Genomic DNA, 54,451 nt, shown 5'->3' with positions numbered 1-54,451 from the left:
TGGGATCTGCCAGACGTCATGCAACAGCTTTCCGCGACCTAAGATCCGTTCATGGCACGCGATCCCAACGTTCCCGACGAGTTCAACGTCTACACGCTGGTGATCTTGCGACGCCCCGCCGATTCGCCGAATCTGCCCGAGGAAGAGCTCGATCGGCTTCAGTCTCTGCACCTTGCTCACCGAGCCGAACTGCGGGAACAGGGTCTGATTGTCGCGAACGGACCGTTCCTTGAGCAGAGTGACGAGTCCCTCCGTGGCATGTCGATCTTCACCTGCGATCTCGTCGAGGCAGCACGCCTCAACGAGCTCGACCCACTGGTGATCGCCGGACGGCTCGCGTACGAGGTCATGGAGTGGTGGATCGCGGCAGACACACTCGCGTTCCCCAGCGGGAACGCTCCAGAAGACCGCCGCTCACTGCCCGAAGACTGAGATCAGCGTTTGGCGCGTTGGCCTTCGACCATGGTCTCGAAGATCTTGTGACCGCCGAGTCGCTTCTGGACGTTGCTGCCGACTCCAGGGAATACCGAGGCGACTGCCGTACCTGCGCGGAGCTCGACCGGTGCAACGACGACCTCACCCTTGTTGCGCTTGATCGCTTTGACGACCTTCTTGGCAACTTGCTGGGGTGAGACCGTACGCACTCCGGGAGGCAGCTTGCCGTCCGCTTCGATGAACATCCCAGCTTCGCGTACAAATCCTGGCTCGACGATCGAGACACCGACATTCGCAGAGGCCAGGTCCTCCCGCAGCGCCAAGGAGAACCCACGCAGTCCGAACTTCGTAGCGTTGTACATCGACGCGCCGGCTGAGGCAGCTTTGCCGGCCACCGAGCCAATCAGGACGATGTGGCCGTGCCCGCGCTCGCTCATGCCTGCTGCGCTCTCACGAGCCATCAGGATCGGCACCGTCAGGTTGACCGAGACGTTACGGAGGATCTGCTCCTGTGTGTACTCGAGCAGCAATCCCGAAGCGGGAAGCGCGGCATTCGCAACGAGGATGTCGAGTGGGCCCGCTTCTTTGAGCAGCCGAGCCACGTCGTCGAGATCAGCCAAGTCCGCGATGACGACCTGCGCTCCGAGTTCCTTGGCCAATGGCTCGAGGATCTCCGCGCGACGGCCGCTGAGCACGAGCTCGGCACCTTCTGCGTGAAGAGCGCGAGCGATCTCCTGGCCAATGCCGCCGGTTGCTCCGGTGACGAGCGCGCGGGCGCCCTTGATGGTCTGACGAGTCATCGTCGTCCTCTCGTACGGGTTGGAAGGGTCATACGACGCTTGGCTCACGCACCACGGCAGGTACCCGCGGGGTCAGCGTGAGCTCGAAGCCCCTGGGCATCAGCGTCAGTCGCTCGGCAATGTCGAGCTCGTAATTGGGGTCAGCGGCGATGTCATAGCGATGCAGCATGCGCGCCAAGACCAGGATCGCCTCGTGCAGGGCGAACTGTCTGCCGATGCACGAGCGCTCGCCCGTGCCGAACGGCTTGTACGAGTGGGGCTGGCGTCCACGAGCGTTCTCGGCGACGAACCGGTCCGGATCGAACTGGTCGGCGTCTTCACCCCACACCGCCTTGTCGCGATGCATCATCGGCAGGATGACGATGGCCCAGTCCTCGGGCCGCATCGTGTGGCCAGTGCTGAGGACAGTCGTCTCGCGCGGGCTGCGTGCGAACGCGGGAGCCGTCGGCCACAGTCGCAGACCCTCGTCGAGCACTCGACGCAAGTAGCGGAATTTTGCGACCTGCTCGAAAGTCGGCTCGACGTCACGGTCAGGGCCAAGGATCTGGTCGACCTCGGCCTGCGCCTTGGCGAGGATCTCGGGGTTCTGCGCGATGTAGTAGAGCGCGAACGACAGCGCACCGGACGTCGTCTCGTGTCCGGCGACGAGGAACGTCAGGATCTGATGGCGGATGTTGACGTCATCAAGCCGAGCCCCGGTCTCGGGATGCGGAGTGTGCAGCATGATGCCGAGGAGGTCGCTCTCGTCGACTTCACCAGCGCGACGCTCGGCGATGATGCCGTCTAGCAGCTGGTCGACGTACGCGAGGTGGTGCGCGTTCTTCTTGTCGATCCGCTTGGAGAGCAACGACGCACCTGGCATCGCGTTGAGCGACCCCTTGCGTTGACCCGCCTTGAGCGCGGCAATCATCGCCGGGATGAACGGGTGCGGCTCGCTTCGGCTGAATGAGCCGAAGTCGGTGCTGAACGCCGTACGACTGATGGTCTCCATAGTCAGCTTGGTCATGTCGGCTGATACGTCGACCGGCTTGCCATGCGAGTCCCACAGATCGAACAACTCCTGCGCGGCGGCCAGCATGATCGGGTGATAGCTCTGCATCGCCGCCTTCGTGAATGCCGGGCGAAGCAGGTCATGGGCGAGGGCCCAGTTGGTGTCATCGTTGTAGGCCGTGAACAGGCCCTCCCCGGCGAACTCCCGCAGCGCAACGAGCGCCGGCGAAAGCCCTTTGACGAACCGCGACTCGTCACACATCTCGGCCGCAAGCTCGGCTCCCGTGACGAACACGAACTTCTGGTCGAAGATGTGCATCTCGAAGATCGGGCCGAGGTCGGCGGCGCGGCGCATGGTGCTCTGCAGCGGAGCGTTCACATCTGCGCCAAGTACGTCACCGATGACTGGCTTGCGGCCCACAGGATGCGGGAAGGTCTGGCCGCCCCAGTCGTTGCGCATGCTGTGCTCCTTGTGAAGCCGGGCTCCTATTGAACCGAGATTTAGTAGTTTCAGCCTAGCCCGTGCTGAACCGAAGTCAAGTAGTCTTGGCATATGGCCACCCGTACGCGACTCAGCCGCGAAGCACGCCAGGACCAGCTGCTCGACCTTGGCGCCGAGTTGTTCGCCGACAAGTCGTACGAGGACGTCCACATCGAGCTGCTGGCCGAGGAGGCTGGCGTCTCCCGCGGCCTGCTCTATCACTACTTCCCGACCAAGCGAGCGTTCTTCGCCGCCATGGTCCGCCGCGAGTCCGGGCGTATGTCTGAGCTGACCAAGCCCGATCCGGCGCTCCCGATCCTCGAGCAGCTGAACCAAGGCATCGAGATCTATCTCGAGTACTGCGAGAGCCACAAAATGGGAGTGAAGGCCGTATTCCATGGCGGCGCGTCCGCCGACCCCGAGATCCAGGCGATCATCGAAGACGACATACGCGTGCAGAGCGAACGCATCCTCGACGCCGTCGAACCAGTACGCGAGCCGTCACCGCTGGCCAAGATCGCCGTACGCAGCTGGCTGCAGTTCCTGCGCAGCGCAACGCACGAATGGCTCGACACCACCGACATCAAGCGCGACGAGATCCGCGAGCTGGCTGCTCAGACGCTCGTGGCCACACTGCTCGCGCTCCCCGAGGCCTCACGCCCATCGGGTGTCGCCGAGCTCTTGGGCTAACTGCCTGCTGCAAATGCCGCCATGATCGACAGCCGGTCGGCCCCCGGCTCAGTGGCGGCAACCAGCAGTCTCTCGCACAGGTCGAGCTCGGCATCGATCCTGGTCAGCGGACCCAACACCGACAACGACATCGGTGTCGACATGCCCTCGATGTTCCAGACCTTGGCGACACAGCCATACGACGGGTCAGCGCGACCCCGGTCGACGACGATCGAGCCGTCTCTCGCGGTGGCGACATCCTGCTTGAGTTGGTCTGCTCCCGAGATGGCCCCCGGGCTGAACACCGAGAGGTCCGCGGCATCGACAACGGCGTCAGCATCCGCGGGAGGCAGCGCCGCCAACAGGCACAAGCCGCTGACCGTGACGTACGTCGGGTAGCGGCTGCCATCTGCCGCGATGACTGGCATGCCTGTGCCCTGAGAGGCAGCCATGATGGCTTGCTGCTCCCCGTACAGCTGGGTGGCGAAACACGACATCATCGTGATCCCGCCGACGATGCGGACGATCTCGTTCGCGCGGTTGACCGCTTCGCGCTGAGGTGTGGCGCCGCCAAGCGTCAGCGACTTCGCTCCAAGCGAGACCTTGTCGCCATCACGGAACAGCCATCCGGCCTCGACGAGGGCTTTGACCGTACGGGACACACTCGCCTTGTCGAAGCCCGTACGGCGAGCGAGTTCGGACACACCGACCTCGCCCATACCGACCGCTTCGAGGAGATCAAGCCCTCGAAGCACCGAAACCGCCATGGCCGAATCCTACTCGGGCCAGACCAGACGGAATCGGTCGCTAAAGGCCGTTGCGCTTGCTGAACGCGGCAACGCCGCGGGCGTAGCGCGGACCGGTGAGCCGTACGAACTTGTCGAGCACCCAGGCATCCGCACCGATGAGTACGCGAGCCTTGTTCTTCTCGACACCCTTGAGAATGATGTTGGCTGCCTTGGCTGGCGACATCCGCGCCAGTTTGTCGAACTGCTTCGCGAGCTGGTCGTGGTCAACGCCCTCAACCTGCTCCTGCTTCTTGGCGATATTGGTCTTGATGCCGCCTGGGTGAACACAGGTGACCTTGACCGGGCGCTTGTTGAGGATCATCTCCATGCGCAGCGCCTCGGTGAATCCTCGTACGGCGAACTTGGCCGCGTTGTACGCACCCTGCGTCGGCACGGAGAACAGGCCGAAGATGCTCGAGATGTTGATGATGTGGCCATCGCCGGACTCGACGAGGTGCGGGAGGAATGCCTTCGTACCGCTGACGACGCCCCAGAAATCGACATCCATGACGCGGTCGATGTCCTTGAACGACATCTCCTCGATGTTGCCTGTGAACGCGATGCCGGCGTTGTTGAAGACCAGGTTGACCTTGCCGTAGTGCGCGGCGACTCCATCGGCGTAGGCGAGAACCAGCTCGCGCTGAGACACATCGAGGTGATCGGCCTTGACGTCCGCTCCCTCAGCCTTGACCAGCGCTTCAGTCTCGGCGAGTCCGACCGTGTCGACATCACAGATGGCGAGCTTGGCGCCGCGGCGGGCGAGCTCGACGGACAGGGCCCGACCAATGCCGGAGCCTGCTCCGGTGACGACGGCGACCTTGCCAGTGAAGTGAGTCATTGCCATTCCATTCGGGTTGGGGACGTCTCAAGTTTCAGATACTGACAGTATCTGAAACTTGGTCGGCGCGGAACCCCGTGTGACGCATCCCTTGAATCAGGGCGCGCTCAGAGCGTTCGGCGTCGCGGCGTGAGACGCACATTCGGCATTGGCGGCGCCGGAATTCGTACGCCGTCGTGCCCGTCGACGAAGCCGAAGCGCTCGCTCTCGGCCTCCCAGTCGTTGCGTGCCTCGACAATGTCTTCGTGCGTACGACCGATGAAGTTCCACCACATCAGCAGCTGCTCGGTGAACGGCTCTCCGCCGATGAGCAGCACGATCGTGTCGGTACGTACGTCGATCGTCACTTCCCTGCGGCCTGGTTCGAAGTAGTACATCTCTCGATGACCGACGTCGATGTGCTCATCCACGATGACCATGCCATCCACCGCGAGGATCGCGTGCTCAAAGCCCGGCTCCAGAGGGATGCGGGACCGTCCCGGGCCGAGCCGCAACTCGACGCCAACGATCGGCGAATAGGTCGTGGCTGGCGACTTCGCGCCCTCGAACTCGCCCATCATGACCGTGGCTTGCCAACCCTCCCGCTCAACTCGCGGAAGATTGGCGTGGTGCTCAAAGTTCGAAGGACCGAGTCGACGACTGTTGGGCAGGGCGACCCACAGCTGGAGCCCGTGCATCACGGTCGGCTTGGTACCGACAGACAACTCGGAGTGAGAGACGCCATCGCCCGAGGTCATCAGGTTCAGCTCACCAGGCTTGAGCACGACATCGCTGCCGCGACTGTCTCGGTGCCGGATCTCACCGACCAGCGGCCACGTAACGGTCTGCAGGCCCGTATGTGGGTGCGGCATGACCTCCATACGCGAGAACGTTGGTCCGAACTGATCCACGAAGCACCAAGGCCCGACGGTCGGCAATCCACGCAGTGGAAGCGTCCGGTGCACCGACAGTCCCCGGACACCGCCGAGCGGAACGATGCGGGATTCCACGAGGCGATCTCGCACTCCCGGTGTCGCGCTCATCGAACCAGAGTACGGCGCAGCTGAGCGATGAGTTCATCGTCGCCGCCGATGCTTCGGAACCAGCCCTGAACTCCGTCTTCGTGCTCATCCCACACATCCAGAACGCCGGTGATCGCCTCCGTGGACACTTCGAGGAAAGCCGCGGGCAGTGACGCGCGGTGCTTGCGGCCCGGAAGCTTGTGCAGGCGGGCGCCGATCGCCTTCGTCGAATCCTCCGTCAACTGATAGTCAGCGAGGATGTCTTCGCGGGACACGCCCACGAGCCTGAGCAGAAGGGCGACCGAGATCCCCGTGCGGTCCTTGCCCGCAGCGCAGTGGATCAGTGTCGCGCCAGATGCCAGCGAGACCTCTCGTACGAGCTCCACGAGATACATCGACGCGTGATCGAGCACCAGCAGATAGAGGCCGTGCAGGTCCTCCGGCGGCGCAAGGTCGGGGCGCAGCGCACTCAGCAACGGAAGATTGACGATGCGCGATCCCTGCTGAGCAAGCGGGTGGATCGATTCGCTCTCGCCGTCGGATCGAAGGTCGATCACCACAGCCGGGGGCCAGGCAATCCCCTCGGGCACTGCATCCTTCGCGTGCGGCATGGCGCTGCGGAGGACGCGACCGGTGAGTACTTCGCTGCCGTCGTCCGTCACGACGCCGCCCACATCTCGCAAATTGGGTACATAGTCGTGTCGCACAGGTTCACCTTATGTTGAACCAAGGTTCATTCTGACCTCGCCATATACACAATTTTCATTGTTGACCCGACGTAGATTGGAGGTATGGCACGTACACGCAAAGTCGCGACCTTCGCCCTTGGAGGCGGAGCGGTGACTTTGTCGAGCCTCTACGCGACCTTGATGGGCGAAGCGGTGCTGGCTCGACGCGCGATCGGTACGACTGACGAACGCCCGCCGGCACCAGACGGCCTCTACGGTGAGGCGCAGGCCGGACGTACGATCCGCTGTCTCGTGATCGGCGATTCCGCCGCCGTGGGCTACGGCATGACAACGTCCGACACCACGCCGGCAGGCCTGATTGGCGTCGGACTCGCACACATGCTTGACGCCCAGGTCGAAATGCGCTGCCACGCCGTGGTCGGTGCGCAGACGTCAGACCTCAAGGCCCAGCTCGAGCTCGCCAAGGACTTCAAGCCGGACGTCGCGGTCATCATCGTTGGCACCAACGACGTTACGCACCGCGTGCCACCACGCACATCGGCACGCCGACTTGCCGATGTCGTCACCCAGCTGACCAACGACGGGTGCGAGGTTGTCGTTGGCACCTGTCCCGATCTCGGCACCGTGCGACCGATCCTCCCGCCTCTGCGCCAGGTGGCGATGCACTGGAGCCGCCGCCTCGCCCGCCAGCAGACCATGGCCGTCGTCGGCGCGGGCGGTCGTGCCGTTTCGTTGGGCGACCTGCTTGGCGGACTGTTCCGGGAGCAGCTGGACGCGATGTTTGGGGACGACCGTTTTCACCCATCGGCTGCGGGCTACGCCAACATGGTCTCGGTGCTCATACCTGCTGTCGCCGCATCGCTCCACGATCCAGAACAGGAATTCCTCGACTCTGGCCAGCCCCGCGATGTCATGTCGCTCAGCGACGCCGCGACTCAGGCTGCGGAGCAGCCGGGCACACAGGTCGTACGCAACGGTCGCTTCGCCAGCGTGCTGCGTCGCCGACGCCTCGTACTCACCAGGTCCTAACGCGCAGCGCCCCTACAAAGCAAAGAATGGCCGGCCCCGAAGGGACCGGCCATTCTTGTCTTGCTTGAGTATCAGTCGCCACGCAGGATCGCGAGGATGCGCAGCAGCTCGATGTAGAGCCACACCAGCGTGACGGTCAGACCGAACGCTGCACGCCAGGACTCGCGCTCCGGCAGGCCGGCAGCAATGCCGCGCTCGACGTAGTCGAAGTCCATGATCAGCATGAACACGGCCAGCACGACGGCGATCGCCGACACAACCAGTCCGAGTCCGGTGAAGCCGCGCAGGCCGCCGTTATCAAGGACGCCCGTGATGCTCAGAACGAAGTTGATCAGCATGACGCCGACGAAGCTGAAGATCGCAATCGTCATGACCTTGCGGAACTTGTCGGTCACCTGGATGTTGAAGAACTTGTAGGCGAACAGAGTTCCACCGAAGGCGACGATCGTCGCGAGGATTGCCTGGAACACGACCGTCGGATCGCCGACATAGCTCGCGACGACCTTGGAGAACGCGCCAACGAACACACCTTCGACGACCGCGTATGCGATGACGAGTGGCGGGCTGATGACCTTCTTGAACGAGTTGACCAGTGACAGGACGAGACCGATGATGGCGCCGCCCATGGCGAAGAGGAACGCCTTGCCGTAGGCCGCATCGTCTGCGGTGACGTCACCGGAGTTGAGGTTGCCGATGGCAAACCAGGTGATGGCCGCTGCGATGGCGAGGAGGCCGAGCGAGATCGCTGTCTTCTCCACGACGTTGTCGAGCGTCATACGGCCGGTGCCGCGACCCGTGTGGGTGGGCGAACCTTCGCCGTTCAGGTCGATCTGCCACTGCGACGGATCGCTGGCAGTGGCGGTGCCCTTGCCATTGAACTCGGCGCTGCGAGCAAAGACGGGGTTACTGCTCTTCATGTTTCCCTCCGTGGGATATCGACTCCGCTATGGAGTCGGTACTTTCACTGTATACAACGCCTGAGCACCCGTGTTTGCTCCCGATTTAGGGTGTCGGCTTTGCACCCTTCGGAGCAGGCATCAAGGCGGGAACCTTGACGAATGGAGAGGTCGGCGCGCTCGCCTTCTCGCCGCTGTTGAGCACGTAGCTGTTCGTCATCTCGTCATACGTCGTCTGCTCTTCTCGCGCCTCGCTCAGCGGGAAGACGTTCCACGCGGTGCGGCCGTTGTCGAGGATTCTCGGCAGGCGGACGATGTCGACCTCGCACGTCACGTCACACTCCGGTCCGGTGGTGTCGCTGCCCATGTTCAGCGGACGTCCCGACTGATCGAACAGCTGCACACCCGTCAGCGGGTTGCCTTTCGCGTCGAACGCGAAGATGTTGCTGACCTGTTCTCCATCGATCGATGTCCCAGAAGGCGCGGGGCTGTAGACCTCATCGACATACGAACTTTGCCAGTCGTCTGCCGCGGCCATGACCGGAAGCAGTGCGACGACCGCGAAGACGTTTCCGAGCGCGATCAGGGGCAGGGCGCGATCCGAGCGCCACTTGCCACGCCCCCACTGCACACTGATGGCGACGAAGGCAGCCAGAACGAGGAACCACCCTGTTCCGCCGAACCAATAGCCCCGCTCGCCGCCGAAGAATGCGGCGACGAGCCAGGTCGCGAGCCAAGCGCGGAGGACCCACCAGACAGGGCGCAGTGAGACGAGGAAGTCCGCGATCCCAGCCAGCGCGGGATTGCGGCGGATGGCGATTCCAATGTCTCGCTTGGTGTCGCGGAGTCCGTCGCCGAGACCGGAGAGCAGCCCGCTCTTGACCTTCGAACGTACGGGGAGTCCTGCGGCGAGCCTGAGCTCAGCGGCATACGCGGCCGGATCGGGAAGCTCGCGCTGCAGGTCCTCGGCATACGCCTCGGCGAGGTCCGCCTCGAGGCCTTCGGTGAGGTCGTCGACCTCATCGGCCGGCAGGTCCGCCAGCGCTGCTCGTACGCCCTGGGCGAATGTTGCGATCTCGGGGGTGACAGTCGACGTGGTCATGATGCCTCCAGCAAGTTGTTCATGGTGGTTGAGAACTCGTTCCAGACCTTGCGCTGCACATCGAGCATCGCTCGCCCCTGTGCGTTGATGCCGTAGTACTTGCGGTGCGGCCCTTCTTCGGACGGCACCACGTACGAAGTCAGCGCGCCAGCTGTGTAGAGCCGCCGCAGCGTGCCGTAAACCGAGGCGTCGCCGACCTCTTCAAGACCGCCCGCACGCAATCTGCGTACGACGTCGTAGCCATATCCGTCTTCGTCCTCGACGACGGCAAGAACCGCCACGTCGAGTACTCCCTTGAGTAGCTGAGTCGCATCCATGGATGCGACAGTACCACGCAGTACGCACTAGTGCGGGTTTCGATACACCGCGCGTTCCTCGCGGCACTCGACCACCGAGGTCTTCAGCGTGTTGAACTGACCGATCAGCGCGTCTCGCAGACGGCAGTCGCTCGAGCGATGGCGTCGCGGACGTCGTCGGCAGATCCCCCAGCCTGACCGGCGGCGAGCCCGGCAAGGAACGTCGTCAACGGCGCTGCGGGGCGTACGACGTTGTGCGCTGCGACCGACGCGAGATCGAGGACGGCGTCGACATCGAGGACGAGACCGCTGAGGCCGAGCTCCTCCGCAACGTGCGCAGCCCAGTCGTCGAGCTCAGTCATCACGGTCTCCGTTCTGCCCGTACTCCAAGGCACGATCACGATCGTTCCACGTATCGATGTCGAGGGTCGATCGAATGGATACGGCGACTTCGACGAGGTCGAGGGGTGACAGGAGCGCGCGCAGTGACAGGTCAGTCAGCGAGGACTGGGCCGCCACGGCTTGCCTGAGGGCGTCGGCACTGATGACGCTCATCAGCTGCTGGCGGTGTCCGACTGCGTCAACGGCGATCACGCCGTCACCAGTCACGGCATCGAGGAGCACCGGGATCGCGTCAGCCAAGAAGGGCTGGTCGACCCCGGCGAGCAAGACATACGGCGATGTCACTTCGGCAAGCCCGCTGCCGACTGCTGCGGCCGGGCCAGCGAACCGAGGCTCCTCCTGGACGACGATCGCGCCCGGCGCATCGGCTTCACCCACGACGACAATCTGTGTCGCTCCGGCGACGGCTTCGAGCACACGTGAGAGCAGCGTGGCGCCATCAAGCTCGAGCGATGCCTTGTCGACACCGCCGAGCCGAGAACCGCGACCGCCAGCGAGCACGATCGCATCCCACTGCATCAGGCGTGTACGTCGTGCAGGTGGTGGACGATGTCATGCATGAAGTACTGACCCAGCGTCGAAGCCGTGAAGGTTGAGCCGTCGCTACGACGGCCGGTGCGATCCCACGAATCCGCGGCGACGTTGTCGAAGACGCGCGCGATCACATCGCCGGCGGCCACGAGCTCCTCGGCGACAGCGACAGGATCCTGCGACGCGTAGTCATGCTCGATCGCCGTCACGTCCTGATCCCAGTTGGCGAACAGCGGATCGTCCTGATCAAGCATCAGCTCCACGCGCTCCGCGAAGAGCACGTACACATCGCGTACGTGGCACGCGTACTCGAGCGGCGACCAGACGTCAGGTGACGGACGTTCGCGCACGTCGGGACGGGTCAGGACCGCCTCCCAGCGCGGTAGATCGGCACGCACCTGCGCACCGATCTCAACGGGGACGACGTCACTCGCAGTCAGGCCGCACTCGGGGCACTGCTGCGAAAGGACCCAGGTCCAGTCCTTGGTGTCAGGTTCGATGCTCACGGCGTCTACGCTAACCGTCGTGGAGTCACCTGCCTATCGCACCAGCCCGGTGTCCTTCACCCGACGAGGTGGGCGCCTCACCGAGCGTCAGCAGAACGCTTGGGACAAGGCCGCCGACACGTACGTGATCGATGTCCCGGGCAACGGACCGAGCACATCGGTTGATCCATCGTTCGTGCTCGATGTCCCAGCTGTGTGGGGCCGCTCCGCTCCCTTGATTGTCGAGATCGGGAGTGGCCGTGGCGAAGCGCTGGTGCACGCCGCGAAGGAACATCCTGACTTCAACTTCCTTGGCCTTGAGGTCTACGTGCCCGGCGTCGCCCAGACCCTGGTCACCGCTCTTCACGAGCGGGTCACCAACATCCGCTTGGCAGTCGTCAATGCCCCGGAGGCGCTGCAAACCATGCTGCCTGCCGGGTCCGTACGCGAGCTGCGTATCTGGTTCCCTGATCCGTGGCACAAGTCGCGCCATCACAAGCGCCGTCTGATCACTCCTGAGTTCGCGAAGCTTGTCGTGCAAGTACTCGAACCGGGCGGCACTGTGCGTCTGGCGACGGACTGGGAGGACTACGCCGAGCAGATGCTCGAGGTCGTCAATGGCGAGCCCGCGCTCGTGAGCTCTGGGACGTACGCACCCCGATTTCCGGGTCGCCCACTCACCCGGTTTGAGGTCAAGGGCATGGACGTCGACCGCGAAATTCGCGACATCAGTGCCACTACAGCCACCCCATAGGATGGACGCATGACCGAGACGAGCATCGCCGAGAAGCTCCGCATCACTGAGGGCTATGTCGTATGGGTCATCGGTCAGACGGCCGAAGAGACCGCCCTGCTCGACCCGCTGCCCGAAGGCGCTGTCGCCATCGAGGAACGTCACCAGGAAGTGGAAGACGACGAAGACTCCGAGGCCGAGCTGATCGACGGTGCTGTTCTGTTCGTCGAAAGTCACATTCAATTGGTCGACGATCTTGACGAGTTCCTGCCGCAACTGGGCTCGATCCCCGTCGTGTGGATCTGCTACCCGATCGGCGGTCGCACAGAGATCGCCGTTGAGACGATCGGCGATCTGGTTGCCGACTACGGCTGGCACACCGTCGAGCACGTCCCCCTCGACGACGCGTGGTCCGGCGTACGCCTCGAACAGGCCTAGCTCGACCTGAACCGCGTGATCCAGATGCCCGGCGGGACTTCTTCTTCCTCGACGGGCTTGAAGCCGTGCTTGATGTAGAGCTCCACGGCTGGCGCGTTGTCGCGACCCGTTGAGACCACGAGCTGACGGCCGTGGGCGTCATCGCGTACGTGAGCGAGCAGCTCGCTGGCGATTCCTCGGCGGTGCGCCGACGGACTCACCATGACTCGATCGATATCGACGTGGTCCTCGTGCTCGTGCCAGCTCACAGCTCCGAGCAGATCGACACCCTCCCACGCGGTGCACCATTGCACCCGAGGAGCGGCGAGTGCCTCGTGATCCTCCTGGAGCGGTGGCAGCCGATCGTCGCCGATCAGCGCGGCCTCAAGCGCGTACGCCTCGTGCTGGAGGCTGAGAAGCTTGGCGGCGAAGTGGGGATCGAGCGCCGGATCGGGGCACGAGAAGATCACGCTTCACTCACCCTCTCCGATTGATGCTCGCTTGGCACCAAGTATGCCGTTCAACGTGGGCCTCCTGGCACGAACGGACCACCAGCGGGTTACGTTTTGAGCATGATGCACACCGCTGGCGAGTGGGCTGCTGGATATGAGCAGTTGCGGGACGACGACGCCGAGCTGCTCTATCAGCACGCGCCGGTCGGCTACCTGACCGTCGCGCCGGACGGAGTCATCGTCAAGGTCAACCAGACGTTCCTGCGCTGGACTGGTCACACTCGCGACGACTTGATCGACCGTCGCCACTTCCCTGACCTGCTTCGTTCGGATGGCAAGGAGTACTACGAGACGCAGCTCGTTCCCCTGCTCAACCGTCAGGGCGAGGTGCGCGAGATCGCGCTCGACGTTCGTACGGCTTCGGAGGGGACACTCTCGGTGCTGGTCAACGCGACTCTTGCGCGGCACGAAGACGGCTCGCCCCGGCTGATCCGGCTTGCGGTGATGGATGCCACCGAGCGGCGCGAGTACGAACGCGAGCTGGTCCTCGCGCGACACCGAGCCGAGGTTGCCCAGGAGCAGGCTGTCGATCTCGCCCGGACGCTCCAAGACACCCTTCTACCTCCGGCCCTTCCGTCCATCCCGGGACTGGGGCTCGCGGCCGTCTACCGTCCTGCCGGCGACGGTTCGCAGATTGGCGGTGACTTCTACGACGTGTTCCAGGTCAGCCCCGACGACTGGGTCGTCGTACTCGGTGATGTCTGTGGCAAGGGCGTACGCGCAGCGGTCGTGACCTCGCTCGTACGCCACACCCTGCGCGCCGTGACGGTCATGGAGGCCGATCCGGCACGCGCACTCCATACGCTGAACGCCGTCATGCTGGAGAGCCGTGACGACGACCGGTTCTGCACTGTCATCCTCATCCGACTCACTCGCAGCGGCGGCGACTGGACCATCTCCATGGCGGCCGGCGGTCACGCTCCCCCGCTGCTCGTACGCGGTGGCGAGATCACCGACGTGCCATTCGAGCCGGGCTCACTGATGGGCGTATTCGACGACGCGGCCTACGCGTCGACGACGTTCCCGCTGCTTCCCGGTGACGCCCTGCTGCTGCACACCGACGGTTCAAGCGAGGGCCGGCGCGGGTCGTCGTTCTTCGGCGATGAGCGCCTGCGGGAGTCGGCTCGTACGCATGCGCGCACTCCCGAGCTGATGGTCAACGGCGTGCTCGCAGACGTTCTCGAGTTCCAGGACGGCATTGCCAGCGACGACATCGCTCTCGTCGCCGTGGCCGTCCAAGACGCCTAAGTAGTGCTCCCGGTGGGGGTCGAACCCACACTTTGACGATTTTAAGTCGTCTGCCTCTGCCAATTGGGCTACGGGAGCGAGGCTCAGCCTAACGGCGGCTCGACAGCCATCCAGGCGATGCCGTCGAGGATGTCCTGCTCGCTGGCGACCATCGTCTCGGTGTCGAAAGGCAGCAGCTCGAGAATGCGGTGGAGAATCAGCGCGCCCCCGCCGATGACGTCGGCACGTCCAGGGTGCATGAACGGCAGCTCGCGACGGTCGGCGACCGACATGCCCGTCAGCTCGTGGCATGCCTTACGGAGCATGTCGTGGGTGAGCTCGGCGCCATGAATGACACCGGAGTCGTACGCGTCGAGGTTTAGTGCATGGGCGACGACGGTGGTGATGGTGCCGGCGACGCCGACAAACCGCTCGACCGGCGCGAACGTGGCGATCGGTGCAATGAGCGAGTCGACGTAAGCGATGCACTCGGCCATCTCGTCAAGGGTCGGCGGATCGTTGCGCAGGAAGCGCTCGGTGAGACGCACCGAGCCGATGTCGAGCGACACCCCAGACTCCAGCTCCGAGCCAGCGCCGATCACGACCTCGGTCGACCCTCCCCCGATGTCGACGACGAGAGACCGTTTGGGAGGAAGCTCGCGGGTCGCGCCCAGGAATGTTGCCCGCGCCTCGGCCGCGCCATCGAGAACGATCGGCCGCACACCGAGAATCCCCTCAACTGCATCGCAGAATGCTTCGCCGTTCTCCGCGTCGCGTACGGCCGAAGTCGCGCAGAAGACGATCCGTTCGACCCCGAGCAGCGGGATCAGCTCGGCAAAGTCGCGGGTGGCACTCAACGTACGGCCGATCGCTTCATCCGCGAGGCGACCGGTGCGATCGACGTCCTGGCCGAGGCGAACGATCTTCATCTCACGGAGGTGATCGGTCTTTGTGTCACCTTGCAGGTCGCAGATCAGCAGCCTGATCGAGTTGGTGCCGCAGTCGAAGGCGGCAACCCTGACCCGCGGTTCAGTCATCTGCCACGGGACCGCAGCTGTTTCCGCTCCACCAGTCACCGAGCAGCACGAGCGCTTCGTCGCCGAGCGGGTTGACCCCCGGACCCTTCGCGAGCGAGTGACCGACCAGGACGTGGAGGCACTTCACGCGCGTGGGCATCCCACCAGCGGTGATGCCGTCGATCTCGGGTACGTGGCCGATAGCCTCGCGCTCGGCGAGGTAGGAGTCGTGGGCTCGTTGGTAGTGGGCAGCGAGCTCCTCGTCCTCCGCGATCCGTTCGGTCATTTCCCGCATCAGACCAGAGGCCTCGAGGGTGCCGATTTCGGCGGCCAGCCGATCGCAGGTCAGATAGAACATGGTCGGGAACGGGGTCCCGTCATCGAGCCGGGGCTCGGTCTTGACGACGTTGGGGTGGCCGGACGGACACCGCGAGGCGATCTCGAGGATCCCGCGGGGCGTACGGCCGAGCTGCTCCTCGATCGCGTCGAGGTCGGATTGATCGATCGTCATTGCTTCTTGATCACTGCGTTGGGATCTTCGGTCTTCACGGCCTTGGGTGTCTTTCCGGACTGCTTCACGCTGCCCCAGAGCTTGTCGTACCACTGCGGCGTGGTGGCCGCTGGCGGCTCGTCCAGAGTCGGTACGTCTCCGCGTACCTTGCCGTCCGTGCCGATGACTCGGTAGCCGACCTCTCCGGGCATGACCCAACCAAAGCGCGAACGCGCCTGCTGTTTCACGTAGGCAGGATCGTTCCAACGATCCTTCTCGTCCTCGAGGTCGGCGATCGCCTGCTTGCGCATCACGATCTCTGCCTTGCTCGACTGGATGTCACCGCGCTGCTCCCACCACGCATGCAGCGTCGAGGTGTAGGAGGCGACAAGCAGCAGGACGACCGACAGCAGGACGATCGCACGTGTCGTCAACTGCGGGCCACTGCCCGAGCTGACGGGCTTCTTGGCTGCAGCAGACGCTCGTGCGCTGGTGGTCTTGCGCCCACGCGATGACCCAGACGGCTCGCGCTTGGGCGGCTTCCGTCCGGGACCGCGTGGTCCACCTGTGGCCATGGGTCAGACAGCCAACCGCGGGAAGGCGGAGGCGCCGGCGTACTCAGCAGCCGATCCGAGGAGCTCTTCAATGCGCAGCAGCTGGTTGTACTTGGCCACCCGGTCGGATCGAGCCGGAGCACCAGTCTTGATCTGCCCGCAGTTGGTCGCGACGGCGAGGTCGGCGATCGTGGTGTCCTCGGTCTCGCCCGAGCGGTGGCTCATCATGCAGGAGAAGCCGTGACGGTGAGCGAGGTCGACCGAGTCGAGGGTCTCAGTGAGCGAGCCGATCTGGTTGACCTTCACCAGCAGCGCGTTGGCAGCACCCTCGGAGATGCCGCGGGTGAGGCGCTCGACGTTGGTGACGAACAGGTCGTCACCGACGATCTGCACGGAATCACCTATGTCAGTCGTCAGCGTCGTCCAGCCAGCCCAGTCGTCTTCGTCGAGCGGGTCCTCGATCGACACGATCGGGAAGTCGGCCGCGAGCTTGGCGTAGTAGGCGGACATCTCCTCGGCCGAGGTCTTCGTGCCTTCGAACGTGTAGGAGCCAGCGTCGAAGAACTCAGACGCAGCGACGTCGAGTGCGAACGCGATGTCGGTGCCAACCTTCAGGCCAGCCGCCTCGACAGCGACAGCGATGAGTTCCAGCGCGGCACGGTTGGAGTCGAGGTTGGGAGCGAAGCCACCCTCGTCGCCAAGGCCCGTGGAGAGGCCTTCCTTGTTGAGGACCGCCTTGAGCGAGTGGTAGACCTCGGCGCCCTGCTGCAGCGCCTCGGAGAACGATCCGGCGCCGATCGGCGCGATCATGAACTCCTGGATGTCGACGTTGGAGTCAGCGTGCGAGCCGCCGTTGAGGATGTTCATCATCGGAACGGGCAGCACGTGCGCGTTGGGGCCGCCGACGTACCGGAACAGCGGGAGCTTGGCGGAGTCGGCTGCAGCCTTCGCAACCGCGAGCGAGACGCCGAGGATCGCGTTGGCGCCAAGTTTGGCCTTGTTGGGGGTGCCGTCGAGCTCGAGCATCGCGAGGTCGATCTCGCGCTGGTCGTCAGCCTCGAAGCCCTTGAGGGCCGGGCCGATCTTGTCGTTGACACCGGCAACGGCCTTGAGGACGCCCTTGCCGAGGTAGCGCTTGCCGCCGTCGCGGAGCTCGACGGCCTCGAAGGCACCCGTCGATGCGCCGGAGGGCACTGCCGCGCGGCCGATCGTTCCATCGTCGAGTGCAACCTCGACCTCGACGGTCGGGTTGCCCCGTGAATCCAAGATTTCCCGTGCGCCGACGGCGTCGATGCGTGCCAAGACTGCTCCTCGATAGCGATTGATCGTGCAGGGATCAGCCTAGTCGTCGCCAAATCCTGGCGGAGATTGCCTCGCCCGGGCTGACGGCGTCAGTGATCGTGGAGAGGCGAGATCTCGCCTGAACGCTCTTGCTGTTTGATTCGCTGCCACTGCGCGTCGATCTCTGCTGACGTGGTCGGGAGGTGGTCGAGCGTCTCGGGCGCGAACACGTGCGGATTGCGTCGCACGAGCTTGGCGGTAATGCCGGCCGTGACGTCGTCGACATCCCAGCCTTCCGCTTCCTCAGCAATGCGGGCGTGGAACACGACCTGCATCAAGAGGTCACCCAGCTCTTCGCGCAAATGGTCTGAGTCCCCCGACTGCAGCGCCTCAAACGTCTCTTGCGCCTCCTCCAGCACGTATGGAGCCAGGGTGGCGTGAGTTTGCTCGGCAGTCCACGGGCACTCGCGGCGAAGCCGATCCATCACTTCAACCAGGTCGATCACGCTCGCGCCGGGCACGTCGTACGAGCCGAAGATGACCTCGACCTTGCCGACCTCGTCACCAGACATCAGGTCGTCGGCGACCGTACGCGCCCATTCCGCGTCACCTGTTGGTGCGATCCATACGACACCATCAACGACGGTGTTTGATTCAAGCGTAGGCGCGTCGCTGGAGATCTCGACGTCAATGCCCGACGCGATGATCGCGTGTACGTGCAGATCCTTCTCGGTGGCGACCACGCGAGATGCCTCGCGCAAAGCGTCCCAGGTCGCGAGCGTCAGAATGCCCGGAGCGACCCGAGGGCTCAGCACGACAATGCGCATCAGGCGCAGCGCTGGTCTGCCGGAAGCTGGTCCTCAGCCGGACCGTCCGTTTCGGGCACCGACAGGGATCCAGTCGGGCCGAGTTCCTTCAAGCTACTGCTCAGGCCGAATCGAGGCGCGAACTTCACGTCGTGGTCCTTGAACGCCGCGATGATCGCTGCGTGGCCCGCTTCGGCCAGCTGGCTCGAGTTCTCGTTGGTGGCCGTGACGCCGGTCGACTTCTCCGCGAGAGCCACGGCGATCGCGGCAATCTCCTGGGAGTTCTCAATCGCAAACTCGACATGCTCCGCGTCGTCGCCCTTGGGGAACGCTGTTCCGACTTCCTTGACCTGGTCTCCCGACAACTCGTACTGCTTCTTGTCGACCGAGACGCCCTTTTCCTTGGCGAGGTCACGCGCCACGTAAATCGTGACCAGATCGGAGATCGTCTGGCGCCGAACGTCCGCATTGGGAACCGACGCCATGCCCTGTTCCTGGGCGGACAGCAGGGTGAGCTTGCAGTAGATGCGCGCCGTCTTGTCGAACTTCGTCATGGAGATCGAATGATCGTCGACGACGGCTGCATCACCGGGATGAATGCTCCCGCATGAGGCGAGCGTCAGAGCGGCGACGATGAGGACAGCTGCGCGTGCGCGGTTGAGCATGCCCACAGATTACCCACGGCCACATGCCTGCGGAGGCCGCACATGCTCTCCCCTAGGGTTGCGCCATGATGCGCAAGGGTTTGGCCCGGACGGTTGTACGCCTGATGGGCTACAAGATGGTCGGCGAGGTGCCGCAGACGGGGATCCTCGTCGGCGCACCTCATACGTCGAACTGGGACTTCATCACGATGCTGCTCGTGATGTGGCACGGCGGCGAGCACCCTCGCGTCCTGGTGAAGAAGCAGCTCTTCAAAGGCCCGCTCGGCTGGGTGCTCAAGGCATTCGGCGGAGTCCCGCTCGACCGCGACAACGCAAGCACCGTCGTGAAGGATCTGGTGGCCGAGGCTGGCACCGGCAAGCCGTTCCGGCTGATCATCGCGGCCGAAGGCACCCGCGGTAAGGGCGAGTACTGGAAGTCAGGCTTCCTGCGGCTGTCGAAGGAGACTGGCCTGCCCATCACGCTGGCGTTCTTTGACCCGCCGACCAAGAGGATGGGATTCGGGCCCACCTTCCACGCGTCCGATGACGTAGGGGCCGACATGGACATCGTCCGCGAGTTCTTCGCCGACAAGCACGGCATCCGCCCCCAGAACGCAACGGAGCCCAGGCTCCGCGAGGAATCCGCTTAAGCGGTTGCGGGCGCTTCGGCCGGCACCAAGGTGTCGATGACTGTACGAGTCCACTCGAGCAGTTCGCGATCGCGCAGCGGTTCGCCACCGATCGGCGCCGTCTTGGGTCGCGGTACGAGCGCGATCTCGGCGGCAACCTTGTAGGTACTGCGCGGGTAGACCCGCGACAGTCGCATCTGCGCTGAGTCAGGCAGTTTGAGCGGCGCGAAACGAATGTTGGGTCCGGCCGAGGTGACCTCGGCGATTCCGGCATCGCGCACGCGTACGCGAAGTCGCGCCACCTCCAGAAGTACGTCTACGGCCTCCGGCGGTTCGCCGTAGCGGTCGACCAGCTCGGCGCGCAGCTCATCGACTTCGGTGAGTACGCGTACGTCAGCCAGGCGCTTGTACATCTCGAGGCGCAGGCGCTCGCTCTGTACGTAGTCATGCGGCAAGTGCGCCTCGATGGGCAGCTCGATCTTGACCTCGCGCTCGGGCGAAGCGTCGCCGCGGAACTCGGCGACCGCTTCGCCGACGAGTCGTACGTACAGGTCAAAGCCAACATCGGCGATGTGGCCCGACTGCTCGCCACCGAGCAGGTTGCCGGCGCCGCGGATCTCGAGGTCCTTCATCGCCACAGCCATACCGCCGCCGAGCTCGGAGTGCTGGGCGATGGTGGTGAGTCGATCGTGAGCAGTCTCCGTCAGCGGCTTCTCGGGTGGGTAGAGGAAGTACGCGTACGCACGCTCTCGCGATCGACCGACGCGGCCGCGCAACTGGTGAAGCTGCGACAGGCCGAGGGTGTCGGCGCGCTCGATGATCATCGTGTTGGCGTTGGAGACGTCCAGGCCCGACTCGACGATCGTGGTGCAGACGAGCACGTCGATGCGCTTCTCCCAGAAGTCGACCATCACCTGCTCAAGCTGGTGCTCACCCATCTGGCCATGTGCGGAAGCGACGCGCGCCTCGGGCACGAGCCGCTTGATGTTGGCGACAGCCTTGTCGATGCTCTGCACTCGGTTGTGGATGTAGAACACCTGGCCCTCGCGGAGCAGCTCGCGACGGATGGCGGCGATGATCTGGCCGTCCTCGTACGCGCCGACAAACGACAGCACCGGGTGGCGCTCCTCCGGAGGCGTCGCGATCGTCGACATCTCGCGGATTCCGGTGATCGCCATCTCGAGGGTTCGCGGGATCGGCGTGGCCGACATCGACAGCACGTCGACGGCAGCGCGCAGCATCTTGAGGGCTTCCTTGTGCTCGACGCCGAAGCGCTGCTCCTCATCGACGATGACGAGACCGAGGTCCTTGATCTTGACGCCGGGTTGCAGCAGGCGATGTGTGCCGATGACCAGGTCGATCGTGCCGTTCGCCAAGCCTTCGAGGGTCTCCTTCGACTCCTTGTCGGACTGGAACCGCGAGAGCGGCCTGATGGTCACTGGGAACTGGCCGAATCGCTCGGCGAAGGTCGCATAGTGCTGCTGCACCAAAAGCGTTGTCGGTACGAGCAGGATGACCTGCTTGCCGTCCTGGATTGCCTTGAACGCAGCGCGTACGGCGATCTCGGTCTTGCCGTAGCCCACATCGCCGCAGACCAGACGATCCATCGGGACGGTGCGCTCCATGTCGCGCTTGACCTCGTCGATCGTCACCATCTGGTCGGGCGTCTCGACGAACGCGAACGCGTCCTCGAGCTCGGCCTGCCACGGGGTGTCCGGCCCAAACGCGTGACCCTTGGTCGCCTGACGTGCGGCGTAGAGCTTGATCAGCTCACCGGCGATCTGTCGTACGGCCTTGCGGGCCTTGTTCTTGCGACTGGTCCAGTCGGCGCCGCCGAGCTTGTCGAGCGACGGTGACTCGCCACCGACGTAGCGACTGATCTGGTCGAGCTGGTCCATCGGTACGAATAGCCGGTCGGCGGGATGCCCACGCTTGGAGGGTGCGTACTCAATGACGAGGTATTCGCGGGCCGCGCCCTGCACGACGCGCTGCATGAGCTCGACGTAGCGGCCGACACCGTGCTGCTCGTGCACGACGTGATCGCCGGTCGCCAGCTCAAGCGGGTCGACCTGCTTGCGTCGGCGCGACGGCATCTTGCGCTCGGTACGGTCTGCCGCGCGCTGGCCGACGAGGTCGTCGTACGTCATCACGGCAAGCTGCAGCGGTGTCGACACGAAGCCGTGGTCAAGCTCGCCAAGGATGATCTGCACGACGCCCGGCGAGGGCGCTGTGACCTCGTCGTCGAGCGATGCCGGCACGTCGTTCTCGGCTAGCCACTCAACCGCGCGCTGTGCCTGTCCGTGAGCCGGTGCGACGAAGACGACCTTCATGCCAGCGGCGACCCACGTACGAATGTCGGTCAGTGCCGCTGTGGTGTCACCGCGGTATGCCGCAGCGGCCTCCATATCGACACTGCGCGACTTCTCGTCAACGTCCAGACCGAACGGAGAGATGGTGAACCAGGTGTGGCCGAGGCCGAGCGTCTCAAGTCGTACGTCGTCGAGCGTGCGGAAGGCCGCCGAGCCGAGGTCGATCGGCGCCTCGCCACCGCTTGCTGCGGCAGCCCAAGACGCCTGCAGGAACTCTTCGCTCGTGGCGACGAGGTCGGCGGCACGGGCGCGGATGCGCTCAGGGTCGCAGAGCAGGATCGCCGACTTCTCCGGCAGCAGATCGACAAGCAGTTCCATCTCGTCAGTGAGGACCGGAGTCAGCGACTCCATGCCTTCAACTGCGTGACCCTCAGCGAGCTTGGTGAATATCTCGGCCATTCGCGGGTGACGCTCCGCAAGCTCCGAAGCCCGTACGCGGACCTCACCGGTCAGCAGCAGCTCGCGGCAGGGCGGAGCCCATACGTGGGTGACCTCTTCGAGCGTGCGCTGGTCAGCGACCGCGAAGCGGCGGATCTCATCGACCTCATCACCGAAGAACTCAATGCGGAGCGGGTGATCCTCAGTCGGCGGAAAGACGTCGATGATGCCCCCGCGTACGGCGAACTCACCGCGGCGTTCGACCAGGTCAACGCGTGAATAGGCCGCAGCCGCCAGCGCTTCAACCGTTGCGTCGAGGCCCAGCTCGTCGCCCTTGTGAAGCTCAACGGGTTCAAGATCGGCGAGACCCTTGGCCTGCGGCTGGAGCAGCGAACGCACGGGAGCGACGATGACCCTGATCGGTCCGGTCGCGGTCTCGGAGTCGAGCTCGCTCGCCTTCGTCGGGTGAACGAGGCGACGCAGTACAGCCAGGCGGCGGCCGACCGTGTCCGAGCGCGGCGACAGACGCTCATGGGGAAGCGTCTCCCAAGCCGGGAAGTAGACGACAGCGTCCTTGCCGAGCAGCTCGCCGAGCTGGGCGACAAGATCCTCGCCTTCACGAGCAGTCGCCGTGACAGCAAGGACCGTCGACTGGGTGGCCAGCGCTTGGGTGAGGAACGGGCGCAGCGGCTCCGGCGCCTGGAGGTCAAGCTCGGCAAGTCCGCCAGCACGGTCAGCGAGAGCACCAGCGACGGTGGGCTCTGCGGCGACCAGGGTCGCGAGTTTGGGCAACGTCATTTTAGGAGCCGTGTCATCTACCGGTTGAACGCACTCTGGGTGGGTTCTAGTCCCCGCGTGATGAGGCTTTCGATCGCGTCGGCGGCTTCCTCGACGTACGTGGGCACGTCCTTCCGCTCAGCAGTTGAGAACGGCTTGAGCACGAAGTCATGCACGCTCTGACGTCCCTGCGGACGACCGATGCCGACGCGTACGCGATTGAAGTCGCCCGTGTCGAGCGACTGGCGGATCGACTTCAGGCCGTTATGGCCGTTGTCGCCGCCACCGAACTTGATGCGCAGCATGCCGAAGTCGATGTCGAGCTCATCGTGGATCACGATGACGTGATCGGGCTGGACGTCGTAGAACTTGGCCAACGCCGACACAGGCCCGCCGCTCTCGTTCATGTAGGAACGCGAGCGCCCGAGCACGACTCGTTCACCAGCGAGGTGACCCTCGATGACGTCGGCAAGGCCGGACTTGTGCTTCTTCCACGAACCGCCGACCCGCTCCGCGAGTACGTCGTTCACGAAGTACCCGACGTTGTGGCGGGTGGCGGCGTACGTCGAGCCCGGATTGCCGAGCCCGACGATCAACCAGGTCACTCTGACTCGGAAGACTCCGCCGCATCGCCCTCGGACGAAGCCTCGGCGTCGCCCTCAGCTGGGGCGTCGCCCTCACCTTCGGGAGCGTCGTGCTCGATGCCGGCCTCAGCCTCAGCCTCGGCAAGCTCTGCCTCGAGCTGAGCCTCGGTGGGTGCGGCGGTGATGTTGACGATGAGGAGCTCGGGGTCGACTGCGAGGGTCGAACCGGACGGCAGCTCGATGTCGCTGGCGTGAATCTGGGCGCCGACGTCGAGTCCCTGGATCGAGACCTCGAAGGACTCGGGGATGTGCGTCGCCTCTGCCTCGACGGCGATGGTGTTGTTCTCCTGCACGACCAGCGTGCCACCGATCGCCTCGCCGACCACGTGGATGCGGACGTCGACCGTGACCTTCTCGCCCTTGCGGACGATCAGGAGGTCTGCGTGCTCGATGAAGCCACGAATCGGGTCGCGCTGGACCTGCTTGGGGATCGCGAGGTGCTGTTCGGTGCCCAGGTCGATCGTCAGCAGCGCGTTGGAGTTCTTGAGAGCCAACATGAGCTGGTGACCCGGAAGCGTGACGTGCACGGGGTCGGAGCCGTGTCCATAAAGGACGGCCGGGACGTTGTCAGCACGACGGATGCGGCGGGCCGCGCCCTTGCCGAACTCTGTGCGTGCCTCGGCGGCGATCTTGATCTCAGCCATGAAGAGTTTCTCGTTTCAATGCGTTGTGGTTGCGAAGTTGGTGGCTGCCCAGGCAGGCGCTCAACACAGCACTCCTGTGGAGCGCCCTGTCGATCACGGTTCCGAAGAACCCTCGCCGAGGCAACTCAGCGATCTTATCGCAGCGAGCGCCCTCGGCCCAATTCGAGTCAGGCCTTGCTGATCGCCTTTGCCAGCGCGCCAACGACAGCGCCGACCGTGGCGACGAAGCCCGTCATCATGAGCGCGGCGAAAAGACCGAACATGATCAACGGCGCAATGCCGTCGGGGCTGTCGTCAAAGACCAGCCCGATCCACACGATGCAGATGCCCAGGATGACGCCGAGGACACCGCCGGTGATTGCGCCAATGATGGCTCCGCGCTTCATGCCGCTCAGTATGACGCGGTACGCGCCTCGGGGTGACTAGTTCTTGAAGAGGCTGGTGACTGAGCCGTCTTCGAACACCGCGGCGGTGGCCTGCGCAAGCAGCGGGGCGATCGAGAGAACCGTGAGCTTGTCGAAGCGCTGGTCATCCGACAACGGCAGCGTGTTGGTGACGATGACTTCGCACGCTGTCGAGTTCTTGAGGCGATCAACGGCAGGACCGGAGAACACCGCATGCGTTGCGACGATCACGACATCCTCGGCACCGTCCGCCATCAGTGCTTCGGCGGCCTGGACAATCGTTCCGCCGGTGTCGATGAGGTCGTCGACCAGAATGCATACGCGACCCTCGACCTCACCGACGACGCGGTTGGCCTTGGTCTCATTGGGCTTGGTCTCGTCACGAGTCTTGTGGATGAATGCCAGCGGCGCTTCACCGAGGGCAGAGGCCCACGACTCGGCCACCTTGATGCGACCGGCGTCAGGCGAGACCACGGCGAGCGGCTTCTTGCCGTACTTCTTCTTCACGTAGCGCGTGAGGATTGGCATTGCCAGCAGGTGGTCAACGGGGCCGTCGAAGAAGCCCTGGATCTGAGCGGTGTGGAGGTCGACCGTCATGAGTCGGTCGGCGCCGGACGCGAGGAACAGGTCAGCCATCAGGCGGGCGGAGATGGGTTCGCGGCCCAGGTGCTTCTTGTCCTGACGGGCGTAGCCGTAGAACGGCAGGATCACGGTGATGCGCTTGGCCGAAGCGCGCTTGAGCGCGTCGATCATGAGCAGCTGCTCCATGATCGCGTCGTTGATGGGCTGCGCGTGGCTCTGCATGATGAACGCATCGCAGCCACGTACGGACTCTTCGAAGCGGACGTAGATCTCGCCGTTGGCGAAGTCGTATGCCGTCGTCGGCACGAGATCGATCTGGAGGAGGTCAGCGACTTCCTGTGCGAGCACGGGATGCGCGCGACCCGAGAACAGCATCAGGTTCTTGGTGGGTGCGCGCTTCGAGATGCTACTCGCCATCTGAGTCGTCCTTCTTTGCGTCACGCGCTGCCTGGGCGGAGGTGGTGTCAGGTCGATTCTGCTCGACCCACCCCTCTATGTTCCTCTGTTCGCCCTTGCTGACAGCAAGCGCCCCGGGCGGAATGTCCTTGCGTACGGTCGTGCCGGCACCGGTATGCGCGCCATCGCCGATCTCGACCGGCGCGACGAAGGTATTGTTGGACGCCGTACGGGCGTGCTTGCCAACGGTGGTGCGGTGCTTGTTGACGCCGTCGTAGTTGGCGAAGATCGTGCCGGCGCCGATGTTGGTGCCCTCACCGATCTCGGCGTCGCCGACGTATGACAGGTGCGGCACCTTGGCGCCGTCGCCGATGTGAGCGTTCTTGGTCTCGACGAAAGCGCCGATCTTGCCCTTGGTGCCGAGCTCGGTGCCCGGGCGGAGGTACGCGAAGGGTCCGACCGTTGCGTCTGCGCCAATGACGGCGTCGGAGCCGTGCGTACGGATGACGGTTGCGTTGGCTCCCACCTCGACGTTGCGGAGTGTGGTGTCCGGGCCGATCGTCGCGCCCTCGGCGACAACGGTGGCGCCGAGCAACTGCGTACCGGGCATCAGCGTGACGTCGGGTGCGAGTGTCACGGCCGAATCAATCCACGTGGTCTCCGGATCGACGATCGTGACGCCTTCGCTCATCCAGTGCTGGGTCTGGCGGCGGTTGAGCTCGCGGCCTAGGCGTGCGAGCTGGGCACGATCGTTGACGCCTTCGGTCTGCCATACATCTTCGAGCAGGTGAGCGCCGACGGGGCGACCCTCGTCGAAGGCCAGGCCGGCGATGTCGGTCAGGTAGAGCTCGCCCTGCGCGTTGTTGGATTCGAGACGCTTGATGGCGTCGACCAGGAAGGCGGCCTCGACGGCGACGATTCCGCTGTTGATCTCGCGGACGGCACGCTGCTCATCAGTAGCGTCCTTGTCCTCGCGGATCGCGGTGACATCTCCCGCCTCATTGCGCAGGATGCGGCCATAGCCGGTGGGATCGTCGAGCTCGGCCGTGAGGATCGTGACGGCGCGACCGGCAGCGCGATGGTCGACGAGCAGTTCGGCCAGGGTCTCCGAGGAGAGCAGAGGTACGTCGCCGTACGTCACGAGCACCGTGCCGGTCGGCGCTTCATCCAGCGCGTCGAGAGCGATCTGCACCGCATGACCAGTGCCGCGCTGATTTTCCTGCACTGCATGGATGACCGTCGAGCTGAAGGCGTCGATTGCCGCGGAGACCTGGTCTCGCTCGTGGCCGACGACAGCGACGAGGGTCGAGGCACCTGCACCGCTGACGGCGCGCAGCGCGTGCTCGATCATGCTGCGGCCACCAACCTCGTGGAGAACCTTGGCGTGCGCGGACTTCATCCGCGTCCCAGCACCAGCGGCGAGGACGATCGCGGTTACCTGCTCAGACTCTGCCTGTTCAGAACGTGTGATGTCACATCTCCTTGGTTGAGCTCCCCGGGTAGGAGTCGAACCTACGTCGCTAATCCGCATTCAAAGTGCGGCGGGCCCTGCCGGCAGACCAACCGGGGATTGAGTTGTGCCCGCCGGGCGGTCGGCCTCACTACTGGCCGACAGACCAACCGGGGATCGGTTTCGTGCTCAGCCAAGCGTACCGGTACTAGGTCGCCTGTCTGGCGACGGCGAAGACGCGGGCGAACGGGAAGACCGTGCCGTGTGCAGTGTGCGGATAGGCCTCGCGGAGTGCAGCTTTGTACTGGTCGACGAACTCTTCGCGCAGACCCTCGGGCAACGCCTGAATGATCGGTCGCGCTCCAGTGCTCGAGATCCAGTCGAACACCGCATCCTCACCGTGCAGCACGTGAAGGTACGTCGTCTCCCACACGTCGACCTGCCAGCCGAGATTGCTGAACAGCTCGAGGTACGCCTCGGGCGGCGTTCCGCGATCTCCGTGCAGGTCTTCGGTGTGGCTCGCATACGGACCGCGCGACGAAATCTCGTGCAGCAGCGTGTGGCTCGGGCCGGTGTAGTTGAACGGCACCTGCAATGCGAAGGTGCCGCCCGGCGCGACGGAAGAGCTGAGGCGTTCGATCACGGCGAGCTGATCGGGCACCCACTGGAACAGCGCATTCGAGACGATCGCATCGACTTCGCCGCCGGGTGCCCACGTGGCGACGTCAGCGACTTCGTACGAGGCAGCGCCATCCTGGTTGTCAGCGTTGGCGCGCTCGATCATCTCGGGCGACGAGTCAACGCCGTGGATCGTTGCTTCGGGCCATCTCGTACGAAGGACTGCCGTGAGTTGCCCGGGCCCGCAGCCGAGGTCAACGATCGAGCGAGGCTCGCCTTGGATACGCGCGACGAGGTCGAGGAACGGCCGCGAACGATCATCCGCGAACTGCAAATAGTGCGACGGATCCCAGCTCAAACGGACGCCCTCTCGTACTGGCCGGCGAGCGACATCAATCGAGCGTCATCGCCGCGGCGGGCGATCAGCTGGATCGCGAGTGGCAAACCTTCCTCAGCGGTCTTGCCCGCAGGCATCGAGACAGCAGGGATCCCAGCGTGGTTCCACTGCGCTGTGTAGGGATAGAACGAGTTCATCGCCAGCACCGTACGGAGCGGGCCTTTGCCCTTCCAGTTCTCGACTGGCACCGCGGGCCCGGACATCACCGGGGTCAGCAACACGTCGACGCCGAGCCTGTCGTGCACGCCACCGCCCCACTCCTCGCCCTTGCGGATCGCCCAGTCGACGGCCTTCTTGCCGAAGGGTCGGCCGAGACGCGCGATGCCCTTCGTTCGCTTTTCGAGCTTCGATGGGTTGTCGGTGTCATCGGCTGCGTCGCGGATACCGGCGAGGTAGCGGACCGTCAGCGACTTGGAGTCAGTGTTGTACGGGATCTTCACCTCAGTCACGGTGTGCCCGGCGGCCCGGAACGTATCGGCTGCAGCCTCGAGCACGGACCGTACGCGGGGATCGAGCGGCAGAGCCTTGGTGGCAGCAGCAGCGCTGTAGGAGAGGCCGATCTTGAGCGGCTCGGGATCCTTGGCTGAAGCAGCGACGAGCGAGCTCGGGAACGTACCGAACGTGTCGAGAAACAGAGCACTGTCGGCAACACGAGCAGCCACGCTGCCCTGCGTCGACAAATCGTGCCATCCACCTGAGCTGGGCATCGTGTGATGGGTCGGTTTGAAACCGACGAGTCCGCATGACGAAGCCGGGATGCGGATCGACCCCGCGCCGTCCGAAGCTGTGGCGATGCCGACGACACCAGCGGCGACCAAAGCAGCCGATCCACCCGACGAGCCACCGGGCGTATGCGCGTTGTTGTGGGGATTGCGGGTGATGCCGAGGGAGTCCGACTCGGTGAACCCGAAGATCGCGAGTTCAGGCAGGCTCGCCTTCGCGACGATGACGGCACCGGCGGCCTTGAGTGCGGCCACGAGATCGCTGTCCTGGTCCGCGATTGTCGAGATCGCGTTGCTGCCCTTACCGGTCAGCTTCCCGGCGATGTCGAGATCGTCCTTGACGGCGATCGGGATGCCGAGGAAGGGTCCCGACTCCCCCGCCGCCCGCCTGGCGTCGGCGGCATCCGCGGCGGCGAGAGCTTCGTCAGCGAACACGGCAACAGTCGCGTTGATCGTCGGGTTCGCACCTTCGATGGCTGCGAGAGCAGCTTCCGTGAGCTGGCGGGACGTCAGCGTGCCCGCGGCCAGCAGTTCGGCCTGTCGAGTCGGTCCAGCTACAAGAGCGTCAGCAGCATTCATACGGCGAATCTATGCCCAGGTAGGGCCGAAAACAATCTCGACATCAAGAATCTTGACGCATACGATGGAGGTATGTCCCGCGCGCAGGAAGATGACGTCGATCGGCTCATCGCAGCCTGGCGTCGCGAGCGCCCGGACATGGACGTCTCTCCCATGCAGGTGCTCAGCCGGGTCACTCGCCTCGCGCTGCACCTCGATCGCGCTCGCAAGCAAGCGTTCGCGGATCACGATCTCGAGTCGTCAGAATTCGACGTGCTGTCGGCCCTTCGTCGCGCCGGCAAGCCCTATCAACTGTCCCCCGGACAGCTCGTGCAGGAGACGCTGGTGACCAGCGGCACGATGACCAACCGCGTCGATCGACTGGTCGGCAAGGGCCTCGTCGAGCGCCTTCCCGATCCGGCAGATCGACGAGGCGTACAGGTACGACTGACCGCTCATGGTCGCGTTGCAGTCGATGGCGCAATCGACTCGCTGCTCGAGCACGAGCACGAGCTGCTCGACGGTCTCTCCGCTGACGAAGCCAAGGCGCTCGCCGATGCACTGCGTACGCTTTCGCGCCCCTTCGACCACTGACGCTCGCCCAGCGGCGGCAACGTAAACTCGTGCGGTGGCACATCTTCTCGGAGTCGAATCAGTTGGCGTGGATTTTCCGACCAAAACCGTCTTCGAGTCGGTGACACTCGGCATCGACGAGGGTGACCGCATCGGCATTGTCGGCCGCAACGGCGACGGCAAGTCAACTCTGCTGTCGATCCTGTCGGGGCGCCTCGAACCTCACTCAGGCCGCGTGACTCGTCGCGGCGGCGTGACAATCGGTGTGCTCGACCAAACCGACACGCTCGACCACGAGCAGACCGTCGGCCACGCCGTGGTCGGCGATATCCCTGAGTATGAATGGGCTGGCGACGCCAAGATCCGCGACGTCATCGACGGTCTCGTCGCCGACATTCCGTGGGACTCGGAGGTCGGAACGCTGAGTGGTGGCCAGCGCCGCCGCATCGCACTCGCTCGTCTGCTGATCGGCGACGACGACGTGCTCTTCCTCGACGAGCCCACCAACCACCTGGATGTCGAGGGCATCACCTGGCTGGCTGGCCACCTCAAGACGCGTTGGGCGCGCAACTCTGGCGGACTGCTGGTCGTGACACACGACCGGTGGTTCCTCGACGAGATCTGCACGGCGACATGGGAGGTGCACGACGGGATCGTCGAGCCCTTCGAAGGTGGCTACGCGGCATACATCTTGCAGCGGGTCGAGCGCGACCGGCATGCGTCGGCGACGGAGTCCAAGCGACAAAACCTCATGCGCAAGGAGCTCGCCTGGCTCCGCCGCGGTGCACCGGCGCGTACGGCGAAGCCAAAGTTCCGTATCGATGCCGCCAACGCGCTGATCGAGAACGAGCCGCCGCCGCGCAACCCGATCGAGCTCAAGCAGATGGCGACCGCCCGACTGGGCAAGGACGTTGTCGACCTGCTCGACGTGTCGGTCTCATACGGTGACCTCAACGTTCTCCGCAATGTCGAGTGGCGCATCGGACCGGGCGAACGTACCGGCATCCTCGGAGCCAACGGCGTTGGCAAGTCGACTCTGCTCAACCTCGTGATCGGCAAGGGGCAGCCGACGACCGGACGGGTCAAGCGCGGCAAGACCGTCAAGGTTGTGGCGCTGACCCAGGAGCTCAACGAGCTCAAGGAGGTCGCCAACGACCGCGTCAGCGATGTCATCGGCCGCCAGCGCACCGCCTATGTCTCGGGCGGCAAGGAGATGACTCCTTCACAGCTGCTCGAGCGACTCGGCTTCTCCAACGCGCAGATGGCCACGCCCGTACGTGATCTGTCCGGTGGGCAGAAGCGTCGCCTCCAGCTCTTGCTGATCCTGCTCGACGAGCCCAACGTGCTGGTGCTCGATGAGCCGACCAACGATCTCGACACCGACATGCTTGCCGCGATGGAGGATCTCCTCGACGGGTGGCCTGGAACGCTGCTCGTCGTCTCGCACGACCGCTATCTGCTCGAGCGCATCACCGATCAGCAGTACGCAATCCTCGACGGTCACTTCCGGCACCTGCCCGGCGGCGTCGACCAGTACCTGCGACTTCGCAAGGAGCAGGACGCCCGGCCAACAGACAGCGGCCCAGTCGCCGCCGTATCTGGTCTATCGAGCGCCGAGCTGCGCAACACCAAGAAGGAAATCGCGTCCATCGACCGCAAGATGGAGAAGCTGACGGCTCGCATCGACGCCCTGCACACCGAAATGGCTCAGCACGATCCTTCTGACGTGCCCGGTCTCACGGCCATGACCAAGGAAGTGGCTGACCTCGAGAAGCAGGTGTCAGATCACGAGCACCGCTGGATCGAACTTTCCGAGCTGATCGACGCTTAGGCGAGTCGGGCGCCGGGCACAGGCCCGTGCGACTGAACGACATCGGCGCAGGCCGCAGCACTGGTCAGCGCGAAAGCGATGTCGAGGCTGTGCTGCTCATCTGACGCAAGGAACATCGCTGTCGGCCCGGAACCAGAGAGTATGGCGCCAAGTGCCCCCGCCTCGATGCCGACCTCAAGGGTGTCCTGCAGCTCGGGTCGAAGCGACAGCGCCGCCTCGGTGAGGTCATTCGAGAGTGCGTCGCCGAGGGCATCTGCATCGCCGGCCCGCAGGGCAGCGAGCAGCGCGTCCGGCACCTTCGGTTCGGGCACCTTGCCATCGGCATTGAGCCGGTCGAACTCCGCGTACACGGCGGCCGTGGACAATCCTTCGGCCGCGATCGCAAACACCCAGTGGTACGAACCGCGCGCAAGTACGGGGCTGATCGTCTCGCCGCGTCCGCCGCCAACCGCATTGCCGCCGTGCAGAAGGAACGGCACGTCGCTGCCGAGCTTCGCGGCGAGAAATTCGAGATCGGCGCGGCCAAGCCCAGTGCCCCAGGCGTCATTGCAGGCGACCAACGAGGCAGCGGCGTCGGCAGAGCCGCCAGCCATTCCGCCAGCGACGGGGATGACCTTGCGGATCGCGAGATCGACACCACCGACGAAGCCCGTGTGGTCGCGCAGCAGCTTCGCTGCTTTCACGGCAAGGTTGTTGTCATCCTCGGGCACGGTGGCAAGCTCGGACCGTACGTCCAGCTCAGAGTTGACGACGACATTGATCTCGTCGTCCGCGCGGCTGGTCGCACGTACCTCGTCGTGGAGCCCCACGGCTTGGTAGACCGTGGCAAGCGGGTGATAGCCGTCTTCGCGAACCGGTCCGACGCCCAGGCACAGATTGATCTTGGCGGGGACCCGGACGGTAGCGACATTCACCCGGAACAACCTAGTGCGTGGCGCCAACCAAAGTCCGGCGACCTAGAAGGACTTGTCCACCACTACGTCGAGGTTGTGGAATGTCGGTGGTCCGTCGACGAGCTGCGCCATCTTCGCCGCAAACTCGCCCGTCTCCGGGAGATCTGAATTCTCCATCGCCGACTCGAACGAGTCGAAGAACACGATCGTCATGAACTTGGTCGGATCGTCGCGATCCTGCGTCCTGATCGACCTGATCGCGGTAAACCGGCCCGCCGTTGCTGCCTCCAGCTCTGCGGCGGCAGCCTCGATCTCATCTCCGCGCGTCGTGTGACCTTCGATGATCTGAATGAATGTCATGGTGCTGCTCCTTTTGTGCAGACTGACTTAGCCGCACGCTACTCCTGACGGAGGCGGCGAGTCAGTCAAAGAGCGCAGCTCACGTACCGCTACTCGTAGACGACGGCCTCGGCGGAACCGATGTAGATGTTGGTGCCAATTGGCAGGCCGAGGCTTGCAGTGCTGAGCGTGATGCGAACGGCGTTCACCTTGGCGGCATACCGGTCACCGGGGAGCTCGGTGATCTTCTGCTCATTGAGGACGACCTTGCCGAGCCCGGGGATGGAGTACGTCGTGTTGGGCGGCACGTCGTAGTTCTGGTACTCCTTGGTGCCGGACTTCAGACGCGCGACGTGCATCGTCGTCGTGGCGGAGAACGTGTTGTCCCCGGTCTGCCCCGAGTAGTAGTTCTGCCCCGCGCGCGCGGTCACGTCGATGCCCTCGATGACCAGCCCCGCGGCCCTGAGCCTCGAGATCTTGACGGCCGCCTGCGCCTCGGGCCGGTTGGTGAAGCGGTCGACAGGCGCGCTCTTTGCGTTCGACTCGATGTTGAAGAGCTCAATGCCTGGCGCGAAGAAGAACCCGTCAAGGCTGAACCGGGCCACTTCGTGCGAATTCGAGTTCCCTCCTGCACTCCTGGGCACCTCAGCACCGGCTATCTTGCGACTCGTGATCTTGAGCAGGTCGGCGACGTTTGCGTCGATGTACACGCCGACAGCCTGTCCGTCGTACTGGTCGAGGTAGCCCGTGTAGTGGTAATTCGAATCGCTGACGTCGTACCTGGCGATCTGGAAGACGTCGTACTTCTCGAGCAACGAGAACCCGACCGGAACAGTCGCGTCCCCGATCTTCACGTCGACCAGGCCCTCGGTGTCTTCGGCTGGAGGACCTGGGACGTCCTCCGGCACGGCGGGAGTCGCAGCAGCCGTCGCGGTGGGCACTGGGTCGGCAGCCATCGCCGGGGACAGACCTTGGACCGAGAGCGCAGCCACGGCCACGACGCTTGCAACGGCCGACATCTTGAGCTTGAGACGCATGGGAGGACTCCAACTGGTCTGGAAGATCGTTGTGTACTCAACCAACTCGACTGCCCCACATTGGTTACGCGACTGCGCTCGTGTGGTTAGAGAAACTCTCCGAGGCGGGCGAACTCTTCGATGCCCAACGACTCGCCGCGAGCCTGGGGCGAGATGCCGGCCTTGACAAGCGCGTCCTCGGCAGCGGCACCGGAACCGGCGAGCACTGACAGAGCAGCGCGCATGGTCTTGCGGCGCTGGGCGAAGGCGGCGTCAATGACGGCGAACGTACGCAGGCGATGCGCTTCGTCGCCAGGCTCCGGGCGACGCTTCCACGCGACCAGCGAGGACTCGACGTTTGGCATCGGCCAGAAGACGTTGCGGCCAACGGAACCCGAGAGGCGCATCTCGGCGTACCAAGCGGACTTCACCGACGGCACGCCGTACGTCTTGGACCCCGGGCCGGCGGCCAGACGATGCGCGACCTCTGCCTGCACCATGACCAGACCCGTCTGGATCGACGGGAAGCGCTCGAAAAAGGTCAGCAGCACCGGCACAGAGACGTTGTACGGAAGGTTGGCCACCATCGCGGTCGGCTCAGGGCCGGGCAATGAAGTGACCTTCATGGCGTCGGCGACAACCAGCTCGAAGTTGCCGACCTGATCGGGCGCGTACGTCGCAATGGTCGACGGCAACTGAGAAGCCAAGACGTCGTCGATCTCGACGGCTGTGACGTGGCGCGCGACCTCGAGCAGTCCGAGCGTCAACGAACCGAGGCCCGGACCGATCTCGACCACTACGTCTTCAGGATCAATGCCGGACGTCTTGACGATGCGACGAACGGTGTTGGCATCGGTGACAAAGTTCTGCCCCCGCTGCTTGGTGGGCCGAATCCCGCAGGATTCAGCCAGCTCTCGGATGTCGGACGGACCGAGGAGCCGCGGCGGTGTCAGTCGAACCTCGCGTGGGCGCATCCCCATTGGCCCCAGCCCGAGCGGGCCTGGAGGATCTTGGCGTACTTGATCTGGACCTCACGGCTGTTCTGGTGAGGCAGTCCGGGTCCGCCGACACTGCGCCACGTCGCGGCACTGAACTGCAGACCGCCGTAGTAGCCGTTGCCGGTGTTGATGTGCCAGTTGCCGCCGGACTCGCACTGGGCGATCTTGTCCCAGACGCTGTCGGGCGGGGTGGTGCTGGTGCCGTGCGACTCGACCTGACCGACAGGCTTCACCAGCACTTCGCTGGTCAGCACGATGCGGTCGCGGAGCTTGCCGTCGGCCATGACGAGGGTGACCTTCTCGCGGCTCTTGCCCTTCTTGCCGGCCTTGACGACGGAGACCTCGCCTACCATCGCCTCCGAGTCCTTGCGAACCTCAACGGGGAACTTCACGCGTACGACTTCGGTCTTGGTGACCTTCTCGATGCGAACGACCTTGAGCTTCTGGTCCGGCTTCACGAAGGCAGCCTTGCCCGGCTTGACCTCATCGTCCTTGTCGAGCGCAACGTTGGCGGCTTCGAGCACCTTGGCGACGGTCGGCGCTTCGGTCGTCACCTTCTTGGACTTGCCGTCAGCAACGACGGTCAGAGTCTTCTCAGTGCTGATGACGATCTCAGAGCCCTTGCGCGACAGCGGAGCCGAGCGCTTGTCAGAAACGTAGGCGTCGGCGGCCGGCTTCACGCCAAACTCATCGAGCGCTTCGCCGACCGTGCGATCGAAGACCGTGTGCTTCGTGACCGTGCCGTCGACTGCGAGGGTGACGGGCTTCGCGTACGAGATGTCGATCGAATCGCCGTCGTCGACGGCCGTGGCCGGTGACGGGCTGAGCTTGTCGCCATCGTTGATCGTGATGTCCTTGGCGGCCAGGACGTCAGAGACGGTGTCGCCGAACGTACGGATCGTGTCCTTCTGGCCGTCGATCGTGACGGTGATGGTCTTGCTGAAGGCGCCGTACGCAGCGGTGCCGCCTGCGACGAGCAGGACGATCGCGAGGTTGAGAGCGATCACCGAAGTGGATCTACGCGGCCGACGATGTGCGTGGCGATGTTTGCTTGGCGCTGCGTGGGGCACTGCTTAATCCTTGGAATCCGAGGTCATGGCAGTCTCTCACCATAGCGAGGGCCACCGCAGGATCAAATTCGTTCTGGCCATGTCCCGCCATAGGCACGATCTGTGTTGGCGCTGATGTCCCGACACAGGTCGTCGGCAGAAATCCCTAGGGTTTCAGCCATTAATCGCACGGTGAGCGGAATCAGATACGACGCATTTGGCTGACCGCGGTGCGGCGAGGGTGTGAGGAAGGGCGCATCCGTCTCCACGAGGATTCGGTCCCGCGGAGTGACCAACAGCGCCTCGCGCAGATTGGCGGCGTTCTTGAACGTGACGGTGCCTGCGTACGACAGGAACGCCCCTCGTTCCACGCACTCCATGGCGAAATCTGCGTCGCCAGAGAAGCAGTGCATCACCGTACGGTCGGGGATCCCTTCGTCGTCGAGAACCTCGAGGACATCGGCGTGTGCGTCGCGGTCGTGGATCATCAGTGCCTTGTTGTGACGCTTGGCCATCCGGATGTGCTCGCGGAACGAGTGATGCTGCGCTTCCTTGCCTTCATCGCCGGTACGGAAGTAGTCGAGTCCTGTCTCGCCGATCGCGCGTACGTAGTCACCAGATCCGGCCAGCGAGTCGATCTCCGCCAGGGCTTCCTCGAGCTTGCCGGCCTCGGCGAGGCGAGGCGCCTCGTTCGGGTGCAGCGCGACGGCGGCGACCACCGAGTCGTAGGCCTTCGCCGTCTCGACCGCCCAGCGCGCGCCGGGCAGATCGCAGCCAACCTGGACGATGCGCGTGATGTTGACCGCGGCCGCGCGGTCGAGCGCCTCGTCGACGCTGAGCACGTCGACGTCTCTGGGCGGCATGTCCATGTGGCAGTGGTTGTCCACCACCGGGAACGGCAACCGTTCGGGAGTTTCAGGCCATGTCACTCTGATGCGGCCTCGATACGCGGGAAGAGCGAAGACGGCTTGGTGATCGTCGTGCCGGTCGGGAGCTGACCCCAGGCGGCAATGCCATCGATCCGCTGGTCGCCCAGCCCACCGAGCGCCGACTCTGCACCAAGCGAACCCCACAGCACTTCGGAAGCCTTCGGGATGACCGGGTTCAGTACGACCGCGAGCACGCGGAGTCCCTCAGCGGCCGTCGTCAGAATCGTTGCAAGGCGATCCGAGTCAGGATCATCCTTGGCAACCTTCCACGGAGCCTGCTCGGTGATGTAGCCGTTGAGCTCATCCACGATGCGCCAAACGGCGGTCAGAGCATCCTGCGGCGCAACTGCGTCGATCGCCGCGTCGGCATCAGCCACCGCAGAGGCAACGAGGTCGATCACCTTCTGTTCTGCAGGCGTGGTCGCGCCAGCAGCGGGCAGAACGCCGTCGAAGTACTTGCCGATCATCGCGGCAACTCGCGACGCAAGATTGCCGAAGCCATTGGCAAGCTCGGCGTGATAGCGAGCGTGCATGTCTTCCCACGAGATCGAGCCGTCGCTACCGAAGGTCAGCGCACGCGCGAAGTAGTAGCGGTACGCGTCGGAACCGAAGGTGTCGACGATTTCGTCGGGACGTATGCCATTGGCCTTGGACTTGGACATTTTCTGACCGCCGACCAAGATCCAGCCGTGCGCGAAGACCTGGTGCGGCACAGGCTTGCCAGCGGCCATCAACATGGCGGGCCAGATGACGGCGTGGAATCGGGCGATGTCCTTGCCGACCAGGTGGATGTTGGCAGGCCAGACCTCGTCGAAACGCTTCTCGTCCGTGCCGTAGCCGACCGCCGTCGCGTAGTTGAGGAGCGCTTCGATCCACACGTACATGACGTGCTTGTCGTCCCATGGCACGTCGATGCCCCAGTCGAACGTCGAGCGCGAGATCGAGAGGTCACGCAGTCCGCGCGAGACGAAGGAGATCGCCTCGTTGCGCGCCGACTCCGGCTGGATGAACGTCGGGTTCGCTTCGTAGAAGTCGAGCAGCTTCTGCTGGTAGTCGCTGAGGCGGAAGAAGTAGTTCTCCTCGGTCTGGAACTCGAGTCGAGTGCCGTCGATCTTGGAGACCTTGAAACCCTCGTCTTCGTCTTCGCCGTCAACGACGTCGTCCTCAGCGATGAACTCCTCCGCGCCGACGCTGTAGTAGCCCTCGAAACTGCCCTTGTAGACAGCATCGCGGTCAAACAGGTCCTGCCAGAACGCCTTCGAGCCGTCCTCGTGGCGCTTCTCCGTCGTACGGATGAAGTCGTCGTTGGCGATGTCGAGCGTCTTGAGCAGCGGCTTCCACTCTTCTTCGACGAGCTTGTCGACCCACTCCTGCGGGCTGACGCCGTTGTCCTCGGCCTTGCGGAGGACCTTCTGGCCGTGCTCATCGGTGCCGGTCAGGTACCAGACGTTCTCGCCGCGCTGGCGGTGCCAGCGCGTGATGATGTCACCCATGACCGTCGTGTAGCCGTGCCCGATGTGCGGGGCATCGTTGACGTAGTAGATCGGGGTGGTGACGTAGAACGTGGAATCTGACACGCCCTCAATCCTAGTGGGGCTGCGAGAGACGCCTTACGAGTGCGCGGCGTCGTAGACATCCTTCTTGCGCGCACCCGTCTCACCGGCAACCTGCTCGACCGCATCCTTGCGCGACAGCCCCTCGGCCTGACGTTCTGCGACGAGCGCCTTGAGGTCGTCCGCGGTGTACGTACGCGCGTCAGCGGGCGCTCCACCGACCACGATCGTCACCTCGCCACGGATACCTTGCTCCTGGCCAGCGGCCCATTCGACGAGCTCCGCGAGTCCACCGCGAGCCACCTCTTCGTACGTCTTGGTCAGCTCCCGGCATACCGCCGCCGGTCGTGAGGCGCCGAACACATCCGCCATGGATCGCAGCGTCGCCTCCGTACGGTGTGGCGATTCGAAGAAAACCATCGTGCGCCGCTCAGAGATGAGCTCGGTGAACGCAGTCGTGCGCTCCCCCGCCTTGCGCGGCGGGAACCCCTCGAAACAGAACCGGTCTACAGGCAGCCCTGAGACCGCGAGCGCAGTCAGCACTGCCGACGGACCGGGGATCGCGGTCACCGCGATGTCAGCCTCGATCGCAGCGACGACGAGTCGATAGCCGGGGTCCGACACGCTGGGCATACCCGCGTCCGTCACCAAGACCACAGTCAAGCCATCGCGCAGCATCGCCGCGAGTTCCGGCGTACGACGCTCCTCGTTGCCTTCGAAGTACGAGACGACACGTCCGGTGATCTCGATGCCAAGTTCGGAGGTCAGTCGCTTGAGCCGTCGCGTGTCCTCAGCCGCGACGACATCCGCAGTCGCGAGCGCCTCACCGAGTCGGCTGCTCGCATCGGCAACCTGGCCGATAGGTGTCGCGGCGAGGATCAGCATGCGTCCCATCCTCGCCTACGATCAAACCGTGATCGTTGACCGCGTCTCTCGCAGTCCCTATTTGAAAGAGGGAGCCTGGGGCTGGATCGGTCCCATCGGAGTCGCGGCACTCGCCTTTGTCATCCGCATCTGGAATGTCGGCTATCCGAACCGGTTGATGTTCGACGAGACCTACTACGCCAAGGACGCGTGGTCGCTGCTCAAGCACGGCTACGTGCAGGACTACATCGAGAAGGCCAACGAGAAGGTCGTCGCAGGTGATCTCACCGGACTCATGACCGGACAGCCGACGCAGATCACCCATCCCGATGGCGGTAAGTGGATCATCGCGATCGGCGAACAGATCTTCGGACTCGACTCATTCGGTTGGCGCATCTCAGCCGTCGTGGTCGGCGCACTGACGGTCCTCGTACTGGCCAGGCTCGTACGGCGCCTCACGGGCTCAACCATCATCGGCTGCTTTGCCGGGCTGCTGCTCTGCTTTGACGGCCTGCATTTCGTCATGTCGCGCATCGCCCTGCTCGACGGATTCCTCGCCTTCTGGATCATCAGTGGCGTTGCCTGCTTGGTTGCTGATCGCGACTGGGTACGAGAACGACTCCACCACTACCGCGTCTTCCGACCGTGGCAACTCCTCGCAGGAGTCTGCTTCGGCATGGCGTGCGGAACCAAGTGGAGCGGCGTCTACGTGCTCGCCGTGTTCGGCGTACTTGTCGTGATCTGGGAGGTGCTTGCTCGTCGGGAGCACACCCACGATCGCGGGTTGAAGCATCACTGGGTACGTACGACTCTGGCGGTTGGCACGCCTGCGTTCTTCTCAATCGTCAGCGTCGCCTTCGTCGTCTACATCGCGACCTGGACCGGGTGGCTCATCCACCACGATCTGTATGAGCAGCGCTTCGGGCAGGGCATCGGCGAGGGCAAGGGATGGGGCGCGTACATCAGCGACCCGACGCGCGGCCCATTCGGCTCCACGATCGACGCGTTCCGTTCGCTGTGGCACTTCCACGTCATCACTTGGGACTTCCACACCGGCAGCTACCTCGCCGGCAAGACACATCCGTATCAGTCGAACCCGCTTGGTTGGCTCGTGATGGAGCGGCCTGTTGGCGTGGACGCGCAGAACAACCTCCCCGCTGCGTCGTGCGGAGCGTCGGCAACATCAAGCTGTATGCGCGAAGTGCTCCTGCTCGGCAACCCTGTGCTCTGGTGGACCGGCGCCCTCGCCCTGATGGCATCGGTCGTCGCGTGGTTCACGACCAAGACAGAGTCATTGAAGTACCTGCGCTGGGAGATCCCGATCCTCGGCGTTGCTGCCAGCTGGTTGCCGTGGTTCATCTCGTCCGGTCGACCGATCTTCTCTTTCTATGCGGTTGTTTCGATCCCATTCACGATCATTGCGCTCTCACTCGTGGTGAGCGGCCTCGTCAAAGCCGCCGAGACGCCTCGTCAGCGTTACGCGGTGTGGCTCGTCGCCGGCGTGCTCGTGACAGCCGTCATCGCAACGTTCTGGTACTTCCATCCGATCTACACCGACGACTTGATCACCTACGACTCCTGGCGCGACCGCATGTGGTTCAACCGCTGGATCTAGTCGTGTCTACGATGGCGCAATGCCTTGGACCGCCCCCGCAATTGATCCTGTAGACGGACCTCTCACCGGGCCTGATCGTCCGATCCTCGAGACCTTCCTCCAGTGGGAACGCGCGACGCTCCTCAACATCTGCGCCGGCCTCACCGGCGAGCAGTTGGCTCTCCAGCCCGTTCCGCCGTCGAATCTGTCACTGCTGGGACTCGTACGACATATGGCGAAAGTTGAGCGCACCTGGTTCCGCATTCGTGCTGGCGCGACCGGCATCGAGCCGCTGTACGACCTGTCGCTCGGCAAGGACTACGACTTCGAGCACCTCGTGCCGGAGGACGCACCCGCCGCCTTCGAACAGATCCAGGAAGAGTGGCGGCTCGGCGACGAAGCAGTCGCCGACCTGTCCTTCGACCACTCATTCAAGAACCACGGCGAAGACATGTCGCTACGGATGACGTACGTGCACATGATCGGCGAGTACGCGCGCCACAACGGGCACGCCGACATCCTTCGACAGGCGATCGACGGAGTGACGGGCCGCTAGCTCGTAGCGCCCTTGAAGGCGAGCCCGACAACCCAGGCGATGTCGGCGGCAGCTTCTCGAGCTGGCTTTGCCGGACGGGTGATGGCGGAGAGCACCAGACGTACGACGACCTCGACGGCCACAGTCAGCTCGGCGTCGGTGAATGGCTGAGCGAACCGATCGATGATCGTCTGCTTCACGGCGATCACCGCCACCTCGATGATGTCGCCGGACTCTGTCGTCAGGATTTGGAGGAGCTCCGGATCGTGTTCTTCAGGCAGCGAGCCGACCAACGTACGCACGATCAGGCTCTGCTCCCCCAGGAGCAACGCACCTTCGCACGCTCCTTGGATCGCTGGCATGAGTTCGCTCTCAGCCTCCATGCGTTGACGTACGACTTCGAGGAATCGCTCCAGCTCTCGCAGAGCGAGCTGCTGCGCGAGGCCATGTTTGGTGCCGAATTCGTTGTAGACCGTCTGCCGACTGACTCCGGCGGCATCGGCAATACCCGCCATGGTGACGCTCGACCAACCGGTCGCCTCAATGACGGCCTGGGCAGAACCCAGCAGCCGCTCTCGTACGGGTACGCGCGCCACGACCTCCGTCATGCGAGCACGTCCTCGAGCCGGGCACCGTCAGCGATCCAGGTGCGGGCCGTACGGATCTCGCCAGGACGGCCCATCGCCACTGCACCTCGTACGACGCCGTCTTCCAGAAGGTAGGCAGTGAAGTCATGTTCAGCGAGCGAGCCGCGTACGACGAGCTCGTGTGTCGCGAGTGGCCAACCGACAACCTGCAGCGTGTGGCCGTACTGGTCGGACCAGCACCACGGGACCTCGGCGAACGGCAGTTCCAGGCCAGCCATGTTCTTGCCGACGGACGCGCCGTGGTTCTGCGCGCCCTGCCAGTGCTCGACACGGTGGCGACCACCCAGCACGAGATTCGGCTGGTTGGCGACATCGCCGGCAGCGAAGATGCCCGAGGCAGACGTATGACCGAATTCGTCGACCAGGATGCCACCGCCGTCCTCAGCCGGGGCGATCGCGAGACCCACCTGCTCGGCGAGGGAGACGTTGGGCTCCATGCCGACCGCAACCACCACGACCGGTCCAGACCAGGATCGCCCGTCATCGGCGCGTACGACGGTCTCGCCTTCGTCAGTGATCGACTCGACGGTCACGTTGGTGTGAAGGTCAGTGCCTTCAGCCTTGTGCAGATCGACGTACATCTGAGCCAGTTCCGGCGGGAGCAAGCGCGGCAGCGGCACATTGGCTGTTTCGAGGAGCGTGACCTCGCACCCGAGGCCGCGAGCACTGGCAGCAATCTCCGAGCCGATCAAGCCGGCGCCAACCACGATGAGGTGTTTGCCGGCAGCCATCTCGAACTGGAGGCGCGGAACGTCAGCAACCGACCGGAGCGTACGGATGCCCAACGCGTCCCACGGGTTGCGTGCGCGGCCGCCCGTGGCCAGCAGCAGCTGGTCGTATGACAACCGTTCACCATCGAGCTCGACAGTGCCGTCGCCGATCGAGGTGACCGTCACGCCGGTGCGCAGGGTGATCTGCTGGTCAGCGAACCACTCCGCCTTCTTGATACGGATCTCATCCGTCGTCTTCTCACCACGGACGATCTCCTTGGAGACCGGCGGTCGCCGATAGGGCAGCTCGGGTTCATCGCCGACGAGGACGATCTCGCCCTCACGACCTGACGCTCGGAGTGCGCCAGCAGCACTGACTCCCGCGATACCCGCACCGACGATGACAGTCCGCATGGATCAGACCAGCTCCAACATCGTGAAGTCCGCCTTGGCTGCACCACAGTCGGGGCAGGTCCAGTCGTCAGGGATGTCTTCCCACTTCGTGCCGGGTGGAATGTTCTCTTCTTCCCAACCTTCAGCCTCGTCGTAGATGAAGCCGCACTGCTGGCACTCCCACCGCTTCATGACTGTTCCTTCTTGGCGCGCGTCTCCGCAGCGATGATGTTGCCGTCCTGGTCGTTGTGATCGAACTCTTCGATCGGCACGAAGTCGACCTGCTCGCGTACGCCACAGTCCGGGCATGTCCAGTCGGCGTCGACCTCCGCGAACGGAGTGCCGGCGGGCCAGCCTTCGCGAGGATCGCCCTTGTCCTCGTCGTACACGTACTCACAGTTGGGGCAGATGAACTGGCTCATGCTGCGTACTTCCTCGCGTACTTCGCGGCTGTGCGCGGGTGAACATTGGCGAGGCTGAGGTCACCGTCGTAGTGGCGCATGACGCGCTTGTCCATCACGGAGCGCCAGATCTGCGGCACCCACGAGAGAACGATCATGCCTGCATAACCCGTCGGAAGGACCGGAGCTTCCTTGAAGTCGCGCAACGCCTGGTAGCGGCGCGTCGGGTTCGCGTGATGGTCGCTGTGGCGCTGCAGGTGATAGAGCAGCACGTTCGTGCCGATGTTGTTGCTGTTCCAGCTGTGGCTCGGGTTGACCCGCTCGTAGCGGCCGGACTCCAGCAGCTGGCGCTTCATGCCGTAGTGCTCGAGGTAATTGACCGACTCAAGCAGCCAGATTCCGGCAATCGCCTGCAGCGCCAGGTAGGGGAGGATCTCGGGGCCGAATGCGACCGTGAGTCCGCCCCACAGGACGACGGAGAACATCCAGGCGTTGAACAGGTCGTTCTTGATCGACCAGTGGCTCTTCTTCTGGCGGGCGAAGCGCTTCTTCTCCAGCTCCCAGGCGCTCTTGAGGCTGCCCCACACCGTACGAGGCATGAACTCCCAGACGGTCTCGCCGAGGCGGCCGCTCGCCGGGTCTTCAGGCGTGGCGACGCGTACGTGGTGGCCGCGGTTGTGCTCGATGAAGAAGTGTCCATAGAAGGTCTGCGCGAGTGCAACGCGGGCGAACCAGCGCTCGTACTCCTCCTTCTTGTGTCCGAGCTCGTGAGCCGTGTTGATGCCGATGCCTGCAACCATGCCAAGGCCGAGGGCGAGGCCGATCTTCTGGGCGACGGTCAGTGGGTCGTCGATGCCGGGCAGGGTGCCGCCACCGAGCAAGTAGGCGCCCCAGATGAGGCCAGCGATCTGCACGGGGATAAACGCGTACGTGACCCAGCGGTAGTAGCGGTCCTCCTCCAACGCGTCGATGACCTCGTCAGGCGGGTTGTCGCGGTCGATACCCGCAATGGCATCGGCGATCGGGATCAGCACAAAGACGAAGAACGGGCCGAAGTACCACGACACGGTCGAGCCGGTCCACGCGTACAAGCCCCACATGGCCATGGGGATGAGCGGAATGATCGCGCCCATCAGCCACAGATAACGCTTGCTGTCACGCCATTGGATGTCGACTCCGTCGACAGTTGCCTGGATCGTCATGTCGTCCTCCTTGTGCACCCTGGGAGTTGCCTCAACGGCAGGTGCTTTACATGAAGGTAGCAAATGTAAAGTGACGTAGCAAGGGCTTGCGTCAGAGTGATTTGCCCATGGCAAGGAAAGCGGGCGTCAGGATCACGATGAACAAGACGGGCATGACGCACGTCAGCATCGGGAAGAGCAGCTTCACCGGAACCTTCTGGGCCGTTTCGCGCGCTCGCTGCCGACGCTTGTCTCGCATCTCCTCAGCCTGGACTCGCACCACCTGCGAGATGGGGACGCCGAACTCCTCGGCCTGAATGATGCTCTTCGTGAACCGGCGAAGATCCTCGACGTTGTTGCGCGAGGCGAGTGCAAGGTACGCGTCGCGTCGAGCCATACCCAAAGTCATGTCCTGTACGGTCCGGACGATCTCCTCGCCGAGAGGGCCGCTGTTGTTTGCCCCCACGCGAGCCATCGCTGACTCAAATCCCATTCCGGCCTCAATCGAAATGGTCATCTGGTCGAGGACGTCAGGAAGGTCGTACATCATTCGCTTCTGACGTTCTTCTGCTCGACCGTGAACGATGATGTCGGGCGCAAAGTACGAAATACCCAACGCCACAAAGAAGATCAACCAGAACATCGGCTTGTCGGCTGAGGTCACGACGGGCGTGAGCAAAAGGACCAGCGCTGGAGTCAGGACCTTGAACAGCACCACGAGCGGCAACCGATCCGCACCGAGTCCGGCCAACGCCAGATGCCGTTCAATCCGGGTGACTGCCGAACGCGTGGCAATCATTCTGAGCGGGCCCAGCTCCGGATGTTTCGCGGCGAGCTGCTTGCGCGGCGCCCCAGAGCCGTCAACGGGCTTCACCTGCATGGCCTGGATGCGCTTCTTCATCACCTTCTTTGCGGACGACCCCTCGATCTCCAAGGCCGGCGCCAAACACACAACGGCCAAGGCGACGAGCAGTACCCCCACGACCAGAGAAAAGTTGGGACCCATGATCAGACCTTCACATTCACGATGACGCGCATCCAGAAGCCGCCCACGACAAAGAGCACGAGCGAAATGCCCAACACGACCAGCCCTGCATTGCCGTCAAACAGCGGCGCCATGTAGCCCGGATTCACCACGACCATGCCCAGGGCAACAAATACTGGCAGCGCCATCAAGACAATCGCTGACATCCGGCCTTCTGCCGAGAGGGTTTGGACCTCTCGGAGGATCGCGTTGCGTTCGCGGATCGTGTTGCCGACTCCATCGAGCACCTCGTTGAGGTTGCCGCCTGTGTCTCGCTGTACGGCCACAGCGTCGGCGACCCAGCGAAAATCGTCACTTTGCATCCGGGTGGCCGTCGTGTGCATTGCTTCGACGAAATCTCGCCCGATTCGGTTCTCGTTCACGATGCGCGCGAACTCCTCCGAGGTAGGTGCCGGGGCTTCCCGCGACGCCGTGTCCATCGCGCGCGGAAGGCTGTGGCCTGCCCGGAGCGCCGAGGCGATCATCTGGAGTGACTCATCGAGCTGGTCGCCAAATGCCTTGCGGCGCTTCGAACCACGACTACGAAGCACGACCTTGGTGATCACAGGAACAAGCACTGCGCACCCGAGGCCGGCAAGAAAGCTGCCGGTGACCGCAGTGGAGATCAACAAGACCGTGAACGTAAAGGACGAGACGATGACGACCAAGGAGCCGGGGGTGACCCCCAAAGAGGCCATTTCGATCTCCTGGGCAGGAAACGGAACCCACCCACGACGCTTGAGGATCGAATCAACGAATGAGGCCAAGCTGTCCGTGAGGACGACGAGCTGCGGCTTGGCTGGCACATCGGTAGGACGCCGTCGCGAAATCGCCAACTTGCCCACACTTGGCGCCAGGGCCCCGTACGCGAGCGAGCCGAGCGCGGCGATGACGAGTACGACTCCGAGAAACAAGCTCATCGAACGACCCCTCCCATCGCTGACATGAAGGTCTCCGGCGAGTAGGCAATGCCGTACTCCTCGAACTTGTCAATGAACCGCGGGCGGATTCCGGTGAACTTCTGCGCTCCCAGGAAGCGCCCCTCGGCGTCAGTTCCTGCGCTGAAGTCGAACGTGAAGATGTCCTGCAGGACGACCGTGTCGCCCTCCATTCCCAACACTTCGGTGACAGCCGTGACCCGTCGCGAGCCGTCACGAAGTCGCGTCAGCTGCACAATGAGGTCCACTGCGGAGGCGATCTGCTCTCGCACAGCTCGCAACGGGAGATCCATTCCAGCCATCAGGACCAGAGTTTCCAGGCGGGAAATGGAGTCTCGCGGCGAGTTGGCGTGAACCGTCGACAGCGATCCGTCGTGACCGGTGTTCATCGCCTGGAGCATGTCGAGGCTCTCGCCACCACGCACCTCACCAACCACGATGCGATCGGGTCGCATTCGCAGCGAGTTGCGCACCAGGTCGCGAATCGTGACCTCACCCTTGCCCTCGATGTTCGGAGGGCGGCTCTCGAGGCTCACGACGTGGTCCTGCTGCAGCTTGATTTCGAGTGCATCCTCGATCGTCACGATCCGCTCATCCGTCGGGATGAAGGAGGACAACACGTTCAGCAGCGTCGTCTTTCCGGTGCCGGTACCGCCCGAGACGATGATGTTGAGCCTCGACAGCACGCACGCGTGCAGCAGCTCAGCCATCGGTTCGGTGAAGGCGCCGAAGCGTACGAGGTCAGCCACCTTGAACGGGGTTTCGGAGAACTTGCGGATCGTCAACGACGATCCATGCGCAGCAAGCGGCGGAATGATGGCGTTGACGCGTGAGCCATCGGCAAGTCTCGCGTCGACCAACGGCGACGACTCATCAATACGACGACCAACGTTGGCCACGATCCGCTCGATCACCCGGCGGAGATGCTCTTCTGAGGCGAACTTCATGCCGCTCTCAATGAGCCGGCCGCCGCGCTCGACGTAGATCCGCTCGTGGCCGTTGACCATGATTTCCGTGACGGTCGGATCCTGAAGAAGTCGCTGGAGCGGCCCCAGACCGAGGGCATCATCCTCAATGTCCTGGATCAGCCGCTTGCGCTCGTCGGCCGTAAGAAGGAGCTGCTCGGATCCAACGATGCGGACAAGCTCCTCTCGGACGAACTCCTGGAGCTGCTCCTCGGTCAGTGTTGCGTCGCTGATGCGACTACCGATGCTTTCGAACAACGAGTCGATGGCGCGCGCCTTGACCGACGCAAGCGCATCAACGGGCTGTGGCTCAGGCTCCTCGTTCACCCGCTTTTGGGTCGTGCGAGCTCGCTTGTAGCCGTCATCGACCGGCTCAACGACATTGAGCCGTGCTGCATCGAGCCGATCGCTCAGACTCATGAGAATGCAACTCCCTTATGTGCGAATGGGGCAGGAGCAGGCCCTTCACCCTCGAATCGCTTGACGACGTTCTTGATGGCCTTCGCGGCAGCCCCGCTCTTGGCCTCCATCAGCACCGGTACTCCGCGATTGGATGCCAGCGCCACTTCGGGGGCACGAGGGACCACTACGTTGACCGGCAACCCGACAACCGCTTCGACGTCACGTACGGAAAGACCCGACTGGCGATCAGCGAAGTTGAGTACGAGGTGGCGCGCTCCGGGCAGGATGTTCAGCGTCGCAAGCACTTCGATCTCCTTGCGGACGTTGCGAACGCTCGCAACGTCCATGCTCGACACGAACACTGCATCGTTGGCTTCCTCGAGGGCTGCCAAGGTCGGTTCATCGAGGCCCGCACCCGTATCTACGATCACGAACCGGAACTGCGAGGCGAGCGATGCGAGAAGCTCCCGAACCTGCTTGGCTCCGATCTTGTCGGCCGCAGCTGGAGACTCTGAACCACACAACGCATAGAACCCTGCTGGGTGCGCGGTGAGGAAGGTCTTGAGAAGCAACGTGTCCAGCCCGCCCTGACTGGCAAACGCGTCAGCGAGTGAGTGAGCAGGCTTCAGGTCCAGATGCGTCGCGACATCGCCGAACTGAAGGTCCAGGTCGACCAGCACGACGTCCATCGGTGCCTGCTTCGCCAGACCGACCGCCAAGTTGACCGCGATGGTCGACTTGCCTACCCCACCCTTGGGCGAAGCAACCACCACGACCCGACTCTCGACGGTCCGCTCAACCTCTTCGTCAGTGGATCGGCGGCGAACATTGCGCCGTGACGAATGGTCGTGCGCCTTGAGGAGCATGATCCGGAATTCTTCGTCGCTCGCCTCGGGCGACAACACGTCCCGGATACCTGAACGCATCGCCTCGAGGATCAGGTCGTTGGTCGGCTCAGCAACCAGCACCACGCTGATCTGCGGGTGCATCGCGTCAAGCAGGCTCGCCACCGACATCGTCGTATGACGGCTGATCTGAGGTCCAAACACGACCAGATCAGGAAGGTGGTCATCGATCATCAAGGCGCGTATGTCGAACTCCGGCTTCTCGACGACGAGCGCCGAGATCGGAACCAACAGGTTGCCGGGAAACTGCCCCAACCGGAACTCCAGGCCGCCATCGCCACCAAGGAGGAGGATCCTGCTCATTTCACCACGTCCTTTGACTCGATCATCTTGGAACCTGACGTATCGGTCTGAGAGTTCTGCAGCGTCAACCACACCTTGCCGAATTCGGCGGCATTCACGATCCGCTCGGCGTCCAGCGGATCGACCGCGAACGTGACAAGCGAGGGGACGCCTGCTTCGTCGGCGCCCACCTTGCCGAGAGCCGATTGCGAGACACGTGTCACGAGCAGGTTGTTCTTGATGACGTTGGTGTAGCCGCCGTCGTTGCCTTGTTTGGCGTAGCTGACCACCAGGCCAACCCGGTCACCTGCCTTGATGGTGCCTGTGGGCATACGCGGAGCCGACAGCGAAATGCTGACCTCCTGCATGCCAGCCGGCAGCGACGATGACTTGCCGTCCTTGCCGGTGAGGGCTCCGAACCGCGCCTTGAGCAGCTGCTCACCAGGCTTGAGCGAAACGTTCGTCGACAGGGACCTGACCGAATCCAAGCTGGTCAGAGCACCTTCGGCCCGCACACTGACCGGCACCTTCTTGAGCTCGACGGCCGTGGTGATGCGGCTGGCCGGCGTCTCCGCAGGGATCTCATCCTTGACGACCAGGACTTCGACCAGCTGCGCACCATCGAAAGCTCGCTCGTCTGCCCCATTGGCGTAGTTGACGAGGGCGATGATGCCCATGATCGCGAGGACAGCCGCGCTGACAATCGCTACGAGTTTCTTCTTCACGGGTGTTCCCTTCTCATGGCTAGTTACTCAGCCGGGTGGAGAGCTTGACGCCGCCGAGATCCGGCGCAGCGCTGTCATAGGCAAAGACCTGATCGGGGTCCTGTACGACGGATCGCACGAAGTAGCCCTGAATTCCCTGGCAGGTCAGAGTCAGGATGTTCAGGCAGGACGGGGTCGCCGTCGCATCGTTCTTGGCGTTGCCTGGCTCCTGCCAACCTGTGATCTTGAAGGGCGCAAAGCCAACGATGCGCAAGGTGATCGAAGAGGACAGCACGGTGAGCGGCGAGTACGACTCGTAGATCGGCATCATCGCGATCGTGCCCAGCTTGAGCTTGTTGACGCAGGCCGTCGGAGCAATCACCGGTGAGACCGTCGAGACGATCATTGTCTCGATGATCTTGACCTTCATGTTGCACAGCGACATGTTGCTGACGTCGAAAAGGTCCAGTACGTCGACCAGTGCGGTGAGCCATACGGCCCCGTTGCTCATGTTGAGTGCGTGGCCGGTTGGCCCAGTACACGTCGAGTTGGGGAACCAGTTCGTCAGCGGCAGGCCGAGCAAGTTCAATGTCGCGATCAGACCTTTGAGAGTCGCGCTCAACAAGTCGGTGCGCAGCAGAATGTGTTGCGTCGCGGGGTAGTCGTTGGCCAGGTACTGGCAGTAGCCGACAGCCATAGGCAGAAGGGGGTAGCCCTCTTTGGGTGCTTTGTCCCAGGTCGCCGTCGCCCGCACCGTCGCAGTCTTGGACGAAACACCGACGAGCTTGGCGAACGCGAACGGCATCGTCTTGACGGACTCGACGGTGACCGACGTCGAAGAAGGACTGACCGTTCCCACGACCTCGGCACTGGCATTGCTGATGTTCTGGCCGACCACAAAGTTGGCCGTCGACTTCGGGGCGTTGCCGTTCGCCGAATAGCAGGTGTTTCGGTACAGGGCGCAGTCCTGGGCGATCGCGAGCGCCGCATTGTCGGTTGCGGTCTGAAGCTTCTGCCTCTGGACGTACGCATTGCCCACATCGACGCTCATACCGACAGCTGCGATGAGGGTTGTGGCGAGAATGCCGACCAGGACTGCAGTGACACCTCGATCGTCCCGGCGCTGGCGTCGCTTTAGGTTCCACTGCATCGCGCTACCGCCTTTCCAGTGACTGAGTACGTGGTGCCGAAGAATTTGGTGGCCGAAGCCTTGGATGCGTTGGTGATGGTCACGGTCACGTTCCCGAACGTTCCGTCACTGGCCTGTGCGCACGAGGTGTATCCGGAGGTGAACGTGATCACCGGGGTCAGCGAGCTCGGCATACCGGCGCTGACCGCGGCCGCCTTGGCCTTCGTCGTGTTGTTCTCGATGGTCATCGAGCGCGCAGCAACGAAGGCGGCGTTGTTGTACTGGGCTGATGTCTTGTAGCGCTCACCGAAATCGATGACGCCACAGATCAGCAGAAGCAGAAAAGGGACGATAAGTGCGAACTCGACCATGGCGACTCCACGATCGTCCCGAGCATGACGAGGCATGAGCTCGGCCGAAACCACGTCGCGCCGTGAACCCCGGGGGATTCGCGGCGCGACATCAGCGCCCCGAGTGCGCTGTGTGGTGTTCGACTTACAGGCTGATGCCCGTGAAGAGGCCGTTGACCTTCGGGCCGAGGATGGCAAGACCTGCCACCACGATGACGGCAACGCCGGCAGCCATGAGTGCGTACTCGATGGCGGTTACGCCATCTTCGTCACGACGCTCAGCGCGTGCCTGGAACGACGACAGAACAGCGAACAACTTGTTGAATGCAGACATGTGAGTTACTCCCTCAATCATTTAAGTCACTCAGACGAGTGACTCTCCCAAGCCCCAAATTAGGCCCACTTTGGCCCGCTGTCTGCACATTTAAGGATGATTATTGCTAGTCATTTCGGACTATGGACGGAGGTTCAGCGCAGGCGGAAAATTGCGAGCTTCGCTGGCGGCGATCAGGGGATAATTGACTGGAATATCGCCAAAACTCTGGGCCCAAGGCCAAATACGCCGGCCGAGGCGAGCAGTGCCACTGCTGTTGCCAACAAGCCATATTCGATCGATGTCACTCCCTGGTCGCCTTCGCGATCAGTTGTGCGCCTTTGTACTCCCCAAAGGTTCATCATGTCCGCTCCCTCGGCTCATGGTGCGCCCCCAACACACGAATCCAAGGTAGCCCGGTCAGGTCACCGAGGAGTCGAATCTGAAGGAAATGACTCGATCGGGTCAGGCTTCGAAACGTTCCAAGCCGACCAACACCAGCCTGGTCTTGGTCACGCAGGTCTGCAGGACCAAGTCGGCTTCGGGAAGGTCCCCGACCGTCACTTCATTGCGAGTTTCGTAGGTCAGGCTCGTCACCACGAAGATCCCGTCATCGACGCCTTTGCCGTCCAACTCGACCGCATCGCCCTCTTTGAGTTTGGACATCCAGAACATGCCACCGCAGTAGTCGTGCTCAGCGACAAGGGTCGGCCGGCCCTCTCCCAGCCACACCGCGACGGGCCCCTTGCACTCGTCGAGCATGGCGGTGGAGCCATCGAGATTGGTCAGCCCGTACGTCGTACGGCTGAACCGTGGCTCAGGCGCTTCACGCGGCGGAACCACCACCGGCGCTTCTACACTCTTGGCGCTGTCGGTCGGAAGCTGAACTGCAACAACTGTGACGACCAGCGCGATGAGGCCGACGACCAGCACGATCATGCGTCGCATGCCTGCACCTCCTCGCGCACGTTCTTCTACTTTACTGAGACGTTCGTGGTTGTCTCGACATAAGTGGAATAGACGTCCGAACCAGAGCGAAGATCGGAGCCGACGGTGGCCTCACCGACAACAGAAGCACCCCCGCACGGCGACGCGGAGCTGTTGGCGCGTGCCGCCGATGGCGATCGTGCCGCCTTCGGACAGCTCTACGACCGCCACGTGCGCCCGGTCTATTGGCAGGCGTTTTCGGTCGTACGCGACGCCGACGAAGCCGAGGACATCACCCAGGACGTGTTCATCACAACCTGGAACAAGATCCGCGCCATCAACCTGGTCGACGAGTCCGCTCTGCCGTGGTTGCTGGTCACCGCACGATTCACAGCACTCAACGCCCGCCGGCGGGCCCTCAAGGCTCGCCACAGCGAGCTCGACCAGGACATGGTCGACGACGGATCGTCCGTCGAAGACGAGGTCGAAGGTGCACAGATACGGGCCGAGATCGACAAGGCCGTCGCAGCTCTCTCGCCCACCGACCGCCAGCTGTACGACCTCTGCGTCGTCGGCGATCACACCTACGAACTCGCAGCCCGCGAACTCGGCGTGAGCCACGCCGTCGTACGCAATCGACTTTCCAGACTTCGAAGCCGGCTCCGTGCCGACCTCCGCTCCATGAGGACTATCTAAATGAGAGGGCAGCAATGAACGCCATGCTCACTGACGACCGCATCGAGACGATGCGCTCCACTGTCATGAATGCCGTCGACAGCGACATCAAGCGCCGTGGCACTCGTACCCGCCGAGTGGTCGGCCTCGCCGCCGCCAGCGTGCTGGTTGTCGGCTTCGGCACCTTCGGACTCAACGCCATCAACGGTCCGAACGACGGCAACGACGACGCGCTCTCCCGATCCTCGATCGAAGCCGGCGACAGCGGAAGCGACTCCAAGGCTGCGGCACCCGACTCAGCCGCGGGAGCGCTGACAGATGAGGCGGCACCTGAGGCTGGCCGCGACTCATACCTGCTCGACGCAGACCGCGAAGTGATCGTGACGGGCTCGGTCAGCGTCACAGTCGGCGATCCGCGCGGATCCGCTCAGAAGGTCAGCGCGTATGTCGACTCGATCGGTGGTCGCGTCGACTCCCGAAGCGAGAGCTCCGACGACAACTACGAGGCCGCGTATCTCGAGGTCCGCGTGCCGAGCAACAAGGTGACGGCGACGATCGCCAAGCTCAAGACATACGGCTCGGTCACCAATGTGTCGCTCCAGAACCAGGACGTGACGTCTCAGGCCCAGGATCTCGACGCCCGGATCGATG

At 63.8% G+C, this 54,451-nt stretch carries 63 protein-coding genes and 2 tRNA genes (2 of these 65 running past the window's edge); 14 read left to right on the top strand and 51 right to left on the bottom strand.

The annotated features are described in order from the left end of the window. A protein-coding gene (locus tag J2X11_RS05005; protein ID WP_309967371.1) for a nuclear transport factor 2 family protein crosses the window boundary here: on the top strand, window positions 1–42 show its end. Its footprint begins 327 nt before the window's first position; only the last 42 of its 369 coding nucleotides appear in the window; its start codon lies off the left edge, out of view; it ends in the stop codon at window positions 40–42. Window positions 43–51: 9 nt separating this feature from the next. Next, window positions 52–432 carry a YciI family protein gene (locus tag J2X11_RS05000; protein ID WP_309967367.1) on the top strand — a complete coding sequence of 127 codons (381 nt, stop codon included), beginning with the start codon at window positions 52–54 and terminating at the stop codon, window positions 430–432. A gap of 2 nt (window positions 433–434) precedes the next feature. Here J2X11_RS05000 and J2X11_RS04995 read toward each other — a convergent pair whose 3' ends face one another. Together J2X11_RS04995 and J2X11_RS04990 are read right to left on the bottom strand one after the other, a co-directional pair. Beyond that, window positions 435–1,235 carry an SDR family NAD(P)-dependent oxidoreductase gene (locus J2X11_RS04995; RefSeq protein ID WP_309967364.1) on the bottom strand — a complete coding sequence of 267 codons (801 nt, stop codon included), beginning with the start codon at window positions 1,233–1,235 and terminating at the stop codon, window positions 435–437. Between the two features lie 28 nt (window positions 1,236–1,263). Continuing rightward, a complete protein-coding gene (locus tag J2X11_RS04990; protein ID WP_309967361.1) occupies window positions 1,264–2,685 on the bottom strand; it encodes a cytochrome P450 in 1,422 nt (473 codons plus the stop codon). A gap of 93 nt (window positions 2,686–2,778) precedes the next feature. On the opposite strand from J2X11_RS04990, the gene J2X11_RS04985 reads away from it, so the two are divergent. Further along, window positions 2,779–3,396 carry a TetR/AcrR family transcriptional regulator gene (locus J2X11_RS04985; RefSeq protein WP_309967358.1) on the top strand — a complete coding sequence of 206 codons (618 nt, stop codon included), beginning with the start codon at window positions 2,779–2,781 and terminating at the stop codon, window positions 3,394–3,396. Here J2X11_RS04985 and J2X11_RS04980 read toward each other — a convergent pair. From J2X11_RS04980 to J2X11_RS04965, 4 genes are all read right to left on the bottom strand, one after another. After that, window positions 3,393–4,142, bottom strand: coding sequence for a helix-turn-helix domain-containing protein (locus tag J2X11_RS04980; protein ID WP_309967355.1), 750 nt, complete (start codon window positions 4,140–4,142; stop codon window positions 3,393–3,395). The genes J2X11_RS04985 and J2X11_RS04980 overlap by 4 nt on opposite strands. 40 nt (window positions 4,143–4,182) lie before the next feature. Continuing rightward, on the bottom strand, window positions 4,183–5,001 hold the full coding sequence (locus tag J2X11_RS04975) for an SDR family NAD(P)-dependent oxidoreductase (protein ID WP_309967353.1): 819 nt from the start codon (window positions 4,999–5,001) through the stop codon (window positions 4,183–4,185). A gap of 107 nt (window positions 5,002–5,108) precedes the next feature. Continuing rightward, a complete protein-coding gene (locus tag J2X11_RS04970) occupies window positions 5,109–6,023 on the bottom strand; it encodes a pirin family protein (RefSeq protein WP_309967351.1) in 915 nt (304 codons plus the stop codon). Further along, on the bottom strand, window positions 6,020–6,709 hold the full coding sequence (locus J2X11_RS04965) for a tyrosine-protein phosphatase (protein WP_309967349.1): 690 nt from the start codon (window positions 6,707–6,709) through the stop codon (window positions 6,020–6,022). Before J2X11_RS04965 ends, J2X11_RS04970 begins: the two co-directional genes overlap by 4 nt. 84 nt (window positions 6,710–6,793) lie before the next feature. Here J2X11_RS04965 and J2X11_RS04960 point away from each other — a divergent pair, with 84 nt between their 5' ends. Then, window positions 6,794–7,720 (top strand): SGNH/GDSL hydrolase family protein, encoded by a 927-nt coding sequence (locus J2X11_RS04960; protein WP_309967347.1) that lies wholly within the window; start codon window positions 6,794–6,796, stop codon window positions 7,718–7,720. Between the two features lie 71 nt (window positions 7,721–7,791). On the opposite strand, the gene J2X11_RS04955 is transcribed toward J2X11_RS04960, so the two are convergent. The 6 genes from J2X11_RS04955 to J2X11_RS04930 form a co-directional block, all read right to left on the bottom strand. Beyond that, window positions 7,792–8,637: a Bax inhibitor-1/YccA family protein gene (locus tag J2X11_RS04955; protein ID WP_309967344.1), complete on the bottom strand. Its 846-nt coding sequence runs from the start codon at window positions 8,635–8,637 to the stop codon at window positions 7,792–7,794. An 85-nt stretch (window positions 8,638–8,722) separates the two neighbouring features. After that, window positions 8,723–9,718: a hypothetical protein gene (locus J2X11_RS04950; protein ID WP_309967341.1), complete on the bottom strand. Its 996-nt coding sequence runs from the start codon at window positions 9,716–9,718 to the stop codon at window positions 8,723–8,725. Next, entirely contained in the window at window positions 9,715–10,035 is a 321-nt protein-coding gene (locus tag J2X11_RS04945; protein ID WP_309967339.1) for a PadR family transcriptional regulator, read from the bottom strand. The genes J2X11_RS04950 and J2X11_RS04945 overlap by 4 nt, the downstream gene beginning before the upstream one ends. Window positions 10,036–10,139: 104 nt before the next feature. Further along, the gene (locus J2X11_RS04940) at window positions 10,140–10,376 is read right to left on the bottom strand and encodes a DUF6457 domain-containing protein (RefSeq protein WP_309967337.1); all 237 of its coding nucleotides are present in this window, start codon (window positions 10,374–10,376) and stop codon (window positions 10,140–10,142) included. Further along, window positions 10,369–10,935 carry a molybdenum cofactor guanylyltransferase gene (gene mobA, locus J2X11_RS04935; protein ID WP_309967334.1) on the bottom strand — a complete coding sequence of 189 codons (567 nt, stop codon included), beginning with the start codon at window positions 10,933–10,935 and terminating at the stop codon, window positions 10,369–10,371. The genes J2X11_RS04940 and mobA overlap by 8 nt, the downstream gene beginning before the upstream one ends. After that, window positions 10,935–11,453, bottom strand: a complete 519-nt coding sequence (locus J2X11_RS04930) for a DinB family protein (protein WP_309967332.1) — start codon at window positions 11,451–11,453, stop codon at window positions 10,935–10,937. The genes mobA and J2X11_RS04930 overlap by 1 nt, the downstream gene beginning before the upstream one ends. Window positions 11,454–11,472: 19 nt before the next feature. Between J2X11_RS04930 and trmB the strand changes: the two genes are divergently transcribed. Then, entirely contained in the window at window positions 11,473–12,186 is a 714-nt protein-coding gene (gene trmB / locus J2X11_RS04925) for a tRNA (guanosine(46)-N7)-methyltransferase TrmB (protein ID WP_309967329.1), read from the top strand. A gap of 9 nt (window positions 12,187–12,195) precedes the next feature. Continuing rightward, window positions 12,196–12,603: a hypothetical protein gene (locus J2X11_RS04920; protein WP_309967326.1), complete on the top strand. Its 408-nt coding sequence runs from the start codon at window positions 12,196–12,198 to the stop codon at window positions 12,601–12,603. Here the strand turns inward: J2X11_RS04920 and J2X11_RS04915 are convergent. Further along, entirely contained in the window at window positions 12,600–13,052 is a 453-nt protein-coding gene (locus tag J2X11_RS04915) for a GNAT family N-acetyltransferase (protein ID WP_309967321.1), read from the bottom strand. The genes J2X11_RS04920 and J2X11_RS04915 overlap by 4 nt on opposite strands. Window positions 13,053–13,154: 102 nt before the next feature. Here J2X11_RS04915 and J2X11_RS04910 point away from each other — a divergent pair, with 102 nt between their 5' ends. Then, window positions 13,155–14,342, top strand: a complete 1,188-nt coding sequence (locus tag J2X11_RS04910) for a PP2C family protein-serine/threonine phosphatase (protein WP_309967318.1) — start codon at window positions 13,155–13,157, stop codon at window positions 14,340–14,342. Between the two features lie 4 nt (window positions 14,343–14,346). On the opposite strand, the gene J2X11_RS04905 is transcribed toward J2X11_RS04910, so the two are convergent. The 7 genes from J2X11_RS04905 to J2X11_RS04875 form a co-directional block, all read right to left on the bottom strand. Beyond that, window positions 14,347–14,420 (bottom strand) — tRNA-Leu (locus tag J2X11_RS04905). 5 nt (window positions 14,421–14,425) lie between these two features. Next, the gene (locus J2X11_RS04900; protein WP_309967314.1) at window positions 14,426–15,358 is read right to left on the bottom strand and encodes a Ppx/GppA phosphatase family protein; all 933 of its coding nucleotides are present in this window, start codon (window positions 15,356–15,358) and stop codon (window positions 14,426–14,428) included. Further along, a complete protein-coding gene (locus J2X11_RS04895; protein ID WP_309967311.1) occupies window positions 15,351–15,848 on the bottom strand; it encodes a DUF501 domain-containing protein in 498 nt (165 codons plus the stop codon). Before J2X11_RS04895 ends, J2X11_RS04900 begins: the two co-directional genes overlap by 8 nt. Further along, window positions 15,845–16,402 carry an FtsB family cell division protein gene (locus tag J2X11_RS04890; RefSeq protein WP_309967308.1) on the bottom strand — a complete coding sequence of 186 codons (558 nt, stop codon included), beginning with the start codon at window positions 16,400–16,402 and terminating at the stop codon, window positions 15,845–15,847. The genes J2X11_RS04895 and J2X11_RS04890 overlap by 4 nt, the downstream gene beginning before the upstream one ends. A gap of 3 nt (window positions 16,403–16,405) precedes the next feature. After that, window positions 16,406–17,683, bottom strand: coding sequence for a phosphopyruvate hydratase (gene eno / locus J2X11_RS04885; RefSeq protein WP_309967305.1), 1,278 nt, complete (start codon window positions 17,681–17,683; stop codon window positions 16,406–16,408). An 89-nt stretch (window positions 17,684–17,772) separates the two neighbouring features. Beyond that, complete coding sequence (locus J2X11_RS04880; protein ID WP_309967301.1) at window positions 17,773–18,489, bottom strand: nucleoside triphosphate pyrophosphohydrolase; 717 nt, start codon at window positions 18,487–18,489, stop codon at window positions 17,773–17,775. Further along, the gene (locus J2X11_RS04875) at window positions 18,489–19,133 is read right to left on the bottom strand and encodes a SurA N-terminal domain-containing protein (protein WP_309967298.1); all 645 of its coding nucleotides are present in this window, start codon (window positions 19,131–19,133) and stop codon (window positions 18,489–18,491) included. Before J2X11_RS04875 ends, J2X11_RS04880 begins: the two co-directional genes overlap by 1 nt. Window positions 19,134–19,198: 65 nt before the next feature. Here J2X11_RS04875 and J2X11_RS04870 point away from each other — a divergent pair, with 65 nt between their 5' ends. Further along, the gene (locus J2X11_RS04870; protein ID WP_309967296.1) at window positions 19,199–19,762 is read left to right on the top strand and encodes a 1-acyl-sn-glycerol-3-phosphate acyltransferase; all 564 of its coding nucleotides are present in this window, start codon (window positions 19,199–19,201) and stop codon (window positions 19,760–19,762) included. On the opposite strand, the gene mfd is transcribed toward J2X11_RS04870, so the two are convergent. The 9 genes from mfd to J2X11_RS04825 all read right to left on the bottom strand — a co-directional run bounded on the left by mfd (window position 19,759) and on the right by J2X11_RS04825 (window position 29,701). Further along, window positions 19,759–23,286 (bottom strand): transcription-repair coupling factor, encoded by a 3,528-nt coding sequence (gene mfd, locus J2X11_RS04865; protein WP_309967294.1) that lies wholly within the window; start codon window positions 23,284–23,286, stop codon window positions 19,759–19,761. The genes J2X11_RS04870 and mfd overlap by 4 nt on opposite strands. Before the next feature lie 17 nt (window positions 23,287–23,303). Continuing rightward, complete coding sequence (pth, locus tag J2X11_RS04860; protein WP_309967291.1) at window positions 23,304–23,870, bottom strand: aminoacyl-tRNA hydrolase; 567 nt, start codon at window positions 23,868–23,870, stop codon at window positions 23,304–23,306. Further along, window positions 23,867–24,553, bottom strand: a complete 687-nt coding sequence (locus J2X11_RS04855) for a 50S ribosomal protein L25/general stress protein Ctc (protein WP_309967289.1) — start codon at window positions 24,551–24,553, stop codon at window positions 23,867–23,869. Before J2X11_RS04855 ends, pth begins: the two co-directional genes overlap by 4 nt. 167 nt (window positions 24,554–24,720) lie before the next feature. Next, window positions 24,721–24,939, bottom strand: a complete 219-nt coding sequence (locus tag J2X11_RS04850; RefSeq protein WP_309967287.1) for a co-chaperone DjlA — start codon at window positions 24,937–24,939, stop codon at window positions 24,721–24,723. A gap of 36 nt (window positions 24,940–24,975) precedes the next feature. Next, window positions 24,976–25,956: a ribose-phosphate diphosphokinase gene (locus J2X11_RS04845; protein ID WP_309967285.1), complete on the bottom strand. Its 981-nt coding sequence runs from the start codon at window positions 25,954–25,956 to the stop codon at window positions 24,976–24,978. Then, a complete protein-coding gene (gene glmU / locus J2X11_RS04840; RefSeq protein ID WP_396127869.1) occupies window positions 25,946–27,466 on the bottom strand; it encodes a bifunctional UDP-N-acetylglucosamine diphosphorylase/glucosamine-1-phosphate N-acetyltransferase GlmU in 1,521 nt (506 codons plus the stop codon). Before glmU ends, J2X11_RS04845 begins: the two co-directional genes overlap by 11 nt. Beyond that, window positions 27,427–27,505 (bottom strand) — tRNA-Gln (locus J2X11_RS04835). The genes glmU and J2X11_RS04835 overlap by 40 nt, the downstream gene beginning before the upstream one ends. An 88-nt stretch (window positions 27,506–27,593) precedes the next feature. Continuing rightward, a complete protein-coding gene (locus J2X11_RS04830) occupies window positions 27,594–28,361 on the bottom strand; it encodes a methyltransferase domain-containing protein (RefSeq protein ID WP_309967283.1) in 768 nt (255 codons plus the stop codon). Then, entirely contained in the window at window positions 28,358–29,701 is a 1,344-nt protein-coding gene (locus J2X11_RS04825) for an amidase (RefSeq protein ID WP_309967281.1), read from the bottom strand. The genes J2X11_RS04830 and J2X11_RS04825 overlap by 4 nt, the downstream gene beginning before the upstream one ends. A gap of 72 nt (window positions 29,702–29,773) precedes the next feature. On the opposite strand from J2X11_RS04825, the gene J2X11_RS04820 reads away from it, so the two are divergent. Beyond that, on the top strand, window positions 29,774–30,274 hold the full coding sequence (locus J2X11_RS04820) for a MarR family winged helix-turn-helix transcriptional regulator (protein WP_309967279.1): 501 nt from the start codon (window positions 29,774–29,776) through the stop codon (window positions 30,272–30,274). Window positions 30,275–30,308: 34 nt separating this feature from the next. Continuing rightward, window positions 30,309–32,084, top strand: coding sequence for an ABC-F family ATP-binding cassette domain-containing protein (locus J2X11_RS04815; RefSeq protein ID WP_309967277.1), 1,776 nt, complete (start codon window positions 30,309–30,311; stop codon window positions 32,082–32,084). On the opposite strand, the gene J2X11_RS04810 is transcribed toward J2X11_RS04815, so the two are convergent. The 8 genes from J2X11_RS04810 to rsmI all read right to left on the bottom strand — a co-directional run bounded on the left by J2X11_RS04810 (window position 32,081) and on the right by rsmI (window position 39,746). Further along, entirely contained in the window at window positions 32,081–32,998 is a 918-nt protein-coding gene (locus J2X11_RS04810; RefSeq protein ID WP_309967275.1) for a 4-(cytidine 5'-diphospho)-2-C-methyl-D-erythritol kinase, read from the bottom strand. The two genes, J2X11_RS04815 and J2X11_RS04810, sit on opposite strands and share 4 nt — an antisense overlap. Window positions 32,999–33,040: 42 nt before the next feature. Next, window positions 33,041–33,337 (bottom strand): hypothetical protein, encoded by a 297-nt coding sequence (locus J2X11_RS04805; protein ID WP_309967273.1) that lies wholly within the window; start codon window positions 33,335–33,337, stop codon window positions 33,041–33,043. 89 nt (window positions 33,338–33,426) lie between these two features. Further along, complete coding sequence (locus tag J2X11_RS04800) at window positions 33,427–34,353, bottom strand: choice-of-anchor P family protein (RefSeq protein WP_309967271.1); 927 nt, start codon at window positions 34,351–34,353, stop codon at window positions 33,427–33,429. 86 nt (window positions 34,354–34,439) lie between these two features. Continuing rightward, a complete protein-coding gene (rsmA, locus tag J2X11_RS04795) occupies window positions 34,440–35,306 on the bottom strand; it encodes a 16S rRNA (adenine(1518)-N(6)/adenine(1519)-N(6))-dimethyltransferase RsmA (protein WP_309967269.1) in 867 nt (288 codons plus the stop codon). Continuing rightward, entirely contained in the window at window positions 35,282–36,337 is a 1,056-nt protein-coding gene (locus J2X11_RS04790) for a ubiquitin-like domain-containing protein (protein ID WP_309967267.1), read from the bottom strand. The genes rsmA and J2X11_RS04790 overlap by 25 nt, the downstream gene beginning before the upstream one ends. A gap of 125 nt (window positions 36,338–36,462) precedes the next feature. Continuing rightward, entirely contained in the window at window positions 36,463–37,308 is an 846-nt protein-coding gene (locus tag J2X11_RS04785) for a TatD family hydrolase (RefSeq protein ID WP_396127846.1), read from the bottom strand. Further along, complete coding sequence (gene metG / locus J2X11_RS04780) at window positions 37,305–38,885, bottom strand: methionine--tRNA ligase (RefSeq protein WP_309967265.1); 1,581 nt, start codon at window positions 38,883–38,885, stop codon at window positions 37,305–37,307. Before metG ends, J2X11_RS04785 begins: the two co-directional genes overlap by 4 nt. Before the next feature lie 33 nt (window positions 38,886–38,918). Beyond that, window positions 38,919–39,746 (bottom strand): 16S rRNA (cytidine(1402)-2'-O)-methyltransferase, encoded by an 828-nt coding sequence (gene rsmI, locus J2X11_RS04775; protein WP_309967263.1) that lies wholly within the window; start codon window positions 39,744–39,746, stop codon window positions 38,919–38,921. A gap of 28 nt (window positions 39,747–39,774) precedes the next feature. Here rsmI and J2X11_RS04770 point away from each other — a divergent pair, with 28 nt between their 5' ends. Both J2X11_RS04770 and J2X11_RS04765 read left to right on the top strand, forming a co-directional pair. Further along, window positions 39,775–41,340, top strand: coding sequence for a dolichyl-phosphate-mannose--protein mannosyltransferase (locus J2X11_RS04770; RefSeq protein ID WP_309967260.1), 1,566 nt, complete (start codon window positions 39,775–39,777; stop codon window positions 41,338–41,340). Between the two features lie 19 nt (window positions 41,341–41,359). After that, the gene (locus tag J2X11_RS04765; RefSeq protein WP_309967258.1) at window positions 41,360–41,875 is read left to right on the top strand and encodes a DinB family protein; all 516 of its coding nucleotides are present in this window, start codon (window positions 41,360–41,362) and stop codon (window positions 41,873–41,875) included. On the opposite strand, the gene J2X11_RS04760 is transcribed toward J2X11_RS04765, so the two are convergent. The 14 genes from J2X11_RS04760 to J2X11_RS04695 form a co-directional block, all read right to left on the bottom strand. Beyond that, window positions 41,872–42,462, bottom strand: a complete 591-nt coding sequence (locus J2X11_RS04760) for a TetR/AcrR family transcriptional regulator (RefSeq protein WP_309967256.1) — start codon at window positions 42,460–42,462, stop codon at window positions 41,872–41,874. The two genes, J2X11_RS04765 and J2X11_RS04760, sit on opposite strands and share 4 nt — an antisense overlap. Continuing rightward, entirely contained in the window at window positions 42,459–43,625 is a 1,167-nt protein-coding gene (locus tag J2X11_RS04755; protein ID WP_309967254.1) for an NAD(P)/FAD-dependent oxidoreductase, read from the bottom strand. The genes J2X11_RS04760 and J2X11_RS04755 overlap by 4 nt, the downstream gene beginning before the upstream one ends. 3 nt (window positions 43,626–43,628) lie before the next feature. Next, entirely contained in the window at window positions 43,629–43,796 is a 168-nt protein-coding gene (locus J2X11_RS04750; protein WP_309967252.1) for a rubredoxin, read from the bottom strand. Further along, window positions 43,793–44,026 carry a rubredoxin gene (locus tag J2X11_RS04745; RefSeq protein WP_309967250.1) on the bottom strand — a complete coding sequence of 78 codons (234 nt, stop codon included), beginning with the start codon at window positions 44,024–44,026 and terminating at the stop codon, window positions 43,793–43,795. The genes J2X11_RS04750 and J2X11_RS04745 overlap by 4 nt, the downstream gene beginning before the upstream one ends. Further along, window positions 44,023–45,207: an alkane 1-monooxygenase gene (locus J2X11_RS04740; RefSeq protein WP_309967248.1), complete on the bottom strand. Its 1,185-nt coding sequence runs from the start codon at window positions 45,205–45,207 to the stop codon at window positions 44,023–44,025. Before J2X11_RS04740 ends, J2X11_RS04745 begins: the two co-directional genes overlap by 4 nt. Window positions 45,208–45,298: 91 nt before the next feature. Further along, window positions 45,299–46,192 carry a type II secretion system F family protein gene (locus tag J2X11_RS04735; protein ID WP_309967246.1) on the bottom strand — a complete coding sequence of 298 codons (894 nt, stop codon included), beginning with the start codon at window positions 46,190–46,192 and terminating at the stop codon, window positions 45,299–45,301. 2 nt (window positions 46,193–46,194) lie between these two features. Continuing rightward, entirely contained in the window at window positions 46,195–47,130 is a 936-nt protein-coding gene (locus J2X11_RS04730) for a type II secretion system F family protein (protein ID WP_309967244.1), read from the bottom strand. Next, window positions 47,127–48,533, bottom strand: a complete 1,407-nt coding sequence (locus J2X11_RS04725) for a CpaF family protein (protein WP_309967242.1) — start codon at window positions 48,531–48,533, stop codon at window positions 47,127–47,129. The genes J2X11_RS04730 and J2X11_RS04725 overlap by 4 nt, the downstream gene beginning before the upstream one ends. After that, window positions 48,530–49,723, bottom strand: coding sequence for an AAA family ATPase (locus J2X11_RS04720; RefSeq protein ID WP_309967240.1), 1,194 nt, complete (start codon window positions 49,721–49,723; stop codon window positions 48,530–48,532). The genes J2X11_RS04725 and J2X11_RS04720 overlap by 4 nt, the downstream gene beginning before the upstream one ends. Next, a complete protein-coding gene (cpaB, locus tag J2X11_RS04715; protein WP_309967238.1) occupies window positions 49,720–50,427 on the bottom strand; it encodes a Flp pilus assembly protein CpaB in 708 nt (235 codons plus the stop codon). The genes J2X11_RS04720 and cpaB overlap by 4 nt, the downstream gene beginning before the upstream one ends. A gap of 19 nt (window positions 50,428–50,446) precedes the next feature. Next, window positions 50,447–51,556 (bottom strand): pilus assembly protein, encoded by a 1,110-nt coding sequence (locus J2X11_RS04710; RefSeq protein ID WP_309967236.1) that lies wholly within the window; start codon window positions 51,554–51,556, stop codon window positions 50,447–50,449. Next, window positions 51,541–51,906 carry a TadE/TadG family type IV pilus assembly protein gene (locus J2X11_RS04705; RefSeq protein ID WP_309967234.1) on the bottom strand — a complete coding sequence of 122 codons (366 nt, stop codon included), beginning with the start codon at window positions 51,904–51,906 and terminating at the stop codon, window positions 51,541–51,543. The genes J2X11_RS04710 and J2X11_RS04705 overlap by 16 nt, the downstream gene beginning before the upstream one ends. Before the next feature lie 124 nt (window positions 51,907–52,030). Next, on the bottom strand, window positions 52,031–52,219 hold the full coding sequence (locus J2X11_RS04700; protein WP_309967232.1) for a Flp family type IVb pilin: 189 nt from the start codon (window positions 52,217–52,219) through the stop codon (window positions 52,031–52,033). Between the two features lie 444 nt (window positions 52,220–52,663). Continuing rightward, window positions 52,664–53,146: a sortase family protein gene (locus J2X11_RS04695; protein ID WP_309967230.1), complete on the bottom strand. Its 483-nt coding sequence runs from the start codon at window positions 53,144–53,146 to the stop codon at window positions 52,664–52,666. Window positions 53,147–53,251: 105 nt separating this feature from the next. Here J2X11_RS04695 and J2X11_RS04690 point away from each other — a divergent pair, with 105 nt between their 5' ends. Together J2X11_RS04690 and J2X11_RS04685 are read left to right on the top strand one after the other, a co-directional pair. Beyond that, window positions 53,252–53,821 carry an RNA polymerase sigma factor gene (locus J2X11_RS04690; RefSeq protein WP_309967228.1) on the top strand — a complete coding sequence of 190 codons (570 nt, stop codon included), beginning with the start codon at window positions 53,252–53,254 and terminating at the stop codon, window positions 53,819–53,821. A gap of 14 nt (window positions 53,822–53,835) precedes the next feature. After that, window positions 53,836–54,451, top strand: the 5' portion of a protein-coding gene (locus J2X11_RS04685) for a DUF4349 domain-containing protein (protein ID WP_309967226.1). Its footprint extends 368 nt past the window's final position; only the first 616 of its 984 coding nucleotides appear in the window; its start codon is at window positions 53,836–53,838; the stop codon falls past the right edge of the window.

It is taken from the genome of Aeromicrobium panaciterrae, assembly GCF_031457275.1.
In the GTDB taxonomy this organism is placed as follows: Bacteria; Actinomycetota; Actinomycetes; order Propionibacteriales; family Nocardioidaceae; genus Aeromicrobium; species Aeromicrobium panaciterrae_A.
Note: the sequence above shows the minus strand (reverse complement) of the source record. Positions and strands in the feature narration are given on the sequence as shown.

Excerpts from the sequence above, each read along its gene's own strand:
- J2X11_RS04870 (WP_309967296.1), top strand. The coding sequence starts at position 19,199 with ATGATGCGCAAGGGTTTGGCCCGGACGGTTGTACGCCTGATGGGCTAC.
- J2X11_RS04890 (WP_309967308.1), bottom strand. The coding sequence starts at position 16,402 with ATGGCCACAGGTGGACCACGCGGTCCCGGACGGAAGCCGCCCAAGCGC.
- J2X11_RS04700 (WP_309967232.1), bottom strand. The coding sequence starts at position 52,219 with ATGTCTGCATTCAACAAGTTGTTCGCTGTTCTGTCGTCGTTCCAGGCA.
- J2X11_RS04970 (WP_309967351.1), bottom strand. The coding sequence starts at position 6,023 with ATGAGCGCGACACCGGGAGTGCGAGATCGCCTCGTGGAATCCCGCATC.
- J2X11_RS04735 (WP_309967246.1), bottom strand. The coding sequence starts at position 46,192 with ATGGGTCCCAACTTTTCTCTGGTCGTGGGGGTACTGCTCGTCGCCTTG.
- J2X11_RS04725 (WP_309967242.1), bottom strand. The coding sequence starts at position 48,533 with ATGAGTCTGAGCGATCGGCTCGATGCAGCACGGCTCAATGTCGTTGAG.
- J2X11_RS04995 (WP_309967364.1), bottom strand. The coding sequence starts at position 1,235 with ATGACTCGTCAGACCATCAAGGGCGCCCGCGCGCTCGTCACCGGAGCA.
- J2X11_RS04695 (WP_309967230.1), bottom strand. The coding sequence starts at position 53,146 with ATGCGACGCATGATCGTGCTGGTCGTCGGCCTCATCGCGCTGGTCGTC.
- J2X11_RS04820 (WP_309967279.1), top strand. The coding sequence starts at position 29,774 with ATGTCCCGCGCGCAGGAAGATGACGTCGATCGGCTCATCGCAGCCTGG.
- J2X11_RS04900 (WP_309967314.1), bottom strand. The coding sequence starts at position 15,358 with ATGACTGAACCGCGGGTCAGGGTTGCCGCCTTCGACTGCGGCACCAAC.
- J2X11_RS04855 (WP_309967289.1), bottom strand. The coding sequence starts at position 24,553 with ATGGCTGAGATCAAGATCGCCGCCGAGGCACGCACAGAGTTCGGCAAG.
- glmU (WP_396127869.1), bottom strand. The coding sequence starts at position 27,466 with ATGCGGATTAGCGACGTAGGTTCGACTCCTACCCGGGGAGCTCAACCA.
- J2X11_RS04825 (WP_309967281.1), bottom strand. The coding sequence starts at position 29,701 with ATGAATGCTGCTGACGCTCTTGTAGCTGGACCGACTCGACAGGCCGAA.
- J2X11_RS04895 (WP_309967311.1), bottom strand. The coding sequence starts at position 15,848 with ATGACGATCGATCAATCCGACCTCGACGCGATCGAGGAGCAGCTCGGC.
- J2X11_RS04980 (WP_309967355.1), bottom strand. The coding sequence starts at position 4,142 with ATGGCGGTTTCGGTGCTTCGAGGGCTTGATCTCCTCGAAGCGGTCGGT.
- J2X11_RS04730 (WP_309967244.1), bottom strand. The coding sequence starts at position 47,130 with ATGAGCTTGTTTCTCGGAGTCGTACTCGTCATCGCCGCGCTCGGCTCG.
- J2X11_RS04880 (WP_309967301.1), bottom strand. The coding sequence starts at position 18,489 with ATGCGCATTGTCGTGCTGAGCCCTCGGGTCGCTCCGGGCATTCTGACG.
- J2X11_RS04875 (WP_309967298.1), bottom strand. The coding sequence starts at position 19,133 with ATGCTCAACCGCGCACGCGCAGCTGTCCTCATCGTCGCCGCTCTGACG.
- J2X11_RS05000 (WP_309967367.1), top strand. The coding sequence starts at position 52 with ATGGCACGCGATCCCAACGTTCCCGACGAGTTCAACGTCTACACGCTG.
- J2X11_RS04950 (WP_309967341.1), bottom strand. The coding sequence starts at position 9,718 with ATGACCACGTCGACTGTCACCCCCGAGATCGCAACATTCGCCCAGGGC.
- J2X11_RS04710 (WP_309967236.1), bottom strand. The coding sequence starts at position 51,556 with ATGCAGTGGAACCTAAAGCGACGCCAGCGCCGGGACGATCGAGGTGTC.
- J2X11_RS04845 (WP_309967285.1), bottom strand. The coding sequence starts at position 25,956 with ATGGCGAGTAGCATCTCGAAGCGCGCACCCACCAAGAACCTGATGCTG.
- rsmI (WP_309967263.1), bottom strand. The coding sequence starts at position 39,746 with ATGCTGATCCTCGCCGCGACACCTATCGGCCAGGTTGCCGATGCGAGC.
- J2X11_RS04760 (WP_309967256.1), bottom strand. The coding sequence starts at position 42,462 with ATGACGGAGGTCGTGGCGCGCGTACCCGTACGAGAGCGGCTGCTGGGT.
- J2X11_RS04800 (WP_309967271.1), bottom strand. The coding sequence starts at position 34,353 with ATGCGTCTCAAGCTCAAGATGTCGGCCGTTGCAAGCGTCGTGGCCGTG.
- J2X11_RS04765 (WP_309967258.1), top strand. The coding sequence starts at position 41,360 with ATGCCTTGGACCGCCCCCGCAATTGATCCTGTAGACGGACCTCTCACC.
- J2X11_RS04945 (WP_309967339.1), bottom strand. The coding sequence starts at position 10,035 with ATGGATGCGACTCAGCTACTCAAGGGAGTACTCGACGTGGCGGTTCTT.
- rsmA (WP_309967269.1), bottom strand. The coding sequence starts at position 35,306 with ATGCGCCCACGCGAGGTTCGACTGACACCGCCGCGGCTCCTCGGTCCG.
- J2X11_RS04805 (WP_309967273.1), bottom strand. The coding sequence starts at position 33,337 with ATGACATTCATTCAGATCATCGAAGGTCACACGACGCGCGGAGATGAG.
- mobA (WP_309967334.1), bottom strand. The coding sequence starts at position 10,935 with ATGCAGTGGGATGCGATCGTGCTCGCTGGCGGTCGCGGTTCTCGGCTC.
- J2X11_RS04750 (WP_309967252.1), bottom strand. The coding sequence starts at position 43,796 with ATGAAGCGGTGGGAGTGCCAGCAGTGCGGCTTCATCTACGACGAGGCT.
- J2X11_RS04975 (WP_309967353.1), bottom strand. The coding sequence starts at position 5,001 with ATGACTCACTTCACTGGCAAGGTCGCCGTCGTCACCGGAGCAGGCTCC.
- J2X11_RS04720 (WP_309967240.1), bottom strand. The coding sequence starts at position 49,723 with ATGAGCAGGATCCTCCTCCTTGGTGGCGATGGCGGCCTGGAGTTCCGG.
- J2X11_RS04990 (WP_309967361.1), bottom strand. The coding sequence starts at position 2,685 with ATGCGCAACGACTGGGGCGGCCAGACCTTCCCGCATCCTGTGGGCCGC.
- mfd (WP_309967294.1), bottom strand. The coding sequence starts at position 23,286 with ATGACGTTGCCCAAACTCGCGACCCTGGTCGCCGCAGAGCCCACCGTC.
- J2X11_RS04955 (WP_309967344.1), bottom strand. The coding sequence starts at position 8,637 with ATGAAGAGCAGTAACCCCGTCTTTGCTCGCAGCGCCGAGTTCAATGGC.
- J2X11_RS04985 (WP_309967358.1), top strand. The coding sequence starts at position 2,779 with ATGGCCACCCGTACGCGACTCAGCCGCGAAGCACGCCAGGACCAGCTG.
- J2X11_RS04705 (WP_309967234.1), bottom strand. The coding sequence starts at position 51,906 with ATGGTCGAGTTCGCACTTATCGTCCCTTTTCTGCTTCTGCTGATCTGT.
- J2X11_RS04745 (WP_309967250.1), bottom strand. The coding sequence starts at position 44,026 with ATGAGCCAGTTCATCTGCCCCAACTGTGAGTACGTGTACGACGAGGAC.
- J2X11_RS04960 (WP_309967347.1), top strand. The coding sequence starts at position 6,794 with ATGGCACGTACACGCAAAGTCGCGACCTTCGCCCTTGGAGGCGGAGCG.
- J2X11_RS04940 (WP_309967337.1), bottom strand. The coding sequence starts at position 10,376 with ATGACTGAGCTCGACGACTGGGCTGCGCACGTTGCGGAGGAGCTCGGC.
- J2X11_RS04920 (WP_309967326.1), top strand. The coding sequence starts at position 12,196 with ATGACCGAGACGAGCATCGCCGAGAAGCTCCGCATCACTGAGGGCTAT.
- J2X11_RS04755 (WP_309967254.1), bottom strand. The coding sequence starts at position 43,625 with ATGCGGACTGTCATCGTCGGTGCGGGTATCGCGGGAGTCAGTGCTGCT.
- J2X11_RS04910 (WP_309967318.1), top strand. The coding sequence starts at position 13,155 with ATGATGCACACCGCTGGCGAGTGGGCTGCTGGATATGAGCAGTTGCGG.
- J2X11_RS04740 (WP_309967248.1), bottom strand. The coding sequence starts at position 45,207 with ATGACGATCCAGGCAACTGTCGACGGAGTCGACATCCAATGGCGTGAC.
- J2X11_RS04850 (WP_309967287.1), bottom strand. The coding sequence starts at position 24,939 with ATGAAGCGCGGAGCCATCATTGGCGCAATCACCGGCGGTGTCCTCGGC.